This is a genomic window from Timonella senegalensis JC301 (assembly GCF_000312125.1).
Classification (GTDB): domain Bacteria; phylum Actinomycetota; class Actinomycetes; order Actinomycetales; family Cellulomonadaceae; genus Timonella; species Timonella senegalensis.
This window is the reverse complement of the sequence record NZ_HE978642.1, coordinates 36650-77932: the sequence shown is the minus strand read 5'-3', so window position 1 is coordinate 77932 and position 41283 is coordinate 36650. Positions and strand designations below refer to the sequence as shown.

Annotated in this window: 39 protein-coding genes and 4 pseudogenes; 22 read left to right on the top strand and 21 right to left on the bottom strand. The window is 62.2% G+C overall.

What is annotated here, in order from left to right:
• The 3 genes and pseudogenes from cydC to HGSM_RS14815 all read left to right on the top strand — a co-directional run.
• A partial coding sequence (gene cydC, locus HGSM_RS04895) for a thiol reductant ABC exporter subunit CydC (protein ID WP_040594666.1) occupies nt 1–1819 on the top strand: 1819 nt, incomplete at its 5' end.
• Nucleotides 1704–2258: pseudogene (locus HGSM_RS14990) on the top strand (GAF domain-containing protein); the annotation flags it as partial. The gene cydC and the pseudogene HGSM_RS14990, both read left to right, overlap by 116 nt.
• A 170-nt stretch (nt 2259–2428) precedes the next feature.
• Entirely contained in the window at nt 2429–3118 is a 690-nt protein-coding gene (locus HGSM_RS14815) for a sensor histidine kinase (RefSeq protein ID WP_230197495.1), read from the top strand.
• Between the two features lie 228 nt (nt 3119–3346).
• Here HGSM_RS14815 and HGSM_RS04885 read toward each other — a convergent pair whose 3' ends face one another.
• The gene (locus HGSM_RS04885; RefSeq protein WP_051009716.1) at nt 3347–3973 is read right to left on the bottom strand and encodes a response regulator; all 627 of its coding nucleotides are present in this window, start codon (nt 3971–3973) and stop codon (nt 3347–3349) included.
• A 176-nt stretch (nt 3974–4149) separates the two neighbouring features.
• Here HGSM_RS04885 and HGSM_RS04880 point away from each other — a divergent pair, with 176 nt between their 5' ends.
• The 5 genes from HGSM_RS04880 (at nt 4150) to HGSM_RS13640 (ending at nt 8234) form a co-directional block, all read left to right on the top strand.
• Nucleotides 4150–5109 carry an NAD(P)-dependent oxidoreductase gene (locus HGSM_RS04880; RefSeq protein ID WP_019147630.1) on the top strand — a complete coding sequence of 320 codons (960 nt, stop codon included), beginning with the start codon at nt 4150–4152 and terminating at the stop codon, nt 5107–5109.
• Between the two features lie 123 nt (nt 5110–5232).
• The gene (locus HGSM_RS04875) at nt 5233–5586 is read left to right on the top strand and encodes a PadR family transcriptional regulator (RefSeq protein WP_019147629.1); all 354 of its coding nucleotides are present in this window, start codon (nt 5233–5235) and stop codon (nt 5584–5586) included.
• Nucleotide 5587: 1 nt separating this feature from the next.
• Nucleotides 5588–6556, top strand: a complete 969-nt coding sequence (locus tag HGSM_RS04870; protein WP_019147628.1) for a permease prefix domain 1-containing protein — start codon at nt 5588–5590, stop codon at nt 6554–6556.
• Between the two features lie 321 nt (nt 6557–6877).
• On the top strand, nt 6878–7105 hold the full coding sequence (locus tag HGSM_RS04865; RefSeq protein ID WP_019147627.1) for a DUF2283 domain-containing protein: 228 nt from the start codon (nt 6878–6880) through the stop codon (nt 7103–7105).
• 268 nt (nt 7106–7373) lie between these two features.
• Entirely contained in the window at nt 7374–8234 is an 861-nt protein-coding gene (locus tag HGSM_RS13640; protein WP_154646251.1) for a DUF6226 family protein, read from the top strand.
• A gap of 50 nt (nt 8235–8284) precedes the next feature.
• On the opposite strand, the gene mutM is transcribed toward HGSM_RS13640, so the two are convergent.
• The 6 genes from mutM to coaD all read right to left on the bottom strand — a co-directional run bounded on the left by mutM (nt 8285) and on the right by coaD (nt 12016).
• Complete coding sequence (mutM, locus tag HGSM_RS04855; RefSeq protein ID WP_019147625.1) at nt 8285–9247, bottom strand: bifunctional DNA-formamidopyrimidine glycosylase/DNA-(apurinic or apyrimidinic site) lyase; 963 nt, start codon at nt 9245–9247, stop codon at nt 8285–8287.
• A gap of 6 nt (nt 9248–9253) precedes the next feature.
• A complete protein-coding gene (rnc, locus tag HGSM_RS04850) occupies nt 9254–10012 on the bottom strand; it encodes a ribonuclease III (RefSeq protein WP_019147624.1) in 759 nt (252 codons plus the stop codon).
• 37 nt (nt 10013–10049) lie between these two features.
• Nucleotides 10050–10244, bottom strand: coding sequence for a 50S ribosomal protein L32 (rpmF, locus tag HGSM_RS04845; RefSeq protein WP_019147623.1), 195 nt, complete (start codon nt 10242–10244; stop codon nt 10050–10052).
• A 2-nt stretch (nt 10245–10246) separates the two neighbouring features.
• Entirely contained in the window at nt 10247–10741 is a 495-nt protein-coding gene (locus tag HGSM_RS04840; protein WP_081581375.1) for a YceD family protein, read from the bottom strand.
• 268 nt (nt 10742–11009) lie between these two features.
• Nucleotides 11010–11513 carry a hypothetical protein gene (locus HGSM_RS04835; protein ID WP_019147621.1) on the bottom strand — a complete coding sequence of 168 codons (504 nt, stop codon included), beginning with the start codon at nt 11511–11513 and terminating at the stop codon, nt 11010–11012.
• Nucleotides 11513–12016, bottom strand: coding sequence for a pantetheine-phosphate adenylyltransferase (coaD, locus tag HGSM_RS04830; protein ID WP_040594730.1), 504 nt, complete (start codon nt 12014–12016; stop codon nt 11513–11515). Before coaD ends, HGSM_RS04835 begins: the two co-directional genes overlap by 1 nt.
• 68 nt (nt 12017–12084) lie before the next feature.
• On the opposite strand from coaD, the gene HGSM_RS13635 reads away from it, so the two are divergent.
• Complete coding sequence (locus HGSM_RS13635; RefSeq protein ID WP_019147619.1) at nt 12085–12786, top strand: GNAT family N-acetyltransferase; 702 nt, start codon at nt 12085–12087, stop codon at nt 12784–12786.
• Nucleotides 12787–12884: 98 nt separating this feature from the next.
• Here the strand turns inward: HGSM_RS13635 and rsmD are convergent, their stop codons facing one another.
• From rsmD to HGSM_RS04810, 3 genes are read right to left on the bottom strand one after another with little or no spacing between them, the layout of a single operon-like run.
• A complete protein-coding gene (gene rsmD / locus HGSM_RS04820) occupies nt 12885–13454 on the bottom strand; it encodes a 16S rRNA (guanine(966)-N(2))-methyltransferase RsmD (protein ID WP_040594664.1) in 570 nt (189 codons plus the stop codon).
• Nucleotides 13455–13468: 14 nt separating this feature from the next.
• Nucleotides 13469–15781, bottom strand: a complete 2313-nt coding sequence (locus tag HGSM_RS04815) for an ATP-dependent DNA helicase RecG (RefSeq protein WP_019147617.1) — start codon at nt 15779–15781, stop codon at nt 13469–13471.
• A complete protein-coding gene (locus tag HGSM_RS04810) occupies nt 15778–17520 on the bottom strand; it encodes a DAK2 domain-containing protein (protein WP_019147616.1) in 1743 nt (580 codons plus the stop codon). Before HGSM_RS04810 ends, HGSM_RS04815 begins: the two co-directional genes overlap by 4 nt.
• 524 nt (nt 17521–18044) lie before the next feature.
• Here HGSM_RS04810 and rpmB point away from each other — a divergent pair.
• Together rpmB and HGSM_RS04800 are read left to right on the top strand one after the other, a co-directional pair.
• Nucleotides 18045–18236, top strand: a complete 192-nt coding sequence (gene rpmB, locus HGSM_RS04805) for a 50S ribosomal protein L28 (protein WP_019147615.1) — start codon at nt 18045–18047, stop codon at nt 18234–18236.
• A 244-nt stretch (nt 18237–18480) separates the two neighbouring features.
• Nucleotides 18481–18990: a GNAT family N-acetyltransferase gene (locus tag HGSM_RS04800; protein ID WP_019147614.1), complete on the top strand. Its 510-nt coding sequence runs from the start codon at nt 18481–18483 to the stop codon at nt 18988–18990.
• Here the strand turns inward: HGSM_RS04800 and thiL are convergent.
• Complete coding sequence (thiL, locus tag HGSM_RS04795) at nt 18978–20120, bottom strand: thiamine-phosphate kinase (RefSeq protein WP_019147613.1); 1143 nt, start codon at nt 20118–20120, stop codon at nt 18978–18980. The genes HGSM_RS04800 and thiL overlap by 13 nt on opposite strands.
• A 54-nt stretch (nt 20121–20174) precedes the next feature.
• Here thiL and HGSM_RS04790 point away from each other — a divergent pair, with 54 nt between their 5' ends.
• Nucleotides 20175–20702 (top strand): DUF3515 family protein, encoded by a 528-nt coding sequence (locus HGSM_RS04790; RefSeq protein ID WP_081581340.1) that lies wholly within the window; start codon nt 20175–20177, stop codon nt 20700–20702.
• Between the two features lie 115 nt (nt 20703–20817).
• Here HGSM_RS04790 and HGSM_RS04785 read toward each other — a convergent pair.
• A pseudogene (locus HGSM_RS04785) lies at nt 20818–22337 on the bottom strand (helix-turn-helix domain-containing protein).
• Between the two features lie 105 nt (nt 22338–22442).
• Between HGSM_RS04785 and aceA the strand changes: the two are divergent.
• On the top strand, nt 22443–23744 hold the full coding sequence (gene aceA, locus HGSM_RS04780; protein ID WP_019147608.1) for an isocitrate lyase: 1302 nt from the start codon (nt 22443–22445) through the stop codon (nt 23742–23744).
• A 60-nt stretch (nt 23745–23804) separates the two neighbouring features.
• On the top strand, nt 23805–25433 hold the full coding sequence (gene aceB, locus HGSM_RS04775; protein ID WP_019147607.1) for a malate synthase A: 1629 nt from the start codon (nt 23805–23807) through the stop codon (nt 25431–25433).
• Between the two features lie 186 nt (nt 25434–25619).
• Here the strand turns inward: aceB and HGSM_RS04770 are convergent, their stop codons facing one another.
• Complete coding sequence (locus HGSM_RS04770; RefSeq protein WP_019147606.1) at nt 25620–26780, bottom strand: D-alanine--D-alanine ligase family protein; 1161 nt, start codon at nt 26778–26780, stop codon at nt 25620–25622.
• Between the two features lie 42 nt (nt 26781–26822).
• On the opposite strand from HGSM_RS04770, the gene HGSM_RS04765 reads away from it, so the two are divergent.
• The 5 genes and pseudogenes from HGSM_RS04765 to HGSM_RS13630 all read left to right on the top strand — a co-directional run bounded on the left by HGSM_RS04765 (nt 26823) and on the right by HGSM_RS13630 (nt 30567).
• Entirely contained in the window at nt 26823–28055 is a 1233-nt protein-coding gene (locus HGSM_RS04765) for a trans-sulfuration enzyme family protein (RefSeq protein WP_019147605.1), read from the top strand.
• 420 nt (nt 28056–28475) lie between these two features.
• Nucleotides 28476–28916 (top strand): hypothetical protein, encoded by a 441-nt coding sequence (locus tag HGSM_RS04760; protein WP_019147604.1) that lies wholly within the window; start codon nt 28476–28478, stop codon nt 28914–28916.
• 104 nt (nt 28917–29020) lie between these two features.
• A pseudogene (locus HGSM_RS14810) lies at nt 29021–29173 on the top strand (ISL3 family transposase); the annotation flags it as partial.
• Nucleotides 29131–29649, top strand: coding sequence for a tyrosine-type recombinase/integrase (locus HGSM_RS15075; RefSeq protein ID WP_407635107.1), 519 nt, complete (start codon nt 29131–29133; stop codon nt 29647–29649). The pseudogene HGSM_RS14810 and the gene HGSM_RS15075, both read left to right, overlap by 43 nt.
• A gap of 342 nt (nt 29650–29991) precedes the next feature.
• A complete protein-coding gene (locus HGSM_RS13630; RefSeq protein WP_019147602.1) occupies nt 29992–30567 on the top strand; it encodes a hypothetical protein in 576 nt (191 codons plus the stop codon).
• 84 nt (nt 30568–30651) lie between these two features.
• On the opposite strand, the gene HGSM_RS14360 is transcribed toward HGSM_RS13630, so the two are convergent.
• Nucleotides 30652–31278, bottom strand: a complete 627-nt coding sequence (locus tag HGSM_RS14360; protein ID WP_154646250.1) for a hypothetical protein — start codon at nt 31276–31278, stop codon at nt 30652–30654.
• Nucleotides 31279–31447: 169 nt separating this feature from the next.
• A pseudogene (locus HGSM_RS04745) lies at nt 31448–32810 on the bottom strand (ISL3 family transposase).
• 352 nt (nt 32811–33162) lie between these two features.
• Between HGSM_RS04745 and HGSM_RS14800 the strand changes: the two are divergent.
• Complete coding sequence (locus HGSM_RS14800) at nt 33163–33432, top strand: hypothetical protein (RefSeq protein WP_019147599.1); 270 nt, start codon at nt 33163–33165, stop codon at nt 33430–33432.
• Nucleotides 33432–33695 (top strand): transposase, encoded by a 264-nt coding sequence (locus HGSM_RS14795; RefSeq protein WP_019147598.1) that lies wholly within the window; start codon nt 33432–33434, stop codon nt 33693–33695. The genes HGSM_RS14800 and HGSM_RS14795 overlap by 1 nt, the downstream gene beginning before the upstream one ends.
• Before the next feature lie 55 nt (nt 33696–33750).
• Here the strand turns inward: HGSM_RS14795 and HGSM_RS04730 are convergent, their stop codons facing one another.
• The 6 genes from HGSM_RS04730 to leuC form a co-directional block, all read right to left on the bottom strand.
• Complete coding sequence (locus HGSM_RS04730; protein WP_019147597.1) at nt 33751–34761, bottom strand: NAD(P)H-dependent glycerol-3-phosphate dehydrogenase; 1011 nt, start codon at nt 34759–34761, stop codon at nt 33751–33753.
• Nucleotides 34762–34923: 162 nt separating this feature from the next.
• A complete protein-coding gene (locus HGSM_RS04725) occupies nt 34924–35673 on the bottom strand; it encodes a lysophospholipid acyltransferase family protein (RefSeq protein ID WP_019147596.1) in 750 nt (249 codons plus the stop codon).
• A 125-nt stretch (nt 35674–35798) separates the two neighbouring features.
• Nucleotides 35799–37115, bottom strand: coding sequence for a UDP-N-acetylglucosamine 1-carboxyvinyltransferase (gene murA, locus HGSM_RS04720; protein WP_019147595.1), 1317 nt, complete (start codon nt 37113–37115; stop codon nt 35799–35801).
• A 321-nt stretch (nt 37116–37436) separates the two neighbouring features.
• The gene (locus HGSM_RS04715) at nt 37437–38249 is read right to left on the bottom strand and encodes a TrmH family RNA methyltransferase (protein ID WP_040594663.1); all 813 of its coding nucleotides are present in this window, start codon (nt 38247–38249) and stop codon (nt 37437–37439) included.
• 253 nt (nt 38250–38502) lie between these two features.
• The gene (leuD, locus tag HGSM_RS04710; protein ID WP_019147593.1) at nt 38503–39153 is read right to left on the bottom strand and encodes a 3-isopropylmalate dehydratase small subunit; all 651 of its coding nucleotides are present in this window, start codon (nt 39151–39153) and stop codon (nt 38503–38505) included.
• 30 nt (nt 39154–39183) lie between these two features.
• Complete coding sequence (gene leuC, locus HGSM_RS04705; RefSeq protein ID WP_019147592.1) at nt 39184–40599, bottom strand: 3-isopropylmalate dehydratase large subunit; 1416 nt, start codon at nt 40597–40599, stop codon at nt 39184–39186.
• 106 nt (nt 40600–40705) lie between these two features.
• Between leuC and HGSM_RS04700 the strand changes: the two genes are divergently transcribed.
• Nucleotides 40706–41283 (top strand): IclR family transcriptional regulator (locus tag HGSM_RS04700; protein ID WP_019147591.1); only part of this gene is annotated, 578 nt, incomplete at its 3' end.

The window sequence follows — 41283 nt, the reverse complement described above, 5'->3', positions numbered from 1 at the left end:
CCCTTCATTCGCGGCCCCTTTGCGCCGCGCCGTAGGCCTCCTGCACATCAACAAGCTTGAGGCTCTTCGCGCGGTCCTGATGGGCGTCATCGCGCTCGGCTCGTCGATCGCACTCGCAGCCGCGTCCGCATGGCTCATCGCCCGCGCGTCAGAAATGCCTCCCGTGCTCCAGCTCAGTGTGGCCACCGTAGGCGTGCGGACATTCGGTATTGCGCGCGGGCTGTTCCGCTATCTTGAGCGCCTCGCGTCGCACTCCGTTGCACTCAAGGGAATGGCCAACCTGCGCACCGAGATCTACGCGCGCCTTGCTGTGGGCCGCCTGGACAAGATCTCCTCACTCAAGCGCGGCGATCTTCTGGCCCGCGTGTCCAAGGACGTCGACGACGTGGGTGACCTTGTGGTCCGCGGCATCCTTCCCGGTGTCGTGGCCGCAATCCTAGCCACCGGCTCGGTCGTGTTTGTGGGCATCTTCCATACCGGCGCTGCCGTCGCACTCGCCGCCTGCATTTTGCTGGCAGGCGGTCTCGCGCCATGGCTCGCACAACGCGCTGCCAAGAACACCGAACGTGAGACCTCGCAGGCTCGCGCCGACATGTCGGCCCTCAGCCACGAGATCGTCACCCAGTCCGCAGAGATCATCGTTGCGGGCACACTCGACTCCAAACTGGACGAGCTCGCCGGCATCGAGACCAAGATCTTCAAGGCCACCGACCGCAGCGCCAAGATGGAGGGCCTCGCCCAGGGAGTCTTCACCTTTGCGCTCGTGGCCTCCGCCTTCCTGATTGCCGTGCTCGCGATTCCTGCCGTGCGCGACGGCTCGCTCGCTCCTGTGGAGCTCGCAGTCATCGTGCTCACGCCTCTCGCGGTGTTCGAGGTCCTCCAGGGCTTGCCCACTGCCGCAATCCAGGTCCACACCTCGCGCCAGGCTGCCACCCGCATCATGTCGCTTCTCGACGATTCCCTCGCCCTCGAGAAGCCCACAACTTCCACTGAGGCAGCTTCTTCCCGCCCCGCCCCAGCGGATGGTGACGTGGAGGAGGGCGTGAGTGGATCGTCGATAATCAGGTCCGAAGGACCTGTGCGCATCAGCGCACAGGGACTCGCCACCGGGTGGCCCGGCCACACGGTGATCAGAGGGCTGGACCTCACGCTGGAACCCGGCACCACAATCGGGCTGGTGGGTGCGAGCGGAAGCGGCAAGACCACCACGCTCATGACACTCGCAGGGCTGCTGGCCCCGCACGCGGGGCACCTCGAGGTGAACGGCCGGGACATGTCCCAGATCGACCACCACGAGCTAGCCAAGGACGTGGTGTTCCTGTCCGAGGACGCGCACATCTTTGAGACCACCGTGTACGAGAACTTGCGCGTGGCCCGCGGCGACCTGACTAGGGACGAAGCCCACGAGGCACTCGTAGGCGCGGGCCTCGACCAGTGGCTCACCCAGCTGCCCAACGGGATGGACACGATCCTGGGCGGGGACGCCGGCACGGTGTCCGGCGGCGAGCGGCGCAGGCTGCTGCTTGCCCGCGCGCTGTCCTCATCGGCCCAGGTCATCCTGATCGATGAGCCGGCGGAGCACCTCGACCCCGCCACCGCGGACCGCCTCATCGAGGACCTCATCATCCAAGGAAGTGACAGCGGAACACGCGAGCGCACTCTCGTGATCGCGACACACCGCCTGACACCTATGCACAATGCCGATGAGGTACTTATCCTGCAAGAAGGCACGGTGGCGGATCGCGGTCACCACAGCGACCTGCTGGAACGCAACGCCGACTACCGTGAGGCGCTCGCCGCCGAATCATACGAAGCCTAAGGAGACCATCGTGATGCCCGCAGAAGCCGATGCCATCGAACGCGAAAAGTGGTTGAGTGCCGGATCAGAGATCACCACGATGCTCCTCCAGGGTTCGCCCGAGGACGAGGTCCTTGAGCACATCGTGACGGTGGCGCGCGAGATCGCGCACGCCGACGCCGCCGCACTCATCCTGCCCGGCCTCAAAAACGAGTTGATCGTTGAGATCGTGCGTGGTTGGGGCACCGAGGATATCCTTGGCCTCGCGATGCCGCACGATGGGGTTGCCTGGACCGCACTGCGCACCGGAATGCCCAAGAACATTCCGTCGCTCGCAGATGCCAAGGCAATCGCTGTACCCGAGATGCGAAAGTATGGGCCTGCCCTGTACGCGCCCATGGGCACGAGTGAGAAGCCAGTGGGCGTCCTTGTGCTCCTGCGCAAGGTCGGCCAAGAGTCCTTTATTGCCAAGGACATGGAGCGCGCCTCAACCTTTGCGGACCAGGCGGCACTCGCCCTCGTGGTCTCCGAGGCGCGCCAGACCCAGGATATGGGCAAGCTCGTGGAGGAGCGCGAGCGCATCGCCGCGACCTGCACGACCTGGCCATCCAGCAGCTGTTTGCCACGGGCATGCAGCTCGAAGTGGTCCGCCGCCGTGCTGCCCGCGGCCTCGACAAGGCCGGCCTCATCGCCATTCTCGACGAGGCCCTGGACAACATCGACAACTCGGTGCGCGAGATCCGCTCGATCGTCCACTCGCTGCGCGACCCTGACGCCGCCACAGGTCTGGTCGAGCGCTTGCGCCGCGAGGCTTCGCTGGCCCGCACCGGACTCGGGTTCGCCCCATCCCTGGTGATCATGCTCGACGACCGCGCCATCGGCGCGCTCGACCAGGACGAGCAGGTCATCGATGACCTGGTGAGCAAGCACCTGACCGACGACGTCCTCGCCGTGTGCCGCGAGGGCCTCGCCAACGCCGCCCGCCACGCGCAGGCCCAGTCCGTGGCCGTGCGTGTCACCGTCACCACCCCGGCCATGAGCCACGACGGCATCGGCCGTGTGGAGGTCGAGGTCGAGGACGACGGCATCGGCCTCCAGTTCGTCTCAGGCCGCAAGTCCGGCACGTGGAACATCGCTGCCCGAGCACGCCAGTACGGCGGTGAGTACTCGCTCGAGAACTCCTCCACCGGCCACGGCGCCCTGCTCAAGTGGAATGCTCCACTCAAGAGCGCCCGCCTCGAGGAGCAGGAAGCAATCTCCTCTCACCACGCCGAAATCGGTGGCAGTGACCTGCCCGACGAATGGAAGTTCTCCCACTGAGTGAGGTGCGGACGAGCATGAGTGCCGTGCTCCTGCAGCGAGTGCCGTCGCGCGGGGACGGCACTCAACGCACCTGAGCGGCACTCGGGGAGACCTGCGCTGGGTCCCAGCACAATCGTCGAAAATACAGAGTGGGATGGTCCATCACTGATGGACCATCCCACTGTGCTTATTTACGACGATAGGGCGGCCTCCGTAAAGGAGGCCGCCCTATCGCTGTTGGCTGGTTCAGTTGCCTGGTTCGCTCGACCACGCGTGGTGCTTGCGCGATGCTACCCACGCGGCCACCTGGGTGCGGCGCTGCAGGCCCATCTTTGCGAGGAGCGAGGTGATGTGGTTCTTGACCGTCTTCTCGGCGATCGACAGGCGCTCCGCGATCTCGCGGTTGGACAGGCCCTCACCGATCAGTTCGACCACGCGGAGCTCACTCGGGGTGAGATCCTCGGTGGGGTCGTCGTTCTCCTTGCGGCGGCGAGTCACGGTGCGCTCATCGAGCAGCACACGACCAGCGGCAACCGCGCGAACGACCTCCGCGATCTCGGCGCCACGAACCGACTTGAGCACGTACGCTGCTGCGCCAACCTCAAGGGCTGCTGCGAGCGCAGTGTCATCGTCGAACGAGGTCAGCACGATCGCGCGAATGTCTGGGCGATTCGCGCGCACGGCGCGAATCATGTCAATTCCCGTGCCATCAGGAAGCTGCAGGTCAACGAGCATTACCTGAGGGTTGACGAGCTCCGCACGGCGGACGCCCTCGGCGACGCTTCCGGCCTCGGCGACAACGCCCATTCCGTCCGCGCGGTCAATTACCTCTGCAATGCCGCGGCGCACGACCTCGTGGTCATCAACGATCATGACGCGAATGTCTGCGCTGTTCAGGCTGTTCGAGTTCTCCACCCCTCAATGTTAAACGAACGGCATGGGAAAGCGCGGGCGAACTCGCGCAATACGACGTTTGGGCAGAAAGAGTTTCTGCTGCTGTGCCCGAATTGTTGGGGCCATCTCGCAGCGGAATGTGCCAAGGTGGAGACATGCAGATACTCGTTCCCACCACCGTGACGGAGGCACTCCCCGAGATTGCGGGAGTCGACTACGACTACTACGACCCAGCGGTGCCACTGCCGCCGCACTACCTTGGTGCGCAGTGCCTGGTGGTGTGGGGCAACACCCGCGAGCAGCTCGTGGACGCGCGTGAGCGCATGACCGGGCTGGAGTGGGTGTGCGCGCTGTCCGCCGGAACGGACCTGATTGACTCGGTGGGGTTTGCGCCCAAGGTGTTGGTCACTAATGCGTCCGGGCATCACGACGCTCCCGTGGCTGAGCACACGCTCATGCTCATCCTTGCCGCCGTGCGCAGGCTAGACCGGTTCTATGCGGCGCAGGTAGAGGGGCGTTGGGCATCCGAACTGGGCGGGGTCCAGCCTCCCGGGCCGCAGCGTGACCCATCCACTGGGTTTCCGGGGTTGGCTACCCTGCGCGGGGCGCGGGTGACGATCTGGGGCTTTGGCTCAATCGCGCAAACGCTGGCGCCGCTGCTGACAGCGCTGGGCGCCGGGGTTACGGGCGTGGCGAACAGCGCGGGCGAACGCGCCGGATACCCGGTGGTCGGGGTCTCCGAGGTGCTCGATGTTCTGGTCTCCACCGACATCCTGGTCAACATTCTGCCCTCGCTCCCCGAGACCCAAGGAATCATGGGCGAGACTGTGTTCGACGCGCTCCCTTCCCACGCCTGGGTGGTTAACGTGGGTCGCGGGGCAACAGTCGACGAGGACGCGCTGGACTCCGCGCTGCGCGCCGGCACCATCGGTGGCGCTGCTCTCGACGTGTTCGCCGAGGAACCGCTGCCGGCAAGCTCTCCCCTGTGGACCGCGCCTAACGTCATCCTCACACCGCATGCTGCGGGCGGCCGTCCCGTCGAGGTAGACCGACTGATCGGTGAGAACGTACGCAGGTTCCTCTCGGGAGAGCCGCTGAACAACCGGGTCAACTAGCAAGTTCATAACTGGGTCAACTGCCCGTCACACAGTGTTCTCACCTGCAGCAATACAGAGCGCACAGGGGTACCTTACCTGTTCCATTGACGTTACTGTGCGACACACACTATCGTGTGAGATATGAGCACAGGAGAGTTCGACATCCACCTACAGGAGCTGCGCCGCGGCACGATTGTGCTGGCATGCCTCACGCTCCTCTCCACTCCCGGGTATGGCTACGGACTCCTAGAGGACCTCGAGCGCATCGGGTTCGCAACGGACGCGAACACCCTTTACCCTCTCCTGCGCCGCCTGGAAAAGCAGGGTTACCTAGTCAGCGAGTGGAACACCGACGAGGCACGTCCCCGGAAGTTCTACCAGACCTCCGACGCCGGCAAACGGCTGGAACAAGCCCTCATCACAGAATGGCGCGAACTCAACGCGGCCTTCTCAACCTTGAATGACCCAGCAGGCCCACACGCAGAGGAGAACTGACGTGACTGCACCACTGACCACCAGATACATCGAGGCAACTGTGAAGAGCCTTCCTGCTCACCTCCAGCAGGATGTGAGAGACGAGCTTTCCGGTTCCATTGCGGATGCAATCGAGTCCCACATCGAACAGGGTGCGCTCCCGGCAGACGCTGAAAAGGCGGTGCTGCTGGAGCTCGGAGACCCGAGCGCGCTCGCTGCGGGCTACGCGGACCGGCCCCTGCACCTCATCGGCCCCAAGTACTACCTCACGTGGCAGCGACTGCTCAAGATCCTGATCGTCGTCATCCCGCTGTGCGCGGCGGGTGGAACGGCAATCGCTAAGGGGCTCGCCGGTTCCTCAACCATTGACGTCCTGCTTGGCGCTGCAGGGATCGCGCTAACCACAGCCGTTCATGTGGCCTTCTGGGTGACCGTCGTCTTCGTGATCCTCGAGCGCACGGGCACCGACCTTGGCCTCGCGTGGGACCCCGAACAACTCCCCGACCCGGAGGCCCCTTCGGGTGGCCGTGTGGAGCTCGGGTTCGAACTCGGATTCCTTGCCCTCGGCGCCGGTGCGCTTCTATGGGACAGGTTCATCGGGTTCTTCCGCCCCGGCAACGAGACGGTGTCGATATTGAACCCGGGCCTGTGGCCGTGGGTTATCTCGGCCCTGCTGGTGATCCTTGCGGTACAGGCAGCCCTGGCTATCGCCGTCCACGTGAAGGGACGCTGGACACTCTCACTCGCTGTGATCAATACCGTCATCGCGCTGGCCTTCGCGGCCATCGTGCTTACGCTGATTTCACGCGGTGAGCTGATCAACCCGGAGTTTGTCGACCGAGCACTCACGCCGAACAACGTAACCATCGACGCGGACGGCTCCTCAGTTCTCACAACCCTGCTCACGCTGGGAATCGCCGCAGCAACAGCCTGGGAGATCTTTGACTCGTGGCGCAAAGCACTGGGGCACAACTCACCCAACAGGCGTTAAGGGACCGGTTCACCTGCCGAGCCAGCGCCACTGCGCCGAGATTGCACTTGGGGGTTCGAGATTGCCCGGCGGCCCTATGATCTCGGCCCCCCAGGTGCAATCTCGGGGGTTCCCTGCTGCGGTGGCGGGCATGCGGGATAGTCCCGCCCGGTACGTGCCCAAGTCTCAACAGATTTTCGACGATTGTGGCTGGGTGCCAGCCACAATCGTCGGGAATAAGGTGGTGCGAAAGAGAGCCAGTCGGGCGCACACTGCGCCGAGATCCTAGTTACGACGGTCGACGCTGCCGTGACCCATTCGTTGAACAAGTAGGATGCTGAGATGCATATCGAGTATGACCCGGAAGTTGATGCCGCGTACATCTATGTAGTCCACAGCATTGGACCTGGGGAAGCTTCCCGGCAAGTCTCATCCATCAAAACACCCAACTTAGATTCGGAAATCATCCTCGACTTCGATGATGAGGGGCGGCTGCTAGGAATCGAAGTCCTCGGGGCGTCCGACACTCTCAAGGATGAAACCTTAGCTGCCGCGATTCGCCTCAACTAACACAGGTGTGTGCCCCAAAGCATCACTGCTGATCGCAAGAGTGCGGCTTGCCTCATTGGATGTCACTAACCTTCGAGAAGGCATCTTGGGCACCAATGATCTGGGTAATGATCATTGCTGCATGACATGTCATCTGAACACTCACGCCGATCAGATGACGCTCTGCTCCACTCAACGACAAGGATTCACGTCCGCCGACGCGTCAAGAATAGAGAGGATCGCTGCGGGTGTCGGGGAACTGCGTCACGTGATGGGTACACTGCGGAACATGACTGAGTACATCCGGCCCACGATCGTTCCAGTGGAGTTTCGAGACGACGACGGGCAGATCATCAACTATGGCAACCGTTGGCCCGACTCGCCACCAGATGACCAGTACTCCGAAACCCGACATCCCGATCGCTTCGCACCTCTGCACATAGTTGCCAATGCACTCATCAATCATCTGAATGCAACCTATGACGTTCGCATTGAAGAAGGCAGCCATCTCGTGGCTGACCTCGATCACCCTGTCATTTATCATGCCGTTACTCGGGCGGTAAAACTATCGCCTAATGTGCCTGGCACAGCAGAGATCCTCATTGCGTTTACAGACCAACCGGGTATCACCTTGGGTGCGGGAGCACTCTTCAGCGAGCAGTTTCCAGACTGTGGTTGCGACGCTTGCGATGAGTCCGTCGAACACTGCATGAACGAACTCGAGCAGAGCATCTTTGCAATCATCGGTGGAGGGCTCAAAGAAAGCACTTCTATGGGCTGTCCAGACGACTTCATGCCGTTCGACTTCCTCGACAAGAATTTTCCAGGACTGGCCCCCGGCACCTGGGTTGAAATTACCTCTTTTGCAACTAAGGGCCCTGATCAAGAGACGTCCGACCCTGGTGTCATTGCTGAGAACGCCAAGCTGCGTTCTGGATCTGCGGCAACCCACGATGCCGATGAATCAGTGTATTCATTTCAGCTCACAAGGCCCGCTCCGAACTGCTCAGCCGTTGGCGGTTCTGTACTTGCTAGTGACCTTCCGCAGGCGGTACTAGATCGGGCCCAAGCCATGCTGTCCGCCCTGAGCGCCATAAGCCCAGAAGGTGACTGGTTGCCTTGGCCTCTCCGCGTGAGGTCTGACCAGTAGCTACCTGCCAGGCCGCCACACGAGCCTTACTTGACTGAATCTGAGAACTATTACGTAGACCGCGGCCTCGTCTGGCACGTCGGGCACCAGTACGAGGACCGGTTCATGAACTCGGACCGTCGGATGATCGCCCCACATCTGCGGCACGGCTCTCCCTCGCGCCCGTAGGCGTTCAAGGAACGATCGAAGTACCCGGACTCACCGTTGACGTTGACGTACAGCGCGTCGAACGAGGTTCCACCCTGCACGAGAGCTTCGGACATGACGTCAAAGGCGTGGTCGAGCAGCCGGTCAATCGCCGGCCCTGTCAGCTTGTTTGCGGGGCGTTCGCCGTGCACGGCGGCCCGCCACAGGGATTCGTCCGCGTAAATGTTACCTATCCCAGACACCACTGTCTGGTCGAGCAACACGCGCTTAATCGCCGCGGGCTTTGACTTGATTAGGCGCACCAAGGCCTTGCGTCCGGGTGTCCCTGACGCCACCGCTGGGTCGAGCAGATCGCGCGCGATGTGGGCGACAACCGTGGGGATACGCGCCTCATGACTACCCAGTCCTGCGGCCAGCCCGTCCGGCGTGGGTTCGGTCTCGCACACCGCGAGATATCCAAAAGTCCGCTGGTCCACAAAGTCCAGAGTCACGGGCACTAGGGGTGCCTCCGCGCTAGGCCGCTCCCCCATCGCAGCCTCTGACATAGGCCCCAAGACAAGGCGCACTCGCAGGTGCTTGTGGTCTTCGGCCGAGCCATCTAGGGCCTTCACCAGCAGCTGCCCGCTCATGCCTAGGTGCCCCACGAGGGTCTCATCGACGCCATCGAGCCCAAGCCACAGGAACTTCCCGCGCCGGGCAACGTAGTTAACGGTCTGACCAGTAAGGCGGTCCACAAAGTCGAGCGGCCCGCCCTCGTGCCTGCGCACCGAATAGTCGCGCAGTACCTGCGCGGACTCTATCCGCCTACCGACGATATGGCGATCTAGTCCTTCGCGTACCGTCTCTACCTCGGGCAGCTCCGGCATGCTCGGCTATGCCTTCGCAGAGTCTGCGGCCTGCGCAGTCTCATTCGCGAGCCGCTTGTCCTCAATCACCTTAAGCACCCGGTAGGCGTCCTCTGCAGCAGCCTGTTCGGCGTGCTTCTTGGCAGAACCTGATCCGGTGCCTCGCTTGACCCCGTCGATCACCACAAAGGATGTAAACACACGAGCGTGGTCCGGCCCGTCAGAGGTGTTCTCGTAGAACGGGGAATCGAATCCAAGTCGGGCGCAGATCTCCTGCAGGGAGGTCTTCCAGTCGAGGCCCGCGCCCATGTGGGCGGCCTCTTCCAGGGTGTCGTCGATCAGGAAGTGTACAAAGGTACGCGCGGTCTCGAGGCCGTGCGAAAGATAGACGGCACCGATGAGGGATTCCACGGTGTCGGACAGGATCGAGTCCTTGTCAAAACCACCGGTCCGGGACTCACCCTTGCCCAAGAGAATGTATTTGCCTAGGTCCAGCCGGCGAGCAATCTGCGCCAGCGGGCGCTGCGACACTGTGGCGGCGCGCATCTTTGCTAGGTCGCCTTCAGGACGATCTGGGAAGCCCTTGTAGAGGGCCTCTGCGGAGACCACACCGAGCACCGCATCCCCGAGGAACTCGAGTCGCTCGTTTGTGGGAATGCCGCCTGCCTCGTGGGCGAATGATCTGTGTGTCAGCGCAAGAACAAGAAGCTCGGGGTCCAAGTGGACCCCGAGCTTCTCAAGAAGTTCTGACGCCGGCGAAACTTGTCGATTTTTCTTCGAAGCCACCGGAGTTTCCTTCCAACTAACTGTCAGTTAGTGACAATCAGTTTGCGTGCTCGGTGCGCAGCGCCTCGGCGTACTGGCGGCCCTTGTAGGTACCGCAAGTTGGGCACGCAGTGTGCGACAGCTTGTCGCCCTTGCACTGCGGGCACGTGGTGAGGTTCGCTGCAGTCGTCTTCCACTGCGAACGTCGCGCACGGGTGTTGCTGCGCGACATCTTGCGCTTTGGAACAGCCACGGCTAGCTCTCTTTCGTCTCGTTGAACATGCTCTGTAATGTCGACCAACGTGGGTCGAGCACTTCGTGTGAGTGTCCTTCCTCATCTGCCAGATGCACTCCACACTCAGAGCACAACCCCGGGCAGTCCGGTGAACACAACGGTTGAAATGGTAACGCAAAAACTACGGAATCGCGAAGCAGAGGCTCCAGGTCGATCTCGTCGTCTACAAGCTCTACGATCTCAACTTCGTCCTCTTCAGCCTCTTCCTTGGCAGCTTTGGCGCGCTCGGGGAAGTAGAACAGCTCCTGGAAAGTGTTGTTTATGTCATAAACAACTTCATCCAGGCACCGGCCACATTCTCCGACGGCTTCTCCTGCTACAGAACCGCTGACGAGAACTCCCTCAACAACAGACTCGAGTCGAACATCGATCTCTAGTTCGCTGTCTTGGGGAATACCAATAATGACTGTTCCGAACCCCTCCGGAGCCGGAAGATCAAGGCTAACTTCTCGCATTGATCCCGGGCGGCGGCTGAGCTCATGAACATCGAGCACAAACGACGAACGTGGATTGTTTGCGATGATGATCTCCTTGAGTTTTCCTACTTCCCAGAGGCACGCTCGCGGCGCGCTTCCTTAACGGAAGTGAAACGGTCATGATGCAACCCCAAAAGGGGCAACGATTCATCTTACGCCACGGCCGCAGTCTGACCCAAGTGTGTGAGCGGCAAAACGACGTGACACCAAACACAGCGATCACGCCGCTGAGGCGCGCACGAACTTACTAGATGCCCTCGTCAAGGCGCTGAGCAAGTTTGGTGCGTCCCGCCTGCACCTGGGTGAGCAACCGCCCAAGGTCGATTTCAAAGTCTGCCAAGCGGCGGTCACAGTAGTCGTCAGCTTCCGTGGTGAGCCGCTGCGCGGCTTCCTCCGCCTGCGCAATGATTGCCTGAGCGTGTTCTTGAGCTTCCTGAACCACAGTCTGCTGCGAGGTCAGTTCGATAGCGCGCTGTCGGGCGGCGGCAACGATCTCCTCTGCCTGGGCTTGAGCATCCTCAAACACCACGGATGCGTCCGAGAGCACCTCGTCGGCACGGGTGATTTGGGTGGGCAACGCCTCGCGCAGTTCGTCGAGCAAGTCCAACGCCTCGTTGCGGTTGATCAGCACGGAGGAGGACATGGGCATGGAGCGTGCGCGCTCAATGACGTCAGTCAGAGCATCCAACAGTGCGGGAACGCCGAGGCGCTCGCCCTCGACAAAGGTCTCGTTGTAGCTGTGCTCACTCATTACTGTTCCTTACCTAAGTACAGATTCTTTTCACGCATGGATGCTTCCATCGCCGCGTGAACGGTGGGGGTAACCATGTCCGAAACGTCTCCCCCGAATCGCATGACGTCCTTTACTAGGGACGAGGCGATATGCGCGAATGCTGGCCGCGCGTGGAGGAACACCGTTTCGATTCCGGTGAGGTGCGCATTCATCAGCGCCATGGGGGTTTCGCCGTCAAAGTCGTTCGACCCGCGGATGCCCTTGACTATCGCGGAAGCTCCGACACTCCGAGCGAAGTCCACAAGTAGTGCGGGGACTTCTGCCACTTCCACGTTGGGCACGTGGGCCAAGGATGCGCGCGCAAGTTCCAGGCGACGCTCGGGTTCCAGCAGCGGGAACTTGCCTGAATTCGTTGCAACTCCAACGATTACGCGGTCGAACAGGGTGGCGGAGCGCTCGATGATGTCGATGTGACCGAGCGTGATCGGGTCAAAAGATCCTGGGCAAACAGCGATACTCACACTGTCACGGTAGTACACAACCGTCCGGTCGGCGTGATTTTTGATGCCAAACAGACCAAGATAGGGATATGCCATTCACTTTTCGCGTACTTGAATCGCAGCAGGATCTCAACGAGTTCTATGAGCAGGTACTCATACCCTCTTTTCCGCTCTCTGAGCTGGTTGATAAGGATGAGTTCATCGAGTCGTGTGAGAACGGCTACCTTCACGTCATTGGTGCTCTCGCGGACGATGAGATTATTGCCGGTGCGGTAGGAACGACACCCACCCAAGAGGGCGTCATGATGCTCCTCTACTTGGCCCTTAAGCCCGGCCTTCGGGGTGGTGGCGTTGGCGGTGGTCTCCTCGACCATGCCGTGGCGGCTTGGCGAGAACTGTTCAACCCGACCATCATCATGGCCGAGGTGGAACATCCCACCTACCACAAGGCGTCCGAGGACCATGGTGATCCGGCCGCTCGCCTGCGCTTCTACGCTCGCCACGGCGGCAAGATCCTCGACATCCCCTACTTCCAGCCTGCGATCCGTGAGGGCGATCCTCCCGTTCCGGCGCTCATGCTGGTGACCCTGTGGGTTGCTCCCCAGGCGTTTGTTGACGATGACCTGGTTGCGGCGTGGCCGCTTCGCGGCGCCTTGCGCCGAGAGGTCGTGGACACCTGCCCGGACGACTTCGGCCCGGCTCTGCGTGTGGAGGAATCGCTCGCAAGCGATTCCGTCAAGCTGTGGGAGCCAAGCGAGCTAGACAGCGTTCCTGTGGGCCTGTTCGAGTAGTCCCTCCAACCCAAAAACCTCATTAACGACGATCTGGGCTGGGTCTGCACATGATGTGCGGACCCAGCCCAGATCGTCGTTAAGTAGTTGAGGAACTGTCAGTCCTCGTACGGGACGGGCAGTTCTGGCTCGTAGTAGTACACGGTGGTGTCGCCGTAGTTTTTCTCGGTGATGAGGCGCCACTGCTCGGGCACGCCCGGCTTGGGGCTGCGGCTTCCGCGCTCAACCACAACCACTGCGCGGTCGTCTAGGTGCGGGACCAGCGAGGCTAGGATTCCGCCGAGCGTTTCCTCGCTGATGTCGTAGGGCGGGTCGAGGAACACGAGGTCCCAGGCCTTAGTGACGGGGCGGGCGGCATAGTTTTCCGCCTTGTCGTGCGCGACCTTTACGCCGACCAGGCCAAGCGTGGTCACGTTGGTCTGGCAGATTGCGGCGGCGGACTTGGATGCTTCAACGAGGACGACCTCGCGTGCCCCGCGGCTCGCGGCCTCGATTCCGAGCGCACCGGAGCCCGCAAACAGGTCGAGCACCTGGGTGTCTTCGAGCACGTCATAGTGCTCGAGCCGGGAGAAGATTGCCTCCCGCACACGCTCGCTTGTAGGGCGGGTTCCCTTTGGCGGCACCTTAAGTGCACGCCCTCCTACGCTTCCAGCCACGATTCTTGTCACCGAAAGAGTCTAAACTACGAGCGCTCCAAGAACTCCTGCGTATCCTCATCCAGGTATGAGTTGATCGCCACTAAAAGCCGCTCGTGCGAGGCTAGGGTGGGATCTTCCTCGATGATGCGTTCCGCATCTTCCCGCGCCATGGCAATAAGGTCCGCGTCCTTCATGACCCGCAGGAGACGCAGCGTGCTGCCACGCCCGGACTGCGCTGCGCCGAGCACGTCACCCTCGTGGCGCAGTTCGAGGTCGGTTGCGGCAAGCTCAAAGCCGTCCGTGGTCCGCGCGAGGGCCTCAAGCCTGACTCGCGCATCCGTGTTGTCGTCAGACAAGGGCGCCACCAGCAGGCACACGCCCGGGAGGTTGCCTCGGCCGATACGTCCGCGGAGCTGGTGAAGCTGGGAGATGCCGAACCGATCTGCGTCCATGATGATCATTACGCTGGCGGTCGGGACATCGATTCCCACCTCAATCACGGTGGTCGACACGAGCAGGTCCGTGTGGCCTGCGGAGAACGAGGCCATCGTGGCTTCCTTGTCCGCCGGCGCCATGCGCCCGTGCAACACGGAGATGTTGATCCCCCGGAAGGCATCGAGTGACCGCAACTGCTCGGACAGCACCTCAACGGAGGCGAGCTCACGATTTTCCGCACCTGGCGCGGTCGCATCCTCAAACAGCGCGCCCGGGGTACCCTGCCCAAAGTTCTCGCCGTAGGCGTCGTCTGAGATGGTCTCGGCGCCGTCGGAGGAGTCATCGCCGGGGCTGATACGCGAGCACACCACGTACACACGCCGACCCTTGTCGATCTCCTCGCGGGCGCGCTGCCAGGTCCTCGCCATCCACGCCGCATTCTGCGCGGGCACGATGTGGGTTGCCACGGGCGCGCGGCCTGCGGGAATCTCCTTGAGGGTCGAGACCTCGAGGTCACCAAACACAGTCATGGCCACGGTGCGCGGGATCGGGGTCGCCGTCATGACGAGCAAGTGCGGAACCGTCCCGCCCTTGGCGCGCAGCGCGTCGCGCTGCTTGACGCCAAACCGGTGCTGCTCGTCCACCACTACGAGACCCAAGTCCGCAAACTGCACGTTGTCAGACAGCAGAGCATGCGTGCCGATCACGATCCCTGCCGCGCCGCTTGCCGCATCGAGCAGTGCCTTGCGCTTCTGTGCGGTGGTCATGGAACCCGTCAGCAGAACCACCCGAGTGGCGCCCTCGGCGCCACCCAGCATCCCCCCGAACGCCAGTTCGCCCAACATCGACTCGATCGAGCGGGCGTGCTGCGCCGCAAGAACCTCGGTCGGGGCGAGCAGTGCCGCCTGTCCCCCGGCGTCGACGACCTGCAGCATTGCACGCAACGCCACGATGGTCTTACCCGACCCAACGTCACCCTGTAGGAGCCGCTGCATCGGGTGGGCCGAGCCAATATCGCTCGAAATCTCGTGCCCCACCTGGATCTGGCCACGGGTCAGGGCAAACGGAAGCTTCTGGTCAAAGCGCGATAGCAGGGTCTTAGGCCCAGCCACAAGCGGCCGCGCGGTTGCCTCGAGCGAGGCGTGCGCTGCCTTGCGGCGCACCAGCGCCGCCTGCACGATGAACGCCTCTTCAAAACGGAAGCGGCGGCGCGCGCGGCGCCAGTCGTCGTCGTTGTCTGGCTGGTGGATGCGCCGGAACGACTCAAACAGCGTGTCCAGCCGGTGCGCGGCTCGCACTGAGTCTGGAAGCGGGTCGGGCACGTCGGCCTCGTGCATTTGACCCAGCACCGTGGCCACGCAGCGCTCGATCCGCCAGGTTGGCACAGCCGCCGTAGCGGGGTACATGGGAATAGGCTTGGCAGCCTCCGCGATGGCCTGGTCCTCATCGTCCGCGTCGAGGCCAACGATCACGTAGTTGGGGTGCGCGAGCTGGCGCTCGCCGCGGTAGTCGCTGACTGTCCCGGTGAACAACCCCACGCGACCGGGTCGCAGCTTGTCCTCATGCATGCGCAGCACGCCCTGCCGCTTGGCAAAGAATGTCAGGGAGAGGTCGTGGACACCGTCCGAAACCCGGGCGTTAAGCATCGCACCGGCCCGCGAGCGCATGTGCCGGATCGTGGCGCTCGAAATCTTGGCCATGACAGTCACGTGTTCGCCGGGCTTGAGCTCTGAGATGTCGGTGAGCGTTCCCGGCTCGGCGTAGCGGCGCGGGTAGTGTCGCAGCAGGTCACCTGCTGTTTCTAGGCCCATCTTGGCAAGCGGCGCGGCCGTGCGGGTACCCAGCAGCTTGCTGAGCGGGCGCTCGAGGAATGGGATGGTTGCGGCCTCGAAGTCGGCCGGAACCACTACCTGTTCTTTCATTGCTCAACCCATTCAATTGACATCGTTAGCCCGTGCCCCTTGCGCCCCGAGCCCAGTGTTATGAGTTCCGCCTCCGGGTTGGCACCCTCGACACCGGCGTGGAGGTCGGTGAGCAGGGATACCGGGCAGCGTTCATCCGCGAGGATCGTCACGATGGGGATGGCCCCTGGCCTCGGCGGGACCTCTCCCAGAATGAGTGTGCGCAGCGCCTCTCGCGTGGGCTGGTCAAACCGCCAGGTGGCTGCCCGGTCCGCTACTTCCTGCAGATGCGCTGCGAGTTCCGCAGGCCCGCGGGGTGGTTCTCCGCCGCTCGCTGCGAGCGTCATCGCCGTGGCCACAGCCACTACGCGCGCGTCGTCGCCCGCCACAATGACGTGGTCAGTTGGGTAGGCGTCCTGGACCTGCTGCCGCAACTCCACACTATTAACGACGATCATGGTCCCGTCCCCTTCAGCCTCCGACCGGCCCCGTGAGACGTCCGAAAGGGTTGCCCGGCCGTCGCGGGCAAGGAGTACCACTGCTCCACCGCGTGCGAGGTCCGGGGCAAGCCCTGGGGATGCGGTGCAGATAACCGACTGTGGCCCACCCGCGTTAGTGACCTGGCGCAGCAGGTCGCGTACGAGGACGCGCGACAGCGTGGCGTGCTCAATTCCTAGGTCAACGGCTACCGTTTCCGCGGCCTTGAGTGCGAGGTCTGGGGTGTCGGTGTGGACGTGCACGTTCCACAGCGCCTCGCCCGGGGAAGTGTCTCCTCCGACAACCACCACGGATTCGCCGAGGTCCGCCAGCGCGCCGCGAAGGCGGACACTGAAATGGTCTGTCCCCGTCCCGTGAGTGTGTGCACGGACGAGGTACATGACCTCGAACTCACCGTCTACGGAGGAATCGTCCGCTTTCGAGTCAAAGTCCGGGGCCGGGCCTGAACCTACGGCACGGTCATAGGAGTGCAGTTCGTCCGAGCCCCAAGCCTCGCCGGTCGCGGTGTGAGGACTCGACGCCTGCACCTGTGACATCTGGGGCGCCGGGGTGGGAACCACGGGCGCCTGAGCCAGGGAAGCACGCTCCCCCGCTAGCGCACCGGACACGGAGCTTTGCTCACCCCCGGCTAACACGCTCTCTAGCGCGGAGAGAATAATGACGAGACCATACGCGCCGGCATCGAGCACGTTAGCCCGAGCAAGTGCGCCAAGCTCAAGCGAGCTCTGCTCAAGCGCACTCTGGCCCGCGCCCAAAGCCGCGCGGGCCACGTCAACAGGACCACAATCGTCGAAAATCAGGGCGTCAGCGGCGCTAGCCGCGGCACGGGCCACCGTGAGAATGGTGCCCTCTACGGGCTGGGCCACCGCGGCGAAGGCCCTGTCGGATGAGTACTTCAGGGCGTCGGCGAGTTGGCGGGCCGGGGATATTTGGGGTGTAGCCTGCGTGGCGGACTGGGAAAAACCGCGCAGGTACTCGGACAGGATGATGCCGGAGTTGCCCCGGGCGGACGTGATAGCGCCCTGCGCGACCAACGCATAGGCATCGGTTGGAGACGCGGGAGAGTGCGCGGACTCGAGGGCGCGCAGGCCGCCGCGCAGGGTCAGATACATGTTTGTGCCGGTATCCGCATCGGCGACCGGATACACGTTCGCCTCGTTGAGGACAGGCTGGTTCACGCGCAGCCGCTCGAGCGCACGAGAGAACCAGGAGTGGATGGCGGCAGTGTCGAGCCCGCACACAGCGGCGGCTACAACGTCCATCCAACTTCTCCATTCATTGCGTCCAGCTTTCGCGGCCGTTCTTCGGGCCCGTTCTCCAAGCCCGTTCTACACGGACTGGCATACCCTCCAGATCGATCCTAGTTGGTGCAACTGACTTCCAAAGGCACCCAAGAACGAGTACTGATGGAGGGAGGCACCCGCAATAGTGTTCGATTTCACGTGGCTTGCCGGCCAAACAGCCCCTCTACGGGGACTTTGGACCACAAAAGCAAGTAGACTTGTCAGAGTCGCTTTGCAGTTGATGATGGTTCCTCTCAGAGGAGGAACTCAATCAGAAACCGGAAGCGGCCTACCTAGTGATCTCCGGCACTTGATTTGAGTAACGGGCGATTCGTCGGTTAACCTATTCAGGTTGCCCAATCTGGGTATGCGCGGAGCAGCCGCGATGTGAAAAGACTAAGAACCTCGGTTTTTATGTTCACACTTCTTGCTGCTTCGTTTGAATCAGTATTGAAATTGACTTCGCCGCGACACCGCGGCGTGCACGACGATCAGGAGAGACCGTGGCTGCTAACTGCGACGTCTGCGCAAAGGCCCCTAGCTTTGGGCACAGCATCTCGCACTCGCACGTGCGCACGAAGCGCCGTTGGAACCCAAACATCCAGCGCGTTCGCGCAATCGTCAACGGTGCGCCTAAGCGCCTTAACGTTTGCACCTCATGCCTCAAGGCTGGCAAGGTGACTCGCAACATCTGATTTTGATGTTCCCCGTCCTGCGGGGATCACCCAAATCTCTCAGAGGGACCCTCACTTCGGTGGGGGTCCTTTTGTGTTCCCTCTCCCCCTCCATCGAGAGTATTCCTGAGCCCACTCTCGACGTCGAGAGTATTACTGAGCCCACTCTCGTTTGCAGGGGGACGGTGAATCAGGACTGTGGGTGGGAGTGAACTGTCCACATTTATCGCTATGCAGGGCACCCTAAACGTGGCACTCTGGAGTCATGGCAGACGAACTTGAACAGCTAATTGTCCGGGACGCCGTGCTTGAAGACGCCGAGACCATCTCGCGCATTCACACGTTGTCATGGCAGCAGGCATACGCGGGATACGTGCCAGCGAGTTACCTCAACTCACTGTCTCCGGAGGGCAAGATCCCGATGTGGCAGGAAGTCTTGGTGCGCGATGACACCGCAGTGTTCATCGCGGAGAGTGCCGGGCGTGCACTAGGTTTTGCGTCCGTGGGCCCCGCGCACGATGAGGACGCCGAGCCGAGCGACCTCGAGCTCTACACCATGTACCTGGACCCTGAGGCGTGGGGTCTTGGTGTTGCACGCCAACTCATGAATTCTGTGAACAACGTGTCGCCGGACAGCTCAATGAACCTCTGGGTGTTTGAAAAGAATGCCCGCGCCCGCCGGTTCTACGAGCACCACGGCTTCAAGCCAGACGGTGTGGAAAAGTTGGAGGAGTTCGCTGGCGAACACCTCTTGGAGCTCCGTTACCGGAAGTGATCCCAGCCTTCGCCTAATCCGCCCGCGTCAAAACCCGATACGGTCACGCCTCCGCCACGGAGGTGTGGCCGTTCGTCGTCTGCGACTGCCTTGAGCACAGTCCCAATCGCCACGAATCCTGCAGGCAGCTCGGTGCCTGGGGAGAACGTGGCCAGCAGCCCGTGGTCCTCTCCCCCAGTGAGTTTGAGTGCCATGGCGTCCGCCTCCGACTGGGCAGGTAGGTCCCCTAGAACCGCTGGCAACCCCAGTTTGTTCAACCAGTGGCTGCCCGCGTAGGGCTGTGGCAGCGCGTTGCCGTGCGCGGCAATCGCCTCGGCATCCAGTTCCAGCACCACCCCAGACGCCCGGCCCATGCGGCCCGCGTCCCGCAGCAGAGAATCCGACACGTCCATGAGTGCGTGCGCGCCTGCGCGCGCCGCAAGCGCACCCGTGGAGACTGGTGGCAGCGGTGTTCGGAACAGTTGTCGTGCTGATTCTCGACGATCGAGTTGGCTTCCAGCCGCATCCCCGGTGGGGTTGATGGGTGTGGGTGCGTCGGGGTTCGCGGTGCCGGAGTTGTCTTGGGAAGCGCCTGGGTTTGCGTCTGTCTCCGCGAGGAGGCTGCGCAGTCCCGCCGCGGACCAGCCGAGCAGACCACAGTGTGCAACGACGTCCCCGGGCTTCGCACCCGAACGCAGCACAGGAGGAATACCGGCAGTCATGTGCCCATGCACGGTCACCGAGATGAACAGGGCAGGGGCCGAGGACAGGTCTCCCCCAACCACCGCTGCGCCGAACTGGCGGCTTGCAGCCGCGAGCCCCCGGGCGAAGTCTTCCATCCACGCCACTTCGGTTGCCGGCGGCATGGCCAGCCCAACCACGAGCGTGGACGGGATCGCACCCATTGCGCCGATGTCGGAGAGGTTTTGCATAGCGGCGCGCCAACCCACCTCAAACCCGCTCGACCAATCGGTCTTGAAGTGAACGTCTTGGACAAGCACGTCCGTGGACACCACGAACTTTCCGCCGGGCGCAGTGACTACAGCACAATCATCGCCTGGGCCTAGGTCAACAAACTCATTGGAGTCGAGGTGCGGGAAAATGCGAGCGAGCAGCTCGGACTCGGAAAGGTCAGCAACTGTGAGATTCACGAGTTCAGACTACCTTTCAGCAAAACAGTCAGGCGAACCAGATAGGGTACGGGTGTGAAGTACCAGCGCACCATCGCACCAGCCGCGGCCCGCCCACGAGGCCGGATGAATCGTCGTAAATCAATTGCCCTTGGGGCAATCATTGCCCTGCCGGCGCTGAGCGCCTGCACGCCCACAATCTCCGTAAATGCGGGTCCCTACGCCACCGAGCCGGTGTGTGCCAAGGTCGTGCTGGCGCTCCCCGATCAGGTGCTTGAGCAGGAACGCGCCAAGACTACGAGCCAAGCCACCGCAGCGTGGGGTGAGGGCGGCGCCGCCATTACGTTTACTTGTGGCGTGCAGCCACCCGCGCCCACCACGGAGGACTGCCAGTCCATCACCACGGACGTGTTTGGCACCGACGAGACCTTCGACTGGATCACCACCCAGGACTCCAAGGGCTTCACGTTCGTGTCCTACGGCCGCACACCAGCCATGATGGTCCAGGTGCCCGCGATTCTCGGAACCAACCAGCCTACGGCGGCACTGCTCGACGTGGCGAACGCCGTGGCCAAGATCGAGGCCACGAGCTCCTGCATCTAGTCTGAGTCTGACAGCGCAGGGTTTGAGTCTGACAGCGCAGGGTTTGAGTCTGACAGCACAGAGGGTCGGGGCCGCTCGATTTCAAGCGGCCCCGACCCTCTGTGCGTATGTGTTCCTAGTCCTCGGAGTGCATGGCCAAGAACTTGTACACCTCTGTCTCATCCACACCAGGGAACGCGCCCGTGGGCATCGCGGCAAGCAGGTGCGAGTTCGCGCGGGCAGCGGGCCATGCCTGCCCCGCCCATGACATCGACAGGTCGGGTGGTGGCTTACGGCAGCACGACGGATCCGGGCACTGCGACTTGGAGCGCTCGGGCGTATCGCGCCCGCGGAACCACTTGGCGTGCGCGAACGGAACTCCGATGGACAGGGAGTACAGGCCGGACGAGTGACGCTCGGTGCGGGCGGTGCACCAGTAGGTGCCTGCCACCGTGTCCGTGTACTGCTCGAACGAACGGAACTTGTCGGGGATGTCGAACACCTCGCGGCTGGTCCAGTAGCGGCACACCGCCTGGCCCTCGATCGCGCCCGTGTGGTCGGCGGGAAGTTCACGCCGTCGTTCTCGTATGCCTTGTGGATGATCCCGGACTCGTGCACTTTCTGGAAGTGCGTGGTGATGTCCAGGTGCTGCGTGGCCAGGTTGGTGAAGCGGTGGGCGGCCGTCTCATAGGACACCGCGAATGCGTCCCGAAGGTCCTCAAGCGAGAGCTCCTTGCGCGCCTTGGCCTCCCGCAATTGCTGGGTTGCAGCCTTTTCGGGCATGAGGAGCGCAGCGGCAAAGTAGTTGGTGTGCACGCGCTGGCGCAGGAACTCGTAGTAGGTGGTAGGGGTTTCGTGGCCCAGAACGTAGTGGCCGATCGCCTGAAGGAGCACCGCCCGTGGGTCGTGATCCCCCGAGCTCTGCGTGAGGTAGATCCGCCGGTTCTTGAGGTCCGTGACGCTGCGCGTGGAGTGAGGCAGGTCCCCAACGAACCGGAGCGAGAAGCCGAGGTGAGTAGCAATGTCGGCTGCGACATGGTGGGATAGTGGTCCGCCCGAGTACCCCACCGCAGCTAGGACCTTGGAGGCTTCCTCCTCGAGGTGCGGGTAATAGTTGTTCACCTCACGCATCTCCATGCGCAGGATCGAGTTGGCGCGCCGGGCCTCCTCCGGGGTGGCCGCCTGCATCTCGAGCCGGCGCTCCAACTCGTGTTGAAGCCCAACGAGCGCCTCCAACACATCCATGGGCAGGCGTGAACTCACGCGAACCGTAGGTAGGGCGAGGCTCTGGTAGAGCGGTCCTCGCTGCGCGCGCTCGAGTTCGATCTCCAGTGCCGCGCGCTTCGAAATCGGCTCCGCGCCAAGGAGGTCGTCCATGGTCACGCCCAGAGTTGCGGCGAGTTTACTCAGGAGCGAGAGCTTAGGCTCGCGCTTCCCGTTCTCAATGAGAGAGAGCTGGCTCGGAGCCACACCAACTGCCTCCGACATGTCATCAAGCGTCAACTTTTTCTGTTTGCGCAGGTGACGGATTCTTCTGCCCAGCGAAATGACGTCGATTTCTTCGTTCGAACTGGCGGCATTGCCAGCATCCAAGGACTGATGTGGCTTGGACCACGTTGGAGTCTGCATTTCTTGATGATAGGTGAAGAACTGCATTTCTTTCTAGAGGAATCCTCTGGTTTGGTGTGTAGGAATGCTGAAGAGTTGGTTCCACGAAGAAGTTTTCGCAACTGAACCAGAACCACTTCAAAGGAGAAGACCATGATCGAGCAGACCACTCCAGCTGGCCGCGCAGAGGCACTTGAGCTTGACTGGGCAACCAACCACCGCTGGGCGGGCACTACCCGTGAGCACTCCGCTGCCGATGTGATCAAGCTCCAGGGAACCGTTGTTGAGGAGCAGACGCTCGCTCGCCGCGGCGCTGACAAGCTCTGGAACCAGCTCACCGAGCAGGCCAAGACCGGCGAGTACACCCACGCGCTCGGTGCACTGACCGGAAACCAGGCCGTGCAGCAGGTCAAGGCTGGGCTTAAGGCAATCTACCTGTCCGGATGGCAGGTTGCAGCGGACGCCAACCTCTCCGGGCAGACCTACCCAGACCAGTCGCTCTACCCCGCTAACTCGGTTCCCGCCGTTGTGCGCCGCATCAACAACGCGCTCATGCGCGCAGACCAGATCGAGTTCTCCGAGGGTATCTCCACGGTTGAGGACTGGTTGGTTCCCATCATTGCTGACGCAGAGGCTGGCTTTGGTGGCCCACTGAACGCCTACGAGCTCATGCGCTCGATGATCGCATCCGGCGCTTCCGGCGTGCACTGGGAGGACCAGCTCGCTTCCGAGAAGAAGTGTGGACACCTTGGCGGCAAGGTTCTCATCCCAACCCAGCAGCACATCCGCACGCTAGGCGCGGCTCGCCTAGCAGCAGACGTTTCTGGAACTCCAACCGTGATCATCGCCCGCACCGACGCCGAGGCAGCAACCCTAATCACCTCCGACGTGGACGAGCGCGACCGCCCGTTCATCACCGGAGAGCGCACCGCGGAGGGCTTCTACAAGGTCACCAACGGCATCGAGCCTTGCATCGCCCGCGCCAAGGCCTACGCCCCATACTCCGACCTCATCTGGATGGAGACTGGAACCCCTGACCTCGAGCTCGCTCGCCGCTTTGCGGAGTCGGTCAAGGAAGAGTTCCCAGACCAGATGCTCGCATACAACTGCTCCCCATCCTTCAACTGGAAGCGCCACCTGGGCGACGCAGAGATCGCCAAGTTCCAGCGCGAGCTCGGGGCCATGGGCTTCACCTTCCAGTTCATCACCCTTGCGGGCTTCCACGCCCTCAACTACTCCATGTTCGACCTTGCTCACGGATACGCCCGGAACGGCATGTCGGCATACGTGGAGCTGCAGGAGCGCGAGTTCGCTGCAGAATCCCGCGGATACACCGCAACCAAGCACCAGCGCGAGGTGGGTACAGGCTACTTCGACGACATTGCAACCGTGCTGAACCCTAACGCCTCCACCCTGGCGCTGGTTGGTTCGACTGAAGCCGGCCAATTCCACTGATCCGTCACCTGGGTGCGGCTGCTGACGCAGCCGCACCCGCCCCTCACCTTGGAGCACCCCATGAATGGTTACACCACCGCCGACATCACGATGTCGGCTCCGTCCATTGATCGCCAGTCCGAAATTCTTACCGACGATGCACTCGAGTTTCTGCTCGCACTCCACCAAGCGTTTGAGTCGCGTCGCGCTGAGCTTCTCCGCGCCCGCCAGGACACTCGCAAGCGGATCGCGAACGGGGCCGACCCCCGGTTCCTCCCCGAGACCGAGCACATCCGCAACGACTCCTCGTGGCGTGTTGCGCCCCTGGCCCCAGGCCTAGAGGACCGCCGTGTGGAAATCACGGGACCCGTTGACCGCAAGATGACGATCAACGCCCTGAACTCGGGCGCCAAGGTGTGGCTCGCCGACATGGAGGACTCCTCCACCCCCAACTGGGAGAACGTCATCAACGGCCAGGTGAACCTGCGTGACGTGCTCTCCCGCTCGATCGACTTCACGTCGCCCGAGGGCAAGGAGTACCGCCTCACTGGTTCCACGCTCACCGACCTGCCCACGATCGTGGTTCGTCCGCGCGGCTGGCACCTGGTGGAGCGCCACATGACGATTGGCGACCGCCCTATCTCGGGTGCGCTGTTCGACTTTGGCCTGTACTTCTTCCACAATGCCAAGAACCTCATTGCGCAGGGCCGCGGACCGTACTTCTACCTGCCAAAGCTGGAGAACCACCTCGAGGCACGCCTGTGGAATGACGTGTTCATCCTGGCTCAGGACCTCCTGGGCATCGAGCAGGGCACCATCCGCGCAACGGTCCTCATTGAGACCATCACGGCAGCATTCGAGATGGAAGAGATCCTGTACGAGCTGCGCGACCACGCTGCCGGCCTCAACGCTGGACGTTGGGACTACATCTTCTCCGTGATCAAGAACTTCCGTTCCCGCGGAGCCCGGTTTGTGCTTCCGGACCGCGCGCAGGTCACCATGACCCAGCCGTTCATGCGCACCTACACCGAGCAGCTTGTGCGTGCGTGCCACCGCCGTGGCGCGAGCGCAATCGGCGGCATGGCTGCGTTCATCCCGAACCGCAGGGACGAGCAGGCAAACGCGATCGCGATGGAGCGCGTGAACGCCGACAAGACCCGCGAGGCCTGCGACGGCTTCGATGGCTCCTGGGTAGCTCACCCTGACCTCGTGCCCGTTGCCCGCGCAGTGTTCGATGGCGTGCTCGGGGAGAACCCAAACCAGATTGCACGCACCCGAGAGGACGTGACCCCGGACGACCGCGGGCTGCTCAACATCGAGTCCACGGACGGCGAGGTCACCGAGGCCGGAATCCGAGGAAACATCGAGGTGGCCCTGCGCTACATCGAGTCGTGGCTGCGCGGAAACGGCGCTGTTGCGATCCACAACCTCATGGAGGATGCGGCTACCGCCGAGATCGCCCGATCCCAGGTATGGCAGTGGATCCACCACCAGACTCAGACCGAGACAGGCCGGCCTCTGACCCGCGCCTGGGCGCGCCGCATCACCGCAGAAGAGTTCTCTCGCCTCGAGCGTTTCGAGGGAGATAGGTTTGACGATGCCCTCGAAATCTTCGAGGTCTCGGCTCTCGAGGAGGAGTATCCGACCTTCCTCACCATCCCGGCGTACACCTGCTACCTCCGCGACCCGGAGCCGGCGCTGTCCGCCTAGTCCACCCGCCGGCCACGCCGGCACACGCATAGCGGGTTGCACCCTTCACTGGGTGCAACCCGCTCTTACGTTCTGGCTATGTAGTTGTGTGGCTCAGCGTGTCTGATGGCAAGAGGTTGGCCGTGCGGCTCTCGCCACGCTCGGCGGTTCTCGCCACGTTCGGCGACTCAAGCCAAGCCGCGTAGGTCAGCGCAGTCCGGCTGGGCGCGCGAGCGCCAACTCGATGAGCTCAGTGACAAGTTCGCTGTAGGGCAGGCCCGTGCGCTCCCACATGCGTGGGTACATCGACACCGGCGTAAAGCCAGGCATCGTGTTGATCTCGTTCACGATCACGCTGCCATCCTCCTGGACGAACACGTCCACGCGGGACAGGCCCTCACAGCCGAGAGCATCAAACGTGCGTACCGCAATGTCGCGGACCAACTCGGTGACGTCCTCAGGCAGGTCGGCCGGGCACGACAACTGCACGGCTTCCTCGTCCAAGTACTTGGCCTCGAAGTCGTAGAACTCGTGGTCAGACTCGCCGGACACCGCAATCTCTCCGGGGTACGACGCACGCGACGGGTTGCCCTCGCCTCCGCCCAGTACCGCGCACTCGATCTCGCGTCCCACGATTCCGACCTCGATCAGGACCTTGGGGTCGTGCTTGTGTGCGTAGGTCAGCGCCTCGTCCAGCTGGTCGGCCGACGTGATGCGGGAGATTCCGAGCGAGGAGCCTGCACGCGCTGGCTTCACAAAAGCCGGGTATCCCAGCTGCTCAACCTTGGCCACGATCTCCTCGCGCGAGCGCTGCCATTCTCCCGGCTGCACGGTGATGAACGGGGTCACGGGGATGTTGTTGCCCTGGAGCACAACCTTCATGTGGTGCTTGTCCATGCCTGTCGCCGAGGCGAACACACCGGGTCCTACATAGCGCAGATCCGCTAGGTCGAGGAGGCCCTGCAGGGTCCCGTCCTCACCGAATGGCCCGTGGACGAGTGGGAACACTACGTCGACGGTGCCAACGGACTCGATCTTTCCGTCCCGGACTACGCGCAGCTCGCTGCTACCCATGGCGAGGGGAAGGATGACCTCAGTGCCGTTGTCCTGAACAAATGGGAGGCCGTCCTCGCCGGTCACCACGTCGGTGAGGTCCTGGTCGAGCAGCACCCACTGACCGCCGCGGGTGATTCCCACGGGGATGATGTCGAAGCGGGTACGGTCAATCGCACCAAGCACCGACTTGGCCGTGATGCAAGAAATTGGGTGTTCGCCGGAACGCCCACCGAAGAGCACGACTACGCTTGTGCGGCTCTGTGCGGGGGCAGATTGTTCGGTCTGTGTCTGGGATGCGGACAAGTTACTCATCGGGTGAGACTTTACCGGAGTTTCCGGCTTAATCTCATTACTATGACCGGCGATACGCAAAATTTCACACACCCTTCCCAGACCTCGGATTCGCAGCGGGGAGGTGAGGCGTCCGCTGACAGTGCAAAGGAACCCGAATCGCCCCACGGCGCAGGCCTCGCGCCGGCCACCGTTGCGGTGACGTCGGGCCGCCCGGACCGGGTCCAGGGCTCCCCCGTGAATCCGCCGATCGTCATGTCTTCCACCTACGTGTCCCAGGGTGTTGCCGCTCCCGGTGAGCTCATGTACACCCGCATGGACACGGAAACGTGGCAACCATTCGAGCAGGCGGTGGCGGATCTGGAGCAGGCCGCTGTCCCTGGCGTCGTGTTTGGTTCCGGTATGGCAGCCATTGCGGCGGTGTTCTCATTCGTGCCTGCGGGCGGCAAGGTTGTGCTCCCCCGCCACGCCTACCAGGTGACCCTTGGGTTCGCCCAGGATCTTGCCGAGCGTTATGACGTGCGGGTGGAGAAGGTCGACGTGGCCGACACCGAGTCCACCATCGCCGCCTTCGAGGGCGCCGACCTAGTCCTGATCGAGTCCCCCACCAACCCCATGCTCGAGGTCGCCGACCTCCCCGCCCTCATCGACGCGGCCCATAGCGCTGGCGCGCTCGTGGCCGTGGACAACACGTTTGCTACGCCACTGCTCCAGCGGCCCCTATCCATGGGAGCCGACCTTGTGCTGCACTCTGCCACCAAATACCTCGCCGGGCACTCGGACGTGGTGCTCGGGATCGTGGTGTCCAACTCCGAACACCTGGTGAACACCGTGCGCGCCTACCGGACCTTGCATGGATCGATCGCCGGACCGTTTGAGGTGTGGCTCGCGCTTCGGGGCCTGCGCACGCTCGCACTGCGTGTTCGTGCAGCCGGCGAGAACGCCCTAGAACTCGCCCGCCGCCTAGAGGCTCACCCCAAGGTCGCCGCAGTGCGTTTCCCCGGCCTACCCACCGATCCCGGGCACGAGCGCGCCGCCGCACTCATGGGCGGTTTCGGCGCTATCATCGGCCTTGAGCCCGTGGGCGGCCTCGAGGAGGCCGACAAGGTCATCGCCGCGCTCAACGTCTGGACTCCGGCCACCAGCCTCGGCGGGGTCGAGTCCACAATCGAGCGGCGCCGCCGCTTCGCCACCGAGTCCCAGACCGTCCCCGAGAACCTGCTTCGCATGAGCGTCGGCATCGAGGACGTCGAGGACCTGTGGGCTGACCTTGCAGGAGCTCTGGATCAGCTGTGAGGGCTGCGAACGCTAATCACAAGGGAAGCTGCGCACGCTGATCGGAAATAGGAACTCCGCGAAGCGAGTTTCTGCTGTAGGTCAGCGGCAGCCTCTTCCCGAGCTCTCAGCACAACTCGCCGGTCCAACAAGTCGATAACCTTCATCAAATCCACGCCATCACGGTTCTGCATGTCGGGTGGATCGATGATGACTGCACCTTGAGTTGGTCTCCTCGTACACAATGCCGGTTAGCGCGGTTCGAGCAGAAAGTCAAATATGCTAGAATCCTCGTTACCGCGACGAGGCGGGTGACCAGAGGATTCCCGATGCCTAGTGTTCTTGACCGCTGCGAACAAAACCGCTCGCTGACTTGTTTACTCCCCTTGGGTCAAATTACTTCGCTCTTACAAATTAATCATGCAGCGAAGTAGGCGGAGAATGGCGCTAGGGGTTGCGGGGCTGCTGACTATCGTCGGGGTTATCGCTGCAGTTGTTTCGTGGAAGGCGATAATGCCGGCTGGGCGGGGCGATACAGAAGCAATGTGGGTGGATCACAGTTCAGAAGTGACTGTTGTTCGAAATCCATCAATCATGAGTGATGCTGTGCTCTACAATGGCTCATTCTCCGTCGGGCAAGATGGCTGTCTCTACGTCACTGTGCTCGAGGAAGAAGAGACCACGTATTTAGCGGCAACCAATCCCTCGGCAACGATCAATCAGGACGCGGTGTCCGATCGCGGCATTTCCTACAAAATGGGCGACACGGCTTGGTTCAGTAAGGCAGTTTTGCGGGGACAGCTGCCCTCGAAGGGATTGTCTATGTGCCAGGGTGCGAGTGAGGTATTCGGTGTCTCGCTGGCGGCAACCCCTGATCCTTGATCGACCGACCGCCACATTGCATTTGCCCTCGCGGTCGCGCGAAACAAGGTCGGTGCAGCGGCGCGGTGCCGGCGGTACACGTTGCGCAGGTACTCGCGAACGAACTCTTCGACCTGCCGGTGGTGGGGTCCCCCACCCGCCTGCACGTCCGAGTCCCTCGCTTCACCTGCACCAACCCCACCTGCGCCAGGAAGATCTTTCAGATCTCCCTGCCATGCGCCGACGATGGAGCCAAGTTGACCGACCGGGTGAACCGTTCCATGTCGTCTACCTGTCCGCCGAGAAACTTACCGGATGTCGGCAACACCTGCAGCGTGAAACCACCGGAGGGCGGGAACAAGGACGATCCACTGTACAAGCACCGCCGGGCCCTGTTGACCAGGACCGACTACCTCACCAAGCGGCAGAAACAACGACTAGATCTGCTGTGGGACACCGACGGCAAGTTCATCGCCCGTCACGCTGCTACCGCGTGCGGACGGTGTTCTTCGCTGGCCGGAAGAACGTCACACCGCACACGCTGCGGCACACCTGCGCGATGAGTCTGCTGCACGCTGGGATCGACACCGCGAACATCGCGCTCTGGCACGGGCACGCGAACATCCAGACCACGCAGATCTACTTCCATGCCGACCTCGAACTCAAACGCCGGACCCTGGAACGCGTCCCTGCAGTCGATGAGCGACCGCCAGTTCGCTACCGAGCCTCGGATGCTCTCATCGCGTTCCTCTAGGACCGGTGAGCCCCACACGGTTATGTTGACCGTCTCAGGCGCCCACCCCGCCAGAACAGGGCGCCGACCAAGCCGGTCAACATAACCCCGAGGTCGACATACCATCGCGAGATCGCTACTCGAAGCCGGAGGATTCAGACCCCACATACACCCTTGATTGCTAAGAGCCCGAAAAGGGAAATAGACGAGTATCCACGTGAAGTCTCTGGACCTTCAATCACAACTTATGTATCCTTCAGAAGGAACCCGCTATTCGGATCTCCTTCTAAGACAGCAGTGCTCTAAGTTCGCGCCAAGTCGATTGCTTTTCATGACTAGATCCAATCGAAGGGAAATGGCTCTATGATAACGAGGATCGACTCCGAGAATGAGTTATTCTTCCGAGCGATTGCGAGACGCAGCCCCGTAGAGTTGGGCAGCGAGTATGCGAGAACAATCGTTCTTCTTCATCCGGGCAGCGAAATCAAAGACGACGGCGGGTTTCCATTCCGGGCACCAAATTCAGACGACGAACGCCTCGGCGAAATGCGGGAAAGGGAACTAGAGCGTGTTTTCCTCTCCGTGCTAGGTAGCAGATTCGCTTGTTCCCTGGCGGTATATGCCGGGTTCTTGCACGGAGAGAATTTTCAGAAACTAATCAATCCTGAAGGAGTGAAGTATGACGGAGACCTCAGATACATTCTCTTTAACGGGGAACTCGGAGAATCGCTATTTAGTACGGTCTCCAGCCGTTGGAGCGCTTCTCACATAGTAGAACTCAGTTTCCTATGGGCGAGAGATCGATCGTGGCTTATGGCGTCCACTCCGGACACTGCAGTCACAATTATTGGGTGCAATGATGAGCTGGCCGATAGCCTTATTGCTGCCAAGAACCTGGACGCATTCGACTGGCCTTTGAGTGACCAGATGATTCCCTAGCTCCGTAACCAAGATGGCGACGAGGATCCAGCTGGTCCTCGCCGCCACAGTCGTCCTCACTACGAGACAGTGCCTATGTCGGAATCAGTATGCCGCGCACTCCTTGCCGTTGTGCTTAAACGATTTGACCGCACTCTTGATACCGAAGTTCCCATAGGCCGGTGTAAAGCCAACCGGGAACGTAATTGCAGCGGTTCCTATTGCTCGATAGGCAGCGGGACTGTATGTGCACTTCAGATCTCCACCTTTGCGGGCGGAGCCGTAGAGTGAGTTTTCGGTGTTTACTAGGCCGAGTCGAGTTCCATCAGTCATTCGAGTCTGAATGCGGAGTGTAGTCTTCCTTTCATACCCGCCCGTCCCCTTGCAAATAACCACCAAGTGCGCATTGATGGTCTGTTTGCTGGAGTATGTGCTCGGATGTGGATAGTCGTATGAACCGGTACAGGTAACCGTTGCTACAACGATCGAACCCGTCAAACCGGCTCTACCGGTCTTTTCCTCGTATTTGACGGCTTCTCCCAGGCTAAACTCTTCGCCAGGCTCTACTTCGATGATCTCGTCGGGGGAGAGGCCAAATGCTTGTTCGAATGAAACTGTTGTTGGCTCTGGTTCATCGCTGCTGGAATTGTGAGTCACGGGCAATGCTGATGCGGTTGTTAATGACAGTGAAAAAGCTACTGTCAATGGGATTATGGTTCTCAGGATCTTCATTGGTCCTAACCTTGATTCAGTTGATGGTTGCATCTCCTAGCGGTGGCTAGTCTTTCATGGGGCAAGCTGCAATCCTAAGACTAGGGTCCCAGAAAAGTGTTGGGAGCGTTCCCATCTTTGGGAACTGAGATCGAGTGTTTTTGGCGCCTGTAAGCAGTTTCTTGGCTCTTCACGATTGAGGGTGCAGCGCGGGTCTGAAGCCTCCGGCTTCGAGCAAGCTGCGCGCGATGTAGTGGGTGGGGTTCTGGAAGCCGAGCGCGGAGCCGCGGAGGTGCTCGAGCCGACCGTTGATCGCTTCCGTCGGCCCGTTGCTGGTGCCGGGCCGGTCGAAGAACGCGACGATGTCCGCGGCGCGCTGCGTCATGGTGCGGCCGAGCTTGCGGATCTCGACGAGTGCGGCGGGGACCCCGGTGGTGATCGCGGTGATCACGGCCTGCATCATCTCCTTGGCCTTCTTCTTGTCGGGTTCACGGTAGGCGGCGACGATGCGCTGGTAGATGCCCCAGGTCGCTTCGACCTTGACGTGCTCCTCGCAGCCGAACACCGCGTCCAGCCGAATGCGTTGTCGGTCGGTGAGCAGGTCCGCGCCGGTGTGCAGGGTGCCGCGCGCCTTGTAGAGAGGGTCGTTCTTCATCCCGCGGCGGCCGAACAGGTCCTGCTGAACGCGCCTGCGGCACTGGTCCAACGCGTCGCCGGCGAGGCGGACAACGTGGAAGGGATCCATGACCGGGACGGCGTCGGGGAGTTCTTCGGCGGCGGCGGTCTTGAACCCCGTGAACCCTGGGGGCACCTCCCACGCGTGGGGGACCATCGCGACTACCTCGATCGCCTTCGACCACTCCTCCGGCCGCGCGGCGAGCCACTGCTTGAAAACCGCCTTCGAGCGGCCCTCGGCCATGTCCAGCAACCTGGCCGGCCCGGTCTTCTCGCGGGCCGGGGTGAGGTCGATGATCACGGTCACATACTTTTCGCCGAACCTCGTGTGACGCCAGACACTGGGCCCCCATCGAGAGCGCAGCGTGCGGGGAGTCGTCGACACCGATCGTGGTCACCCCGTCGAACCTCGCCGGGTCGTCGATCAGGCGTCGCTTGCTTTCGGCGAGGACGGCGGCGTTCGCGGCGCTCCAGGACACCCCGAGACCGGCGGCGACGCGGGTGACGGTGAGATGGTCGACGACGATGCCCCGCAGCGCCCACTCCAGACCACCGCGGGAGATCTTCGCCCTCGGCGCAGCCGCCCGCGTCATGTCCTGCCGCCACGTGCGCCGGCAGTGCGCGCACCGGTACCGGCGCACCCGCACCAGCAGCGTCGTCGGCCGGTGCCCGAACGGCTCTTGCGCGAGCCGACGCATCACCGTGTCCCGCGGCACGCCTTCGGCGCCGCACTTGCGGCACCATGGGTCGTCCTCGACGACGCGGCACTCTAGCACCGCCCGATCGGTCTCAAGCAGTTGGCCGACGGCGACGAGCCCGAGCTCGTCGAGGCGGCAGAACGTGGTCAGGTCAGGGATCGCGAACGTAGGGTGGAGCAAGTCGAGGTCTTTCGGGATGGCAAGCGTGAAGAACTTCCATCATCCGGGAGACCTCGGCCCCTACCCGGCCGCCAACATGCTCAACCGACTACACCCTCGTTCACGAAGAGCCAGTTTCTTCCTGAAACGGTTATCTCGAATTTGTTTTGTCTGGGCAATGGTTGCGGTGTGCAATCCACCAATCAATTCTTTTCGACGGTAAGGCTGAGCTCTTGTGAATAATGGGGTCTTCGCGTTTGGGAGTGTGCAGTTGCGCCGTGATGGGGATTCGGGATGGCACAACATACAGAGGCCTTGGCCGGTACAAGATGAGAGGTGCGAAGCCGTCATCTGACCAAACCAGGACCCTAACGTGCACACTACTGGCAACCTCGTAGCCGACACCATCTGCCGCACCGCAGAACTCGGCCTGACGATCACCGACGCCGCCGACGCAGGCACCCTCACCATCATCAACGCCGACCCAGTGGACGTGGCCGACACCTGCCCGGACTGCGCGATGCCCGGGGTGAAGCGGGACCACATCCGGCGTCGACTCGTCGACCTGCCGGACACCTGGGCGTTCTACCAGGAACGATCTACGCGTACGGGCACCCGGCCCGGGCACGGGGTAAGAAGCTGATGAGCAGGGTGGTCGACACGCTGCGCAAGGTCCAGCCTGCAGGACTGGAGGAGTTGGCACACTTTGGTCGGACTCTGTGGCGCCGGCGGACCGACTTCCTCGCCTACTTCGACATCGGTGCGTCCTACAGGCCGGTTGAGGCGATCAATGGACACCTGGCGCACCTGCGCGGGATCACTCTGGGATTCAAGAATCAGGACCACTACATCTTGAAGTCACTGACCCACTCAGGCCAGTTACAGGACCGGATCAACACACTGTAAAACGCGAAGAACCCAGTTTCGTCGATTATCAGTCGGGGTACGGGGATCGCACGCGTCACAGGCCGTACTGCGCGCCCTCAGCCTTCTGGGGGCGGGACAGCAAGCGACGGGTCATCTCGTCGACGGGCAAGCCGTCATACAGGACGGCAACCACTGCGTTCGTGATGGGCATTTCGACGCCCTGGTGCTGCGCGAGCGCGGCCACGGAGCGGCAGGACTTGGCGCCCTCGGCGGTTCCGCCGGTCTCGGCGACCGCCTGGTCAAGGGTCAGGCCCTGGCCGATGTGCTTACCCAGCGTGTGGTTGCGGGACAGCGGCGACGCGCACGTGGCGATGAGGTCGCCCATGCCCGCGAGCCCCTGGAAGGTCTCAAGTTCCGCGCCGAGCTTCAGGCCCAGTCGGGTGATCTCAGCGAGGCCGCGCGTGATGATGGTCGCCGTGGTGTTGTGGCCAAAGCCCTTGCCCTGGGCCATACCCACAGCCACCGCGATGACGTTCTTGACGGCTCCGCACAGCTCCACACCCACGAGGTCGTGGTTGGTGTACGGGCGGAAGTACGAGTTCGAGCTCGCCGCGGCCACCTTGGCAACGTTGTCGGCGTTGACACCCGAAACCACCGTGGCAGTGGGCTGCTTGGCAGCGATTTCGGCCGCGAGGTTCGGTCCGGAGACCACCACGACGCGATCGAGCGGGAGATTCAGCGCCTCGCACAGGACTTCGCTCATGCGCTGGTCCGTGCCGAGTTCGACACCCTTCATGAGGGACACCGCGATCGCATCCGGGCCCACGAGTGGGGCGATCGGCGCGAGAATCTGGCGCGCTGACTGGGACGGAATCGCAACGATGACCAGTTCGGCGCCATCAAGTGCCTCCTGAGCGTCCGTGGTCGCACGAATGGCAGGGTGCAGGTCCACGCCGGCAAGGCGCTTGCTGTTCGTGTGCGCAGAGTTGATCTCGGACGCAGTCTCCTGATCGCGGCCCCAGATCGTCACCTCTCCCCCAGCGTCCGCGAGGACCTGGGCGAACGTGGTGCCCCACGCACCCATTCCGAGAACTGCCGACTTCATAAGAACTTCCTTACTGCTTACTTACTGCTTTCTGGCTGAGGCCAGGACACCGCACAAGGTGTGCGAGTGTGGGTACGCGGACCGTTGGACGGAATGGCTGCCAGCGAGTGGCTAATAGCTGGAGGCAACTAGCCGGCGGCCACTAGCCAACGGGACGCGGAACTAAGACTTCGAGGGGACATAAAACGTGACCGGAGGCTCCTCGCCTCGATGCTTCGCCACGATCTCGGTGATAGCCCGCATGATGCGGTCCGTGGCCTCGCGCAGGAGGGCGGAGTCGATTTCCTTGTCATAGAGGTCCGAAAGGTCAACCGGCGTACCTGCCTCAACAATCAGGGTCTTGCGCGGGAACAGTTTGAGCATCTTTGCACCTCGCGGAAGCAGATCGAGTTGACCCCACTGCCCGAGCGGGATGACCGGAGCCTTGGTGGCGAGCGCCATACGAGCGACTCCCGTGTGTCCCTGCATAGGCCAGCCGTTAGGGTCCTTAGTCAGCGTCCCCTCCGGGTAGACCGCGATGCAAAAACCCTGTGCTAGACGCATGTCTGCAACCTCAAGGCTCTCCTTAGCGCGAGCAGAACCACGGAACACGGGAATCATCGCGAGTTTACGCAAGAGGAAGCCGAGCACTGGAACACGGAACAGCGATTCCTTGGCCAAAACGCGCGGAGGACGGCCATTGACGTAGAGGTAATGCGCCATCATCAGCGGATCGATCAGGGAGGCATGGTTCGCTGCAACAATGATCCCGCCCTCTTTGGGCAGGTTCTCCTGGCCATACCACTTGAGCCTGCCAAGCACGTTCATGGTGGGACGCACAATCGCGGCGGCTACGCGAAACCAAGCGTTCTTACCGGGCGTCGCGTTCTCGATGACGAGATCCGAAGCTGCGGGATTTTCGGGAGTGTTCACCGCACTAGGTTACCGCGAACTGCGCCAGCCCTTGGCGGGCTGACAAACCCATGACAACGAAAGCGCGCCCACTCGGAATGGTTTCCGAGTGGGCGCGCCTTCAACGTGCAGGGCGTGCAAGTGGATCAGGCCATCTCAAACTTTGCGCCGAGAGCCTCGAGCTTGCCGCGGAAGTTCTCGTAGCCGCGGTCGATCAGCTGGATGCCGCGCACCGAGGAACGACCGTCGGCGGCGAGCGCTGCGATGAGGTGCGAGAAGCCACCACGCAGGTCAGGAACCACAATGTCCGCCGCCTTGAGCGGGGTTGGGCCCGCGATGACTGCAGAGTGCTTGAAGTTGCGCTGGCCGAAGCGGCACTCGGTGCCGCCGAGGCACTCCTTGTATACCTGGATCTGAGCGCCCATGCCGTTCAGAGCGTCGGTGAAGCCGAAGCGGTTCTCGTAGACCGTCTCGTGGACGATCGACAGTCCCTTGGCCTGAGTCAGGGCGACAACGAGTGGCTGCTGCCAGTCCGTCATGAAGCCTGGGTGAACGTCCGTTTCAAGGACGATCGACTTGAGTTCGCCACCTGGGTGGAAGAATCGGATGCCGTCGTCACGGACCTCGAACTCGCCGCCGACCTTGCGGAAGGTGTTGAGGAAGGCAGTCATCTCGGGCTGGGTAGCGCCCTTAACAAAGATGTCGCCGTGGGTAGCAAGCGCAGCCGAGGCCCACGAAGCGGCCTCAATGCGGTCAGCCAGAGCGGTGTGCGAGTAGCCCTCAAGCTTGGCCACGCCCTCGATCTGGATCACGCGGTCTGTGCGGACCGTGATGATAGCGCCCATCTTCTGCAGGACATTGATCAGGTCCATGATCTCTGGCTCGATCGCGGCGTTGGAGAGCTCGGTGATGCCCTCCGCACGGACGGCGGTGAGGAGGAGCTGCTCAGTTGCACCAACCGAAGGATAAGGGAGCTCGATCTTGGCACCCTTGAGGCCGTTTGGCGCCGACAGGAAGATGCCATTTGGACGCTTGTCCACAACAGCGCCGAACTGGCGGAGGATGCTCAGATGAAAGTCAATGGGGCGGTCGCCGATGCGGCAACCACCGAGGTCAGGGATGAAGGCTTCCCCCAGGCGGTGAAGCAGCGGGCCACAGAAGAGAATCGGAATGCGGCTAGCTCCAGCGTGCGCATCGATGTCGGCGACGTGTGCAGACTCAACGTTGCTTGGGTCCAGGTTTAGGACACCCTTCTCAACGTCCCACTTCACCTTCACACCGTGAAGCTCAAGGAGGCCCGAGACAACGTGAACATCACGGATGTCAGGAATGTTGCGCAGTTCGGAAGGGGTCTCCCCGAGAAGTGCAGCAACCATTGCTTTAGACACAAAGTTCTTTGCACCGCGCACTGTGATGGTTCCGTCGAGCGGGATACCGCCGTTGACGTAGATCAAATCTGTCATGTGTAAATCGTCGCCTATCTCGTGGCCGATGGTGTGGATCGACTCACGCCGCTCCCAATGCCTTCTCCGTATGAACACAAACATGGGTGAGGGCATTCCGTGCAGCCCAACTCTACGCGTGGCAAGACCTGCGCACCGTGAGAGATTCGCCTCATGTGGTTCTCGTACCCCGCCGGTACCGCACCGCCAAGGACATGAGACGCCTGCCAAAAGTTTACCGAGGAAACGAGGATCTGTGAAAGAAACCCAGCCATATCGTCGATAATCATGCAGTGCAGCTCCGCCGCCTGCGGCGGGGCGTTCTGCCCATGTGACGTTCGACTAACGGGTGCGCTGGCGCAGGGCCTCATACATGAGCAAAGTAGCCGCGTTTCCAGCGTTCAGCGAACTTGCGGCACCCGCCATCGGGATGCTCAACGTCACGTCAGCAGCCTCGCGCCAGGCCTTGGAAAGGCCGTTGGTTTCGTTGCCCACCAGCACCAAAACGGGCTGGGTGAAATCGAAGTCCCACACGGGGGTCTCACCGTGCTCGTCAGTCGCGGCTACCACAATGGGCACGCCCGCTGCGCGCTGCTCCGCCACCCACGCCATCACGGTCTCCACCGAGTTCTCCCGCACGGTGGGCAGCGAGAAGATCGAACCGGTCGAGGCGCGCACTGCCTTCTGGTCATAAGGGTCGGCCCCGTGGCCCGAAACGATCAGGCCCGCAGCACCGAGCGCGTCTGCGGATCGGATGATCGTGCCCACGTTGCCCGGCTGAGTAGGGCGGTCAAATACGAGGCCGAGGAAGTCCGAGTCCACGGGAATGCGCGCGAGGTCGTCCTGCGGCATCTCCACCACAGCCAGCATCTCCGTGGCGCCCTCGTCCTTGCCGCTCAGCTCCGCCATGAGCTCGGACGACATCGCGATCGTCTCGGCGTCCATGGTCAGGAGCTCACGAGCCCACTGGGAGAGCTTCTGGTCCGCCGCAAAGATGAGCGTGCGGATCTTCCAACCCTGCTCCACCGCGAGAGTGATCGGGCGGACCCCCTGCACAAGGAACTCACCGGCGCGCGTGCGCTTGGTGCGGTTGTTGAGGATCGCCTCCAACTGCTGGAAACGAGCGTTCCTCACCGAAATCCTGAAATGGCTCACGCCGCTCCTCCTAGTTTGGCTGTCCTGATCGGCTGCCAGGTAATGTCCTCGGCCAATTTTAGCCGTGCAGGGTGGTTGGGTCGAAGCCGCGTGCCGCGGGTGGTGGTGACGGACGCAGTTGGTGGTGTTGATGGGCGCAGTTGGTGGTGTTGATGGGCGCAGTTGGTGGGCCAAGAGGGGACTTAGGGCAAAAGAAGCCCGACCCTCGCCGTAAGGCGTGAGTCGGGCTTCCTTGCTTGTGAGTGGGTGTAACTTACGCGTCCGCACCTTCAACTGGGCGGGCTGCCTCAATGTGAACGTTTGGCTCGTGCTTTGCTGGCAGAGTCAGCGGACGCCACGATGCGCGGTGTGCCTCGAACTCGGTGATGTCGCCCTCGTTCTGAAGCGTCAGTCCGATGTCGTCGAGGCCCTCCATGAGGCGCCAGCGGGTGTAGTCATCGATCTGGAACTGAACGGTGACGTCACCAGCGGATGCGGTGCGAGTCTCGAGGTCAACGGAGACCTCGGTGCCTGGGTTGGTCTCGAGGACCTTCCACAGGAGCTCGATGTCCTCTGGAGCAACGATGCCGGCCACGAGGCCCTGCTTGCCCGAGTTGCCGCGGAAGATGTCCGCAAAGCGGGAGGACAGGACCACGCGGAAGCCGTAGTCCTTGAGCGCCCACACAGCGTGCTCACGCGAGGAACCTGTACCAAAGTCAGGACCTGCAACGAGTACGGAACCGGACTTGTATGCGTCCTGGTTCAGTACGAACTCTGGGTCGTTACGCCATGCCGAGAACAGTGCGTCCTCAAAGCCCGTGCGCGTGACGCGCTTGAGGTAGACGGCTGGGATGATCTGGTCGGTGTCAACGTTTGAGCGACGCAGCGGAACGCCCACACCGGTGTGCTTGATGAACTTTTCCATGATTTTGCTTCTCTTTTCCGGCGGTGAGGCTCAGGCGTTAACGAGTGCGAGGTCGGCTGGCGAGGACAGCGTTCCGCGGATCGCCGTTGCAGCAGCCACGAGTGGGGACACGAGGTGCGTGCGTCCGCCCTTACCCTGGCGACCCTCAAAGTTACGGTTCGAGGTGGACGCTGCGCGCTCCCCCGGCTTGAGCTGGTCAGGGTTCATGCCGAGGCACATGGAACAGCCGGCGTTACGCCACTCTGCACCGAACTCCTTGAACACAGCGTCGAGGCCCTCGGCCTCTGCCTGGAGGCGAACGCGTGCGGAGCCTGGAACCACCAGGACGCGGACGTCATCGTGCTTCTTCTGGCCCTTGATGACGTCCACTACAGCGCGGAGGTCCTCGATGCGGCCGTTGGTGCACGAGCCGATGAACACGGTGTCGACCTTGATGTCGCGAAGTGGCGCGCCAGGGGTCAGGCCCATGTACTCGATCGCGCGCTCGGCGGCCACGCGGTCGTTCTCGTCAGCGATCTCGGAAGGAACCGGGACGTTAGCTGAGAGTGGGAGGCCCTGTCCTGGGTTGGTTCCCCAGGTAACGAATGGCTCGATGTCCTTGGCCTCGAGGTCAACAACAGCGTCAAATACGGCGTCGTCGTCGGTCTTGAGGGTGGACCAGTACTCAACTGCGGCATCCCAGTCTGCACCCTCAGGTGCGTGTGGGCGGCCCTGCAGGTAGTCAAAGGTGGTCTGGTCAGGTGCGATCATTCCCGCACGTGCGCCAGCCTCGATCGACATGTTGCAGATGGTCATGCGACCTTCCATGGACAGCTTGCGGATAGCCTCGCCGCGGTACTCGAGCACGTAGCCCTGTCCGCCACCGGTTCCGATCTTCGCGATGATCGCGAGGATGATGTCCTTGGCGGTCGATCCCTCTGGAAGGTCTCCGTTGATGTTGATCGCCATGGTCTTGAACGGCTGCAGTGGGAGCGTCTGGGTAGCCAGAACGTGCTCAACCTCTGAGGTTCCGATACCAAACGCGAGTGCACCGAATGCGCCGTGGGTCGAGGTGTGGGAGTCGCCGCACACAACGGTCAGGCCGGGCATGGTCAAACCGAGCTGTGGACCAACAACGTGCACGATGCCCTGGTCGGCGTCACCCAGTGAGTGGATGCGGATGCCGAACTCCTTGGCGTTGTTACGCAGGGTGTCGATCTGGGTGCGCGAGGTCAGGTCAGCAATCGGACGGTCAATGTTGAGCGTCGGAGTGTTGTGGTCCTCGGTAGCGATGGTGAGGTCTGGGCGACGCACTTGGCGTCCCGCAAGGCGTAGCCCCTCGAATGCCTGTGGGGAGGTGACCTCGTGTACGAGGTGGAGGTCAATGTAAAGGAGGTCGGGTGAACCATCCGTGCCACTACGCACGAGGTGTGCATCCCATACCTTCTCAGCCAATGTGCCGGCCATGATTTATCCTCTCTCAACCGCGAATCTGGTAGTCGCAGCGATGTTGGTTGTTCCTAATCGGAGAGTCTACTTGCATTCTCGCCACTTGAGACTGCAATATCAATACATGGACAATTCTAGTGGAGTCGGCGTACTCGATAAGGCAGCGGCAGTTCTCGGCGCTCTCGAGGCGGGTCCTGCCACCCTTGCACAGCTTGTTGCAGCAACCCACCTTGCACGGCCAACCGCGCACCGTCTGGCAGTTGCGCTAGAACATCACCGTCTGGTCACCCGTGACATGCAGGGCCGCTTTATCCTCGGCCCACGCCTGAACGAGCTTGCCACCGCAGCAGGTGAAGACCGCCTGCTCGCCGCAGCAAACCCAGTTCTCGCAGCACTCCGTGACCACACTGGCGAGAGCGCGCAACTGTACCGCCGCCAAGGCGACCAGCGCATTTGCGTTGCCGCAGCTGAGCGTCCGGTCGGCCTACGCGACTCGATCCCAGTTGGCGCGACCCTCACAATGCAGGCAGGTTCCGCTGCTCAAATCCTACTCGCGTGGGAGGAACCTGACCGTTTGCACCGCGGACTCCAGGGCTCCAAGTTCACCGCGACCATCCTCTCCGGCGTTCGCCGCCGCGGTTGGGCACAGTCGGTATCCGAACGTGAAGTGGGCGTGGCCTCCGTATCCGCACCGGTTCGCGG

Excerpts from the sequence above, each read along its gene's own strand:
- aceB (WP_019147607.1), top strand. The coding sequence starts at position 23,805 with ATGAATGGTTACACCACCGCCGACATCACGATGTCGGCTCCGTCCATT.
- HGSM_RS04800 (WP_019147614.1), top strand. The coding sequence starts at position 18,481 with ATGGCAGACGAACTTGAACAGCTAATTGTCCGGGACGCCGTGCTTGAA.
- HGSM_RS04875 (WP_019147629.1), top strand. The coding sequence starts at position 5,233 with ATGAGCACAGGAGAGTTCGACATCCACCTACAGGAGCTGCGCCGCGGC.
- HGSM_RS14815 (WP_230197495.1), top strand. The coding sequence starts at position 2,429 with ATGCAGCTCGAAGTGGTCCGCCGCCGTGCTGCCCGCGGCCTCGACAAG.
- HGSM_RS13635 (WP_019147619.1), top strand. The coding sequence starts at position 12,085 with ATGCCATTCACTTTTCGCGTACTTGAATCGCAGCAGGATCTCAACGAG.
- HGSM_RS04730 (WP_019147597.1), bottom strand. The coding sequence starts at position 34,761 with ATGAAGTCGGCAGTTCTCGGAATGGGTGCGTGGGGCACCACGTTCGCC.
- murA (WP_019147595.1), bottom strand. The coding sequence starts at position 37,115 with ATGACAGATTTGATCTACGTCAACGGCGGTATCCCGCTCGACGGAACC.
- HGSM_RS04835 (WP_019147621.1), bottom strand. The coding sequence starts at position 11,513 with ATGAGTGAGCACAGCTACAACGAGACCTTTGTCGAGGGCGAGCGCCTC.
- HGSM_RS13630 (WP_019147602.1), top strand. The coding sequence starts at position 29,992 with ATGATAACGAGGATCGACTCCGAGAATGAGTTATTCTTCCGAGCGATT.
- leuD (WP_019147593.1), bottom strand. The coding sequence starts at position 39,153 with ATGGAAAAGTTCATCAAGCACACCGGTGTGGGCGTTCCGCTGCGTCGC.
- HGSM_RS04770 (WP_019147606.1), bottom strand. The coding sequence starts at position 26,780 with ATGAGTAACTTGTCCGCATCCCAGACACAGACCGAACAATCTGCCCCC.
- HGSM_RS04810 (WP_019147616.1), bottom strand. The coding sequence starts at position 17,520 with ATGGACGTTGTAGCCGCCGCTGTGTGCGGGCTCGACACTGCCGCCATC.
- HGSM_RS14360 (WP_154646250.1), bottom strand. The coding sequence starts at position 31,278 with ATGAAGATCCTGAGAACCATAATCCCATTGACAGTAGCTTTTTCACTG.
- HGSM_RS04840 (WP_081581375.1), bottom strand. The coding sequence starts at position 10,741 with ATGCGAGAAGTTAGCCTTGATCTTCCGGCTCCGGAGGGGTTCGGAACA.
- HGSM_RS04815 (WP_019147617.1), bottom strand. The coding sequence starts at position 15,781 with ATGAAAGAACAGGTAGTGGTTCCGGCCGACTTCGAGGCCGCAACCATC.
- HGSM_RS14795 (WP_019147598.1), top strand. The coding sequence starts at position 33,432 with ATGAGCAGGGTGGTCGACACGCTGCGCAAGGTCCAGCCTGCAGGACTG.
- HGSM_RS13640 (WP_154646251.1), top strand. The coding sequence starts at position 7,374 with ATGACTGAGTACATCCGGCCCACGATCGTTCCAGTGGAGTTTCGAGAC.
- leuC (WP_019147592.1), bottom strand. The coding sequence starts at position 40,599 with ATGGCCGGCACATTGGCTGAGAAGGTATGGGATGCACACCTCGTGCGT.
- HGSM_RS04885 (WP_051009716.1), bottom strand. The coding sequence starts at position 3,973 with ATGATCGTTGATGACCACGAGGTCGTGCGCCGCGGCATTGCAGAGGTA.
- mutM (WP_019147625.1), bottom strand. The coding sequence starts at position 9,247 with ATGCCGGAGCTGCCCGAGGTAGAGACGGTACGCGAAGGACTAGATCGC.
- HGSM_RS04880 (WP_019147630.1), top strand. The coding sequence starts at position 4,150 with ATGCAGATACTCGTTCCCACCACCGTGACGGAGGCACTCCCCGAGATT.
- HGSM_RS04865 (WP_019147627.1), top strand. The coding sequence starts at position 6,878 with ATGCATATCGAGTATGACCCGGAAGTTGATGCCGCGTACATCTATGTA.
- aceA (WP_019147608.1), top strand. The coding sequence starts at position 22,443 with ATGATCGAGCAGACCACTCCAGCTGGCCGCGCAGAGGCACTTGAGCTT.
- HGSM_RS04760 (WP_019147604.1), top strand. The coding sequence starts at position 28,476 with ATGGCGCTAGGGGTTGCGGGGCTGCTGACTATCGTCGGGGTTATCGCT.
- HGSM_RS15075 (WP_407635107.1), top strand. The coding sequence starts at position 29,131 with ATGCGCCGACGATGGAGCCAAGTTGACCGACCGGGTGAACCGTTCCAT.
- HGSM_RS04765 (WP_019147605.1), top strand. The coding sequence starts at position 26,823 with ATGACCGGCGATACGCAAAATTTCACACACCCTTCCCAGACCTCGGAT.